Annotated in this window: 49 protein-coding genes; 19 read left to right on the forward strand and 30 right to left on the reverse strand. The window is 63.1% G+C overall.

The genetic code is table 11. The features are described 5' to 3' along the window. Positions 1–288: 288 nt before the first annotated feature. From WG899_RS20575 to WG899_RS20600, 6 genes are all read right to left on the reverse strand, one after another. On the reverse strand, positions 289–1,584 hold the full coding sequence (locus WG899_RS20575) for a hypothetical protein (protein WP_339597533.1): 1,296 nt from the start codon (positions 1,582–1,584) through the stop codon (positions 289–291). 82 nt (positions 1,585–1,666) lie between these two features. Then, entirely contained in the window at positions 1,667–2,032 is a 366-nt protein-coding gene (locus tag WG899_RS20580; RefSeq protein WP_339597534.1) for a DMT family transporter, read from the reverse strand. A 9-nt stretch (positions 2,033–2,041) separates the two neighbouring features. Continuing rightward, positions 2,042–3,487 (reverse strand): UbiA family prenyltransferase, encoded by a 1,446-nt coding sequence (locus WG899_RS20585; protein WP_339597535.1) that lies wholly within the window; start codon positions 3,485–3,487, stop codon positions 2,042–2,044. A gap of 74 nt (positions 3,488–3,561) precedes the next feature. Next, a complete protein-coding gene (locus tag WG899_RS20590; RefSeq protein WP_339597536.1) occupies positions 3,562–4,989 on the reverse strand; it encodes an NAD(P)(+) transhydrogenase (Re/Si-specific) subunit beta in 1,428 nt (475 codons plus the stop codon). Next, positions 4,986–5,303, reverse strand: coding sequence for an NAD(P) transhydrogenase subunit alpha part 2 (locus WG899_RS20595; RefSeq protein ID WP_339597537.1), 318 nt, complete (start codon positions 5,301–5,303; stop codon positions 4,986–4,988). The genes WG899_RS20590 and WG899_RS20595 overlap by 4 nt, the downstream gene beginning before the upstream one ends. A 4-nt stretch (positions 5,304–5,307) precedes the next feature. Then, entirely contained in the window at positions 5,308–6,426 is a 1,119-nt protein-coding gene (locus tag WG899_RS20600; protein ID WP_339597538.1) for a Re/Si-specific NAD(P)(+) transhydrogenase subunit alpha, read from the reverse strand. Between the two features lie 156 nt (positions 6,427–6,582). Between WG899_RS20600 and WG899_RS20605 the strand changes: the two genes are divergently transcribed. After that, complete coding sequence (locus WG899_RS20605) at positions 6,583–7,086, forward strand: NUDIX hydrolase (RefSeq protein ID WP_339597539.1); 504 nt, start codon at positions 6,583–6,585, stop codon at positions 7,084–7,086. Positions 7,087–7,098: 12 nt separating this feature from the next. Here the strand turns inward: WG899_RS20605 and WG899_RS20610 are convergent, their stop codons facing one another. Then, positions 7,099–8,001: a VirK/YbjX family protein gene (locus WG899_RS20610; protein ID WP_339597540.1), complete on the reverse strand. Its 903-nt coding sequence runs from the start codon at positions 7,999–8,001 to the stop codon at positions 7,099–7,101. Between the two features lie 112 nt (positions 8,002–8,113). On the opposite strand from WG899_RS20610, the gene mnmA reads away from it, so the two are divergent. The 3 genes from mnmA to WG899_RS20625 all read left to right on the forward strand — a co-directional run bounded on the left by mnmA (position 8,114) and on the right by WG899_RS20625 (position 11,241). Then, positions 8,114–9,256: a tRNA 2-thiouridine(34) synthase MnmA gene (gene mnmA, locus WG899_RS20615; RefSeq protein ID WP_339597541.1), complete on the forward strand. Its 1,143-nt coding sequence runs from the start codon at positions 8,114–8,116 to the stop codon at positions 9,254–9,256. A 66-nt stretch (positions 9,257–9,322) separates the two neighbouring features. Further along, positions 9,323–10,579 carry a sensor histidine kinase gene (locus tag WG899_RS20620; RefSeq protein WP_339597542.1) on the forward strand — a complete coding sequence of 419 codons (1,257 nt, stop codon included), beginning with the start codon at positions 9,323–9,325 and terminating at the stop codon, positions 10,577–10,579. Then, positions 10,576–11,241 (forward strand): response regulator, encoded by a 666-nt coding sequence (locus WG899_RS20625; protein ID WP_339597543.1) that lies wholly within the window; start codon positions 10,576–10,578, stop codon positions 11,239–11,241. Before WG899_RS20620 ends, WG899_RS20625 begins: the two co-directional genes overlap by 4 nt. Before the next feature lie 19 nt (positions 11,242–11,260). Here the strand turns inward: WG899_RS20625 and WG899_RS20630 are convergent, their stop codons facing one another. Continuing rightward, complete coding sequence (locus WG899_RS20630) at positions 11,261–11,824, reverse strand: CAP domain-containing protein (protein WP_339597544.1); 564 nt, start codon at positions 11,822–11,824, stop codon at positions 11,261–11,263. Between the two features lie 120 nt (positions 11,825–11,944). Here WG899_RS20630 and WG899_RS20635 point away from each other — a divergent pair, with 120 nt between their 5' ends. From WG899_RS20635 to WG899_RS20665, 7 genes are all read left to right on the forward strand, one after another. Further along, complete coding sequence (locus WG899_RS20635) at positions 11,945–13,210, forward strand: efflux RND transporter periplasmic adaptor subunit (RefSeq protein WP_339597545.1); 1,266 nt, start codon at positions 11,945–11,947, stop codon at positions 13,208–13,210. An 8-nt stretch (positions 13,211–13,218) separates the two neighbouring features. Beyond that, positions 13,219–13,920 carry an ABC transporter ATP-binding protein gene (locus tag WG899_RS20640; protein ID WP_339597546.1) on the forward strand — a complete coding sequence of 234 codons (702 nt, stop codon included), beginning with the start codon at positions 13,219–13,221 and terminating at the stop codon, positions 13,918–13,920. Positions 13,921–13,942: 22 nt separating this feature from the next. Then, complete coding sequence (locus WG899_RS20645) at positions 13,943–15,100, forward strand: ABC transporter permease (protein ID WP_339597547.1); 1,158 nt, start codon at positions 13,943–13,945, stop codon at positions 15,098–15,100. A gap of 147 nt (positions 15,101–15,247) precedes the next feature. Beyond that, complete coding sequence (locus tag WG899_RS20650; protein ID WP_339597548.1) at positions 15,248–16,417, forward strand: ABC transporter permease; 1,170 nt, start codon at positions 15,248–15,250, stop codon at positions 16,415–16,417. 295 nt (positions 16,418–16,712) lie between these two features. Beyond that, the gene (locus WG899_RS20655) at positions 16,713–18,422 is read left to right on the forward strand and encodes a PEP-CTERM sorting domain-containing protein (RefSeq protein WP_339597549.1); all 1,710 of its coding nucleotides are present in this window, start codon (positions 16,713–16,715) and stop codon (positions 18,420–18,422) included. A gap of 96 nt (positions 18,423–18,518) precedes the next feature. Then, a complete protein-coding gene (locus tag WG899_RS20660; RefSeq protein ID WP_339597550.1) occupies positions 18,519–18,941 on the forward strand; it encodes a hypothetical protein in 423 nt (140 codons plus the stop codon). A gap of 201 nt (positions 18,942–19,142) precedes the next feature. Then, a complete protein-coding gene (locus WG899_RS20665) occupies positions 19,143–19,526 on the forward strand; it encodes a hypothetical protein (protein WP_339597551.1) in 384 nt (127 codons plus the stop codon). A gap of 129 nt (positions 19,527–19,655) precedes the next feature. Here the strand turns inward: WG899_RS20665 and WG899_RS20670 are convergent, their stop codons facing one another. From WG899_RS20670 to gspG, 12 genes are all read right to left on the reverse strand, one after another. Then, positions 19,656–22,835, reverse strand: a complete 3,180-nt coding sequence (locus WG899_RS20670; RefSeq protein ID WP_339597552.1) for a S8 family peptidase — start codon at positions 22,833–22,835, stop codon at positions 19,656–19,658. A 28-nt stretch (positions 22,836–22,863) separates the two neighbouring features. After that, a complete protein-coding gene (locus WG899_RS20675) occupies positions 22,864–23,625 on the reverse strand; it encodes an NF038120 family PEP-CTERM protein (RefSeq protein ID WP_339597553.1) in 762 nt (253 codons plus the stop codon). 572 nt (positions 23,626–24,197) lie between these two features. Further along, a complete protein-coding gene (locus WG899_RS20680) occupies positions 24,198–24,770 on the reverse strand; it encodes a type II secretion system protein (protein ID WP_339597554.1) in 573 nt (190 codons plus the stop codon). An 8-nt stretch (positions 24,771–24,778) separates the two neighbouring features. Continuing rightward, the gene (locus tag WG899_RS20685) at positions 24,779–25,174 is read right to left on the reverse strand and encodes a prepilin-type N-terminal cleavage/methylation domain-containing protein (RefSeq protein WP_339597555.1); all 396 of its coding nucleotides are present in this window, start codon (positions 25,172–25,174) and stop codon (positions 24,779–24,781) included. Beyond that, on the reverse strand, positions 25,174–25,641 hold the full coding sequence (locus tag WG899_RS20690; RefSeq protein WP_339597556.1) for a type II secretion system protein: 468 nt from the start codon (positions 25,639–25,641) through the stop codon (positions 25,174–25,176). The genes WG899_RS20685 and WG899_RS20690 overlap by 1 nt, the downstream gene beginning before the upstream one ends. 3 nt (positions 25,642–25,644) lie before the next feature. Beyond that, positions 25,645–27,885 (reverse strand): secretin GspD/PilQ domain-containing protein, encoded by a 2,241-nt coding sequence (locus tag WG899_RS20695; protein WP_339597557.1) that lies wholly within the window; start codon positions 27,883–27,885, stop codon positions 25,645–25,647. Continuing rightward, positions 27,882–28,460, reverse strand: coding sequence for a hypothetical protein (locus tag WG899_RS20700; protein ID WP_339597558.1), 579 nt, complete (start codon positions 28,458–28,460; stop codon positions 27,882–27,884). The genes WG899_RS20695 and WG899_RS20700 overlap by 4 nt, the downstream gene beginning before the upstream one ends. After that, on the reverse strand, positions 28,457–29,008 hold the full coding sequence (locus WG899_RS20705) for a GspMb/PilO family protein (RefSeq protein ID WP_339597559.1): 552 nt from the start codon (positions 29,006–29,008) through the stop codon (positions 28,457–28,459). The genes WG899_RS20700 and WG899_RS20705 overlap by 4 nt, the downstream gene beginning before the upstream one ends. 11 nt (positions 29,009–29,019) lie before the next feature. After that, on the reverse strand, positions 29,020–30,495 hold the full coding sequence (locus tag WG899_RS20710) for a hypothetical protein (protein ID WP_339597560.1): 1,476 nt from the start codon (positions 30,493–30,495) through the stop codon (positions 29,020–29,022). A gap of 7 nt (positions 30,496–30,502) precedes the next feature. After that, entirely contained in the window at positions 30,503–32,038 is a 1,536-nt protein-coding gene (locus WG899_RS20715; protein ID WP_339597561.1) for a GspE/PulE family protein, read from the reverse strand. 2 nt (positions 32,039–32,040) lie between these two features. Next, positions 32,041–33,270, reverse strand: a complete 1,230-nt coding sequence (locus WG899_RS20720) for a type II secretion system F family protein (protein ID WP_339597562.1) — start codon at positions 33,268–33,270, stop codon at positions 32,041–32,043. An 86-nt stretch (positions 33,271–33,356) separates the two neighbouring features. Beyond that, a complete protein-coding gene (gene gspG / locus WG899_RS20725) occupies positions 33,357–33,788 on the reverse strand; it encodes a type II secretion system major pseudopilin GspG (RefSeq protein WP_444718882.1) in 432 nt (143 codons plus the stop codon). Positions 33,789–34,163: 375 nt separating this feature from the next. Between gspG and WG899_RS20730 the strand changes: the two genes are divergently transcribed. Then, a complete protein-coding gene (locus WG899_RS20730; RefSeq protein ID WP_339597563.1) occupies positions 34,164–34,811 on the forward strand; it encodes a PEP-CTERM sorting domain-containing protein in 648 nt (215 codons plus the stop codon). 14 nt (positions 34,812–34,825) lie between these two features. Here the strand turns inward: WG899_RS20730 and WG899_RS20735 are convergent, their stop codons facing one another. Then, positions 34,826–35,878, reverse strand: coding sequence for an alpha/beta hydrolase family protein (locus tag WG899_RS20735; RefSeq protein ID WP_339597564.1), 1,053 nt, complete (start codon positions 35,876–35,878; stop codon positions 34,826–34,828). A 126-nt stretch (positions 35,879–36,004) separates the two neighbouring features. Then, a complete protein-coding gene (locus WG899_RS20740; protein WP_339597565.1) occupies positions 36,005–37,186 on the reverse strand; it encodes an AraC family transcriptional regulator in 1,182 nt (393 codons plus the stop codon). A 229-nt stretch (positions 37,187–37,415) separates the two neighbouring features. On the opposite strand from WG899_RS20740, the gene WG899_RS20745 reads away from it, so the two are divergent. Then, the gene (locus tag WG899_RS20745) at positions 37,416–38,156 is read left to right on the forward strand and encodes a transporter substrate-binding domain-containing protein (RefSeq protein WP_339597566.1); all 741 of its coding nucleotides are present in this window, start codon (positions 37,416–37,418) and stop codon (positions 38,154–38,156) included. Positions 38,157–38,197: 41 nt separating this feature from the next. On the opposite strand, the gene WG899_RS20750 is transcribed toward WG899_RS20745, so the two are convergent. Beyond that, positions 38,198–39,898 (reverse strand): AMP-binding protein, encoded by a 1,701-nt coding sequence (locus WG899_RS20750; RefSeq protein WP_339597567.1) that lies wholly within the window; start codon positions 39,896–39,898, stop codon positions 38,198–38,200. A gap of 163 nt (positions 39,899–40,061) precedes the next feature. Beyond that, entirely contained in the window at positions 40,062–41,381 is a 1,320-nt protein-coding gene (locus WG899_RS20755) for a tryptophan--tRNA ligase (protein WP_339597568.1), read from the reverse strand. 151 nt (positions 41,382–41,532) lie between these two features. On the opposite strand from WG899_RS20755, the gene WG899_RS20760 reads away from it, so the two are divergent. Further along, positions 41,533–43,857, forward strand: coding sequence for a putative bifunctional diguanylate cyclase/phosphodiesterase (locus WG899_RS20760; RefSeq protein ID WP_339597569.1), 2,325 nt, complete (start codon positions 41,533–41,535; stop codon positions 43,855–43,857). On the opposite strand, the gene WG899_RS20765 is transcribed toward WG899_RS20760, so the two are convergent. Both WG899_RS20765 and WG899_RS20770 read right to left on the reverse strand, forming a co-directional pair. Continuing rightward, entirely contained in the window at positions 43,812–44,834 is a 1,023-nt protein-coding gene (locus WG899_RS20765; RefSeq protein WP_339597570.1) for an aldo/keto reductase, read from the reverse strand. The two genes, WG899_RS20760 and WG899_RS20765, sit on opposite strands and share 46 nt — an antisense overlap. A 25-nt stretch (positions 44,835–44,859) precedes the next feature. After that, positions 44,860–45,696 carry a PhzF family phenazine biosynthesis protein gene (locus WG899_RS20770; protein ID WP_339597571.1) on the reverse strand — a complete coding sequence of 279 codons (837 nt, stop codon included), beginning with the start codon at positions 45,694–45,696 and terminating at the stop codon, positions 44,860–44,862. A gap of 111 nt (positions 45,697–45,807) precedes the next feature. Here WG899_RS20770 and WG899_RS20775 point away from each other — a divergent pair, with 111 nt between their 5' ends. Continuing rightward, positions 45,808–46,704, forward strand: coding sequence for a LysR family transcriptional regulator (locus tag WG899_RS20775; protein WP_339597572.1), 897 nt, complete (start codon positions 45,808–45,810; stop codon positions 46,702–46,704). A gap of 7 nt (positions 46,705–46,711) precedes the next feature. Here the strand turns inward: WG899_RS20775 and asd are convergent, their stop codons facing one another. After that, positions 46,712–47,572 carry an archaetidylserine decarboxylase gene (gene asd, locus WG899_RS20780; RefSeq protein WP_339597573.1) on the reverse strand — a complete coding sequence of 287 codons (861 nt, stop codon included), beginning with the start codon at positions 47,570–47,572 and terminating at the stop codon, positions 46,712–46,714. A gap of 559 nt (positions 47,573–48,131) precedes the next feature. Further along, the gene (locus WG899_RS20785) at positions 48,132–48,773 is read right to left on the reverse strand and encodes a DUF2087 domain-containing protein (protein ID WP_339597574.1); all 642 of its coding nucleotides are present in this window, start codon (positions 48,771–48,773) and stop codon (positions 48,132–48,134) included. A gap of 315 nt (positions 48,774–49,088) precedes the next feature. Here WG899_RS20785 and WG899_RS20790 point away from each other — a divergent pair, with 315 nt between their 5' ends. Then, a complete protein-coding gene (locus tag WG899_RS20790) occupies positions 49,089–51,116 on the forward strand; it encodes an aminotransferase class V-fold PLP-dependent enzyme (protein ID WP_339597575.1) in 2,028 nt (675 codons plus the stop codon). Further along, the gene (gene trhO, locus WG899_RS20795) at positions 51,109–51,966 is read left to right on the forward strand and encodes an oxygen-dependent tRNA uridine(34) hydroxylase TrhO (protein ID WP_339597576.1); all 858 of its coding nucleotides are present in this window, start codon (positions 51,109–51,111) and stop codon (positions 51,964–51,966) included. The genes WG899_RS20790 and trhO overlap by 8 nt, the downstream gene beginning before the upstream one ends. Positions 51,967–51,970: 4 nt before the next feature. On the opposite strand, the gene WG899_RS20800 is transcribed toward trhO, so the two are convergent. After that, the gene (locus tag WG899_RS20800) at positions 51,971–54,073 is read right to left on the reverse strand and encodes a M13 family metallopeptidase (RefSeq protein ID WP_339597577.1); all 2,103 of its coding nucleotides are present in this window, start codon (positions 54,071–54,073) and stop codon (positions 51,971–51,973) included. Positions 54,074–54,129: 56 nt separating this feature from the next. Continuing rightward, positions 54,130–54,873: a tRNA-uridine aminocarboxypropyltransferase gene (locus WG899_RS20805; protein ID WP_339597578.1), complete on the reverse strand. Its 744-nt coding sequence runs from the start codon at positions 54,871–54,873 to the stop codon at positions 54,130–54,132. 339 nt (positions 54,874–55,212) lie between these two features. Here WG899_RS20805 and WG899_RS20810 point away from each other — a divergent pair, with 339 nt between their 5' ends. Beyond that, on the forward strand, positions 55,213–55,695 hold the full coding sequence (locus WG899_RS20810) for a GreA/GreB family elongation factor (protein WP_339597579.1): 483 nt from the start codon (positions 55,213–55,215) through the stop codon (positions 55,693–55,695). A gap of 132 nt (positions 55,696–55,827) precedes the next feature. Beyond that, positions 55,828–56,022: hypothetical protein (locus WG899_RS20815; protein ID WP_339597580.1), on the forward strand; the 195-nt coding region annotated here is incomplete at its 3' end.

Below are 56,022 nucleotides of genomic sequence, written 5' to 3' on the forward strand. Positions count from 1 at the left end.
GCTGAGCCGGGAACTTCTTGAACGCCGAGTCCATCAACTCGACCAGCGACGGGTACAGCTCCGCATGGATCTCGGCGGGCACGCCTTCGGGATAGTTTTTCAGCCAGGTCTTTTGCAGCATGGGTCTTCTTCTGTCTCCGTTCGAATGAGTTGGATTCTCTCCGATGGGAGGGGGTGGGGCATAGGAGGAAGCGCTAGCGCGGACTAGGGGTACCCCCCAAAAAGCCGCGGCCGCCCCCGCGCACCACCCGCAGACAGAACAAACGGCTTAGACATACGGTCACGCAGTCATATTGCAACAGACGAATTCAATGCTTCATGCATGCCAAGCCAAGTATTAAAACTCAATGAGAAACCGGCGAGAACAAGTATCAAAAGAATCAAGATAGAAGTTTTCGATCTAGATCCACTCACAGGGAGGATCATGGCGAATGTCAAAAATGCCAACCAATGCTGCGAGTATAAAAACACCTCCAAGCCAAAAAAAGTATGCAACGTTATATTGAAAATAAAAATAGCGGCGATTGCTCGCGTCAACACAGCCCCTCGATCTTTCCGCCAGACAAGTTCGCCTAGGCCAGCAATAAAAATCCAACCGAATGCGACAAAAGTTTTCGATTCCAAAAGTCGCACAAAACTAAATTGAAATTGATGGCGATTTTCAGTTTTTGCTACGGTGTTTTCTACTTGCGTAACGCCAATCGTAAAAACACTAGCGACAAAAACTGCCGGGACCTCGACAAAACGCCTAGCCACCGAAGGTGTCAGGTATTTCTCCACCCATACTTTAACCTCAACACCCGACTTTGAATTAGCGGCTTGTACCGGCCTATAGACCATGCGATCAGTTGCACCCATTGCAGCAATCACGCAGCCCAAAACGATCCCGGCAACAATTACTTCCGCGATGACCATGCGTATATTTTCACGCTTTACTCGTATAGCAAACCATACTGCAAGGCACAAAAACCCATTGGTTACCGTTACCCCAGACATAAGGCAGGCCAAAAATAGCCATCGAGCTCGCACCCTAGCATTGGTCAATGTTTCCGGTCTTCGCGCAGCCGTGACCACAAAAAGAAGTAGCGCGGCCAAAAGTGCACCACTCACGCCATAGGACTCGGGTATTACGGAAAAAACAGTTTGGCTGAAGGAGAACTGTAGAAGCAAGAACCCCGCCACACCAGCCAGCCTTGAAAACCCTGATTTTCTAGCGGCCAACCACCATAAAATCCCCGCCACCGACGTAAAAAATGGGCTCACAAGGAGCGGCGCCCCCCCCCTTACTGCGCCCACCTCAAGAATACCTGCATGAGCAGCCAAATAATCAAAAACCCTGACCGGAATATTAATCAATAGCGCAAACGCAGGGTGAATGGATCGCCCAAAACCCCACCCTCCTGAAATCGCAGAAACATATTGATTAGGATCCGAATCGAAGAAGACATTGTATTGATCAAATACGCCGAGTTGCCTCAAATTCGATGCCACATAAACTCTAAAACCAAGCAACAACACGGAAATTATCAATATCAGCAAAAATTCTAGCTTTTTTAATCGTAGCTCTTCAAAATTTTCACTCATAGCACTTTCAACTCCAAGGCAAGCAAGCTACTTAATTGCTAATTTCAAGCCATTCCGTGAGCGCCAATCAACCCACCAGCTCTCAGCTCTGCGAAATCACCCAAACCCCGATACAAATTAACGCAACGCCAAATACCCGAACTACTGTGATTTCTTCTCCGGCGATAGCCCCGACCGCCATAGTTAAGGCAAAACCAAACCCTACCATTGGGTAAGCCTTGCTGACCTCCCAACGCGACAACACCGACAGCCAAACGACCGCGCCCAAGCCATAGAGAACAAAACCGGCCACCACAAATGGTTGGGTAAACAACACCCAGGCAGCGGGCCAAGCAAAAGGTTGAGTTAGCGCGGACTTCACGGCGACAGTGGACATACCTGCTTTCAAGCAAAATTGTGCCGCCACAGAAATACAGATACTAAGCAAAGCCATAAAAAATGGATTCATACAATCGCCCTAGGCAATAAAACGAGCCATGATCGTGACAGCAATCATGGCAAGAGCCGCAAACCGACTACCAAAATCTCGCGAAGCGTAAACAATCGGGTCATCATGCATTTCCCCACGTGCTGTTTTAACCCATAGCCTTGAAATCCAATAAAGCAAACCAATACCTACCAACCACAAGGCCTGCGGACTGCTGTAATTTGAAACAGCACCGGGCGTTGCAATATAAATCCCGAAAATCACCACCGAACACAAACTGGCCCCTACCCCTAGAGGCCAAAGAATCACCAAATCTTCAACTTGATAGTCTCGGCCGTGAGCACCCACCTTATTTACGCTCTGCAAGGAAACAAGCTCCGCGCACCGTTTAACCAAAGCCAAGCTGAAGAAAATGAAGACACTGAAAGCCAACAACCAAGGCGTAACCATAATTGCCGTGGCGACAGCACCCGCCAACACCCGAAATGTATACAAAATTGCTAGCATCATGACGTCTATCAATATATATTGCTTTAACGCCCAACTGTAAGCTGTAGTAAGAATGACATATCCCATCAACATGCACAAGAACGCAATCGATACCTTGACCGCCAGAATTGCCCCCATTATTAGCAGCGCCACAGCGACTAGCGCGCCGCGAATCAGGGGAATCGCGGCGCTAGCGAATGGCCGTTTTTTCTTGCGGGCGTGAACACGGTCACTGTCGAGGTCCCACAAGTCATTGAACATATAGGTCGCAGAAGCGGCCAGTGAAAATGCGATAAAGGCCAGAACGGCATTTCCGAACTGCGGGCCGTTCACAAACGCAAATGCTGTAAACAAAGGAACGAATATCAGGATGTTTTTCACCCATTGGTGAACTCGCATCGCCTTGATCCAAACCCGCCAAGAGGCGCTCGGATAACTGAATTCCTTCTCGATAGTGACCAACTGGCGCGCGGCTTGAGCAAGCCCCCTGGAAGCGCCGACCAAAATAGCCGCCGAGGCCACTCGCCAGATTGGCAAATCGGCTTGGCTGTCACCCGCATAAACGAATTGGCCGCCAAGATACTGCTGAATGGCGGCTAATTTTAGCTCGCCCTTTAAATTGTGATTTGAATTGCTGGCGAGCACCGCATCAAAAATACCAAGTTGATGCGCAACCGGCTCCGCGATACTTTCATGTGCGGCGGTAGCCAGCACGATGGTTCGGCCGGCTTCGTGCTGCTGCCGAAGCCAATCTAAAAAATCTTCCCGCCATGGGAGATTGGCGGGAGAGAAATCTGCGAGTTCGGCGACCTTTTGTTTAAATTTTGCTCGCCCTCCGCCCTGCAGCAGCCAAAGAAGTAGCCTAAACACATTGAATGGATTCTTCTTTAACAGACAAAAAATCGATTCAACCAAAGTATCAGTCGAAGTTAATGTGCCATCCAAATCAACGACCAATGGCAAGGCGCGAATACTCTCAGATTTCATTCAAATCTCGTCCATTTTTTATAACCAAGCAGCCTTGGTTAACGACTTTTAGCTTGTGATGTTATTGACGAATATCACTCCACCGCCTTCACCAAATCCTCCACCACCTTCTTCGCATCTCCAAACACCATCATGGTCTTGTCCATATAGAACAGTTCGTTGTCCAGACCGGCATAGCCGGCCGCCATCGAGCGTTTGTTGACGATGATGGTCTTGGCCTTGTAGGCCTCGAGGATGGGCATGCCATAGATCGGGCTGCCCTTCACGTGGGCAGCCGGGTTCACCACGTCGTTGGCGCCCAGGATGATGGCCACGTCGGCCTGCGCGAACTCGGCGTTGATGTCTTCCATCTCAAACACCTGGTCATAGGGCACCTCGGCCTCGGCCAGCAAGACGTTCATGTGGCCGGGCATGCGACCCGCCACCGGGTGGATGGCGTATTTGACGGTCACGCCCTTCTCGGTCAGCTTGTGGGCCAGCTCTTTCACCGCGTGCTGGGCGCGCGCCACGGCGAGGCCGTAGCCGGGCACGATGATGACGGTTTCGGCATTGCCCATGATGAAGGCGGCATCATCGGCGCTGCCACTCTTGACGCTGCGCTGCACCGCGCCGCCGGCCGCAACGGCCGAGGCATCGCCACCGAAGCCGCCCAAGATGACGTTGAAGAACGAGCGGTTCATCGCCTTGCACATGATGTAGCTGAGGATCGCGCCCGAGCTGCCCACCAGCGAACCGGCAATGATCAACATGCTGTTGTTCAGCGAGAAGCCAATGCCGGCCGCCGCCCAACCCGAATAGCTGTTCAGCATCGACACCACCACCGGCATGTCGGCCCCGCCGATCGGGATGATCAAGAGCACACCCAGAGCGAAGCCAAGAGCCAAGATCAGATTAAAGGTCGACCAGCTTTGCGAGGCCCAGAAGCCATAGCAGCTGACGATGGCCAGCAGGCCCAGGGCCAGATTGAGCTTGTGTTGCCCGGCAAAAGACACCGGCGCGCCCTGGAAGAGACGGAACTTGTACTTGCCCGAGAGCTTGCCAAAGGCGATGACCGAGCCGCTGAAGGTGACGGCGCCAATGAAGGCCCCAAGCGCCAGCTCAATTCGGTTGCCGCCAGGGATGTCAGTGCTTGCCGCTGAAGTAATGCCAAAGGCCGCCGGCTCCAGCACCGCCGTCGCCGCGATGAAGACCGCCGCCAAGCCGATCATGCTGTGCATAAAGGCCACCAGCTCGGGCATCTTGGTCATCTCGACCTTGTTGGCCATATAGGCGCCGAGGCCGCCACCAATCACCAGACCGGCCAACACATAGCTCAAGCCGAAGGGGCTGCCATTGGCCAGCTTGACGATCAGCGCCGCCGTGGTCAGGGCGGCAATCGTCATGCCGGCCATACCGAACAGATTGCCGCGAATCGAGGTGGTCGGGTGTGAGAGGCCCTTCAAGGCCTGGATGAAAAAGACGCTAGCGACCAAGTACAACAGGGTGACAAGATTCATGCTCATGGCTTGGCCTCCTCGGACTTCTTCTTATCTTTTTTCTTGAACATCTCCAGCATGCGGCGCGTCACCAAGAAGCCGCCGAAGACATTGACCGCCGCCAGCGCCACCGCCAGCGTGCCCATGAACTTGCCCAGGTCGGTGACGGTCAAGGCGGCCGCCAGCATGGCGCCGACGATGACGATGGCAGAGATTGCGTTGGTCACGGCCATCAAGGGCGTGTGCAGTGCCGGCGTGACCGTCCAGACCACGTGGTAGCCCACATAGATGGCCAGCACGAAAATGATCAGATTGGTGATGGTGGGGTTGACGAGTTCCATGGCTTCAGCCCTTTCGTGTCACTTCGCCGGCCTGCGTCACCAGGCAGGCTGCAACGATGTCGTCATCCATCGGGACCTGGAAGGCCCCTTCCTTGCTGATGACCAGTTTCAAAAAGTCGAGGATGTTGCGGGCGTACAGCGCTGAGGCATCGGCTGCCACCAGGGCCGGTAAGTTGGTCTCGCCGACCAGGGTCACACCATGCTTGACCACCGTCTTGCCGGCCTCGGTCAGCGGGCAGTTGCCGCCGTTCGGCGCCGCCAAGTCGACGATCACCGAGCCGGGCTTCATGCTCTTGACCATTTCTTCGCTGACCAGCACCGGCGCGGCGCGGCCGGGAATCAGCGCGGTGGTGATCACCACATCGGCCTGCGCCACACGCTTGGCGACTTCGGCCTTTTGCCGGTCCAGCCAGCTCTGCGGCATCGGCCGGGCATAACCGCCGACACCGACGGCAGCCTCTTTTTCCTCATCGGTCTCATAGGCCACGTCGATGAACTTGGCGCCCAAGGACTCGACCTGCTCCTTGACGGCGGGCCGCACATCGGAGGCCTCGATCACCGCGCCAAGCCGCTTCGCGGTGGCGATGGCCTGCAGCCCCGCCACGCCCACGCCCAAGATGACCACGCGCGCCGCCTTGACCGTGCCGGCCGCCGTCATCAGCATCGGGAAGAAGCGCTGGTATTTGTCGGCGGCGATCATCACCGCCTTGTAGCCGGCAATATTGGCCTGGCTGGACAAGACATCCATGCTTTGCGCCCGCGAGCTGCGCGGAGCCGCCTCCAGCGCAAAGGCCGTCAAGCCGGCCGTGGCCATGGCCTGCAGACCCTCGCGATCAAAGGGGTTGAGCATGCCCACCAGGGCCGTGCCGGGCTTGAGCAGGCTCAACTCCTCGGCGCTCGGGCTCTTCACCTTCAGCAGCAATTCCGCGGCAAAGGCCTGGGCCCGGTCCACGATCTCGGCGCCGGCCGCCGCATAGGCCTCATCGGTGACGCTGGCCGCCAAGCCGGCGCCGCTCTCGACGCGCAAGACATGACCCTGGGCCTTCAGTTTTTTGACCGTCTCGGGCGTGGCAGCCACGCGCGTTTCCCCGGCCGCACTCTCGCGCGGAACTCCTATCAGCATGGACGAACCCCTCCTGCGCGCAGCGGCGCCGAATTGTCTGGCAACGAAGAAATGCTCAAGCTCGATCGCAAGGTCCCGATCGAACAGGCGCGCCGAGCTTACACAATAGAACCTCTTGATGACACCCGGACATGCCTGGGGAAGAAGGAGTCGCAGATGGCCAACACCACAGAACGCTGGAAGCCCGCCGTCACGGTCGCCGCGGTGATAGAAGAGCGCGGGCGCTTTCTCCTGGTCGAGGAAGAAACCCCGGAAGGCCTGCAATTGAACAATCCAGCCGGCCATCTGGACGCTGGCGAGTCGCCGCTAGAGGCGGTGGTGCGCGAAGCCTTGGAAGAAACGGCGCGCACTTTTGTGCCCGAAACGCTGCTGGGAATCTATATGGCGCGCTTTGTGCGGCCGACGCGATTAGAGGATGTCACCTACCTTCGCCTGGCCTTCAGCGGCACGGTGGGCGAGGAAATTGCCGGGCGCAGCCTGGATCAAGGCATCGTCCGCACCGTCTGGATGACGATCGATGAGATTCGCGCCAGCAGCGCGCGGCACCGCAGCCCCTTGGTCTTGCGCTGCATAGAGGATCATCTGGCCGGCCAGCGCCTGCCCTTAAGCGCCCTGCACATCGACCCTTCGCTGTACGCGCCGCTGCTGAAGGCGGGCTGAGCCCGAGCCGCTTTAGGCCGTCGGCTGCAGCTGCGCCAGTCGCGCGGCCAGGCCGGCGTACATCTCGTCCAGCAGCGCAAACTTGCGCTTCACCTCGGCGCGCTTCTTTGAGGCCACCTCGGCCAGGTCCGGCGCGGGCACCTCGCTGCAGGGCAATTCGAAGTTATGGCAATGGCTGGGCTTGGCGCCCAACTCGGTCCACAAGGTGTCGTAGTCGGAGGTGATCTTGCGGCGGCGCCAGGGGTTCAAGGCAATGCGCTCGCGATTGCTGATCAGGATCAGTTTTTCGCAACCCATCAAGAGGCCAATTTGCCGCACCGCCTGCACCAGCACCATGCCGGGCCGGGCGCCGTAAAAATCACGCGTGGCCTTCTTGACCAAATCCCGCGCGCCCTCGGTATTGCCGCCCTGCAGGCGGCCGATAGCAACGCAGGGCTGCCCCTGTTTCTGCAGGAACAAAAATGACGCGTTGAACACCATCTCGCCGCCCAGCATCAGCCGCAGACACAGCTCCCCCTCGCGGTGGCCTTCATGAACGGCCGAGACTTCCAGCTGGAACTTCTCGCCCGACTTGCCTTCCATCTCGCACAGGAGCTGGTTTTCCAAGGTGGCCGCCGCCAACAACTCGGCCCAGCCCCGTTCGATCAAAAAGCTGTAATGCTCGATCAACAAATCCACCCGACTGGCGCAGCCGAGCTGGGTGGAGAAATAGGGCCGGTAAATCTTGGTCAGCAACTTGGGGTGCACCGCCAGGGCGCGGTCCAGCATCGGGTGCTGCTCGACAAAATCCAACCAGCGGCGGGTGGCGTCGGCGTGCAGCAGCGCGCCCGCGTAGATCTTGGCCTTATCCTTGAAACCGATGCGCTCACCCAGCGTTGCAATTCGCGTGGAGACTCGTGAGGGGCGCATGGACATGGGTGGCAAGGATTCGGTGGCTGGACGCAAAGCCTGCGTCGCGGAGGGCGGCTCGATTGTAGGAGCTAGTGCCGCGCTGCAAGCGCGCGCGCCATGCGGGACAATTCGCGCCATGAACCACAAGCAACGCATCGTCGTCGGGCTCTCCGGCGGCGTGGACTCCGCCGTCACCGCCTACCTCTTGAAAAAGCAGGGCCATGAGGTGGTCGGCATTTTCATGAAGAACTGGGAAGACGACGACAGCGATGACGAGAACGGCAAGTACTGCTCGTCCAATATCGACTTCGTCGATGCGGCCGCCGTGGCCGATGTGATCGGCATCGAGATCGAGTATGTCAACTTCGCCGCCAACTACAAGGACCGGGTCTTTGCCGCCTTCTTGAGCGAATACCAGGCCGGCCGCACCCCCAACCCCGACATCCTGTGCAATGCCGAGATCAAGTTCAAGGCCTTTCTCGACCATGCGATGCGACTCGGTGCCGACAAGATTGCCACCGGCCACTACGCGCGCGTCAGAGAGTTCGAAGGGCAAACGCAACTACTCAAGGGCGTGGACAACAGCAAGGACCAGAGCTACTTCTTGCACCGCCTGAACCAGGCACAACTCGCCAAGACCCTGTTCCCGGTGGGCGAATTGCACAAGACCGAGGTGCGCCGCATTGCCGAAGAAATCGGCCTGCCCAATGCCAAGAAAAAAGACTCCACCGGCATCTGCTTCATCGGCGAGCGGCCTTTCCGCGAGTTTTTGAATCGCTACCTAGCCCACAAGCCGGGTCCGATCAAGGATGAGCGTGGCCGCAAGCTGGGCGAGCATGTCGGCCTGTCCTTCTACACCCTGGGCCAGCGCCAGGGTCTGGGCATTGGCGGCGTCAAAGAAAAAGGCGCGGCGCGCGGCGGCGGCGACCACTCGCCCTGGTTTGTGGCGCGCAAGGACATGGAGAGCAACACGCTCTATGTGGTGCAAGGTCACGACCACCCGTGGCTGCTGAGCCAGAGCCTGATCGCCGATGACATCTCATGGACCGGCACGCAGCCCAAGTTCGGCGGCTTTGGCGCCAAGTCCCGCTATCGGCAGGCCGATGCTGCCTGCGCCTTCACGCCCGACACGCCGGCGCCCGCGCAGTTCCGGCTCGACTTCGCCCAGCCGCAATGGGCCGTCACGCCGGGCCAAAGCGCCGTGCTCTACGACGGCGAAGTGTGTCTGGGCGGCGGCGTGATTGCCCAGGCAATACCCGTAGATGCGGGGTCAACATGACCAAGGGCACGGGGCAGTCGAACGGGGCTGTGGCACGCTTGCCAACTTTTTGAAGCTGCCCCCGTCTTGAACGCCTTCGACCGCCTGCTCGACCGCATCGCCCAACCCGGCGTGGTGCTGCGCATTGCCGTGCTGGCGGTCTGCCTGCTGGAGTTGACGGCCACCGCCGCCAGCCTGCTGGGCTTTCGCAGCGATGCCTATGACGGCGCGGTTGCCGCGATCTATCTGCGCATGGGCGGCGCCAGCAATGATCCGGTATTGCTGATCAGCTGCTTCGCCCTGGTGCTCTTGTTCGCCTGGGCCTATTGGCGCCTGGCGGTGATCGGCAGCGCCGACCAGCCGCCCCGGCACGCCTTGGTCCATTTGATCCTGATCGATGTGCTGGCCATCTGCGTCACGCCGGGGCTGCCCTTTCTGGTCACGGCGCTGGCCGCCGTGGTGCTGCGCGCCCAGTCCGCGTTTTTGTTTGGGGTCGTGCAAATCGGCGTCAGCCTGCTGTTGAACTGGCTGCTGCCGCTGCCCGAATTGGTGGCCTCCAGCGGCCCCTTGGCTATTCCCGCCTGGCTCGATGGTTTGGGCCTGGTGATGGCCATGGTGGCCCTGCACGGCATGGCTTTTGGCCTCGGACGCATGGCCGCCGCCGAGGCCGAAAAACGCCGCTGGTTGCAGGTGATGCTGGCCGAGCGTGTCAGCGCCGAACATCTGCAGGCCGAGCAGTTGCGCTACAACGAGCGCACGCTGATGGCGCGCGAGCTGCACGATGTGGTGGGCCACCACCTGACCGCGCTGAATATGCAGCTGCAGCTGGGCAGCGCCTTGCTGCAACGCGGCAAGGGTGACGATGCCAGCCAGGCGGTGGGCAAGGCGCGCGAATGTGCGGCGCAACTGTTGGCCGATGTGCGCGCGGCGGTGTCGCAGCAGCGCAGCTCGCAACGCATCGACCTCAGCGCGGCGCTGCAGGCCTTGGCCGAAGGCATCGCGCTGACCCGCATCGAACTCGATATTGCCCCGGCCGCGCGCGACCTCAGCCCACGGGTGGCCCATGCACTGCTGCGCTGCGTGCAAGAAGCCGTCACCAACAGCGTGCGGCACGCCCAGGCCGACCGGGTCTGCATCACGCTGAGCGTGAACGACCATGAGGGCGGTGCGGCCAATGAGATACGCGTCAGCATCGACGATGATGGCAAGGGAGCGACCCGCCTGACCCCAGGCAATGGCTTGCAAGGCATGGCCGAACGAATGGCCGAGATGGGCGGCAGCATGCGAGTGCTGCACAGCCGACCCGGCTTCAAAATAGAACTGTGCTGCCCAAGGACTGTATGAAAAACACTGAAATCAAACTGCTGCTGGTGGAAGACCAGCAACTGGTGCGCGAGGCCTTGAAGGGCCTGCTGGCCCTCAGCGACGAGATCCGCATCGTCGGCGAGGCCTGCGACGGCGCCGAAGCCTTGGAGCAGATCACCGCCTTGGGCTTGGAGCAGATGCCGGACGTGATCCTGTCCGACATGCGCATGCCGCGACTCGACGGGTTGGGCCTGATCCGCGCCGTGGCCGCCCGTGGCTTGAGCATCCCAGTGGTGCTGCTGACCACTTTTGACGACTCGAACGCCTTTGACGATGCGGTGCGTTCCGGCGCGCGCGGCTTCCTGCTCAAGGCCATCAGCCCCGACACCCTGCTGCAGGCGCTGCGCGATGTGGCCGATGGCGGCACCGCTTTGCGGCCCTCCTTGACCACCCGCATGGAGCGCCCGGTGAAGGAAGGCGACCGCGCCTTCGTGGCCACCGAGCAGCCCGACCCGCTGTCACCGAAGGAGCTGCAAGTGCTGCGCCTGGTGGCCAGCGGCCGCAGCAATACCGAGATTGCAGCCTTGCTGGGCAATAGCGAAGGCGTGATCAAGAACCACTGCTCGGCCATCTTCTCGAAGATGGGCGTGCGCGACCGCACGCAAGCGGTGCTGCGCGCGATTGATCTGGGCTGGATCTGAGTGAGGATTGCCGGCGCGCTCAGCGCGGCGGCACCCACTGCTCTTCGGCCGCCCGCCCCAGGTTCAAAACCCAGTAGCGCTGGAAGCGCCCCGGCCCGATCACACAGGCCATGCCAACGTCGCTGTACTCGGCCTGCATGATGTTGTCGCAATGCTTGCTGCTGCTGACCCAGGTGCTCAGCACCTCATCCAGACTCTCCTGCCCCGCCGCCAGGTTTTCACCGGCGCGTTGGGCCAGGTAGCCGTTCAGGCGCAAACGCTCGCGCACGCCAGCACCGCTGGCACCCAGATGGCGGAGTTGATCGCCGCCCGACAAGTCGGCCGCGTGGCCGCGCGCCGAAGCGGCCAGTCGCGCATCCCAGCGCAAAGGGGCCCCCGCCGCCAGAACAGGGCCTCCGCAAGAACGCGCCTGGGCGCGAAAAGCGTTCAAGACCTGCAGCACCCGCTGCGGTGACAGCGGCACATCGCAGTCTTGCGCCACTTGGCTTGTCTGCAAGGCCTGCGGCGCCGCCGACTCCTGCGCGGCACATCCCGCCATCAGCAGCGACAACAACAAGCACGATGAAAAACTTCTGAACACCATCACAGACGCCAAAGAGACCGGCTGGCATCCTACCCGCAGCGTGAAAAAACCGGCGCACTGAAGGTACGCAAAAACTGTGCACAATCCGCCTAACCTCGAATTCAAGGCATCGCAGACATCATGGCTGACGCAACTCCGACCACGCTGGGCCAATTGAAGATCGACCGGCAAACGCCGGCACTGAAACGCAAACGCAAGACCTGGCCCCTGGTGTTGGGCGGCGCCCTGGTTTTGGCCGTGGGCGCCATCGTCTTGATGCCCGCCAAACCCGAGGTCCAGGCCAGCACCGTGCTGCAAACCTACCCCTCGCAGCAGTATCTGCAGTTGACGGCCTCCGGCTATGTGGTGGCACAGCGCCGTGCAGCGGTGGCCTCCAAGGGCAGCGGCCGCTTGGTTGAATTGCATGTGCGCGAGGGCAGCTTGCTGAAAAAGGGCGATCTGATCGCCCGACTGGACGCCAGCGATGTGCAGGCCGCCATCGGCACCGCCCTCGCCGGCGTGCGGCAAGCCGAAGCCGGCCTGCGCCAGGCCGAGGCGCAAGCCCGCCAAGCCAGTGTCGAATTCGCCAATGCCGAGGCCGAGATGCAGCGCAGCAAGAGCCTGCAGGCGCAGGGCTTTGTCTCGACCCAGGCGCTCGACGCCAACCAGCGCCGGCTCGACAGCGCCCGCGCCGCGCAGGCGGCCGCGCAGGCCAGCATCGCCCAGGCCCAGGCCTCACAGGCGCAGGCCCAGGCGCTGCTGAATGTGCAAAACGTCAACCGCGACTACACCGAGATTCGCGCCCCCTTCGATGGCGTGGTGCTGAACAAGAACGCCAATGTCGGCGACATGATCACGCCGTTCTCGAACGCCTCCGGCTCGCAGGGCGCGGTTGTCACCATGGCCGATCTGAGCACGCTGGAGGTGGAGGCCGATGTGTCGGAGGGCAGTCTGGCCAAGGCCACCAAGGGCCAGCCGGTCGAGATCACGCTGGACGCGCTGCCCGAGATGCGTTTCACCGGCCAAGTTGCCGGCATCGTGCCGACGGTGGACCGCGCCAAGGCGACCGTCATGACCAAGGTGCGCTTTGACAAGCTGGACCCGCGCATCTTGCCGGAGATGAGCGCCAAGGTCAGCTTCCTCTCGCAGCCCGCCAGCGCCGCGGAGCAGCAGCCGGTCTTGGCCGTCAACCCCAAAGCCTTGCTCGAGAAAGACGGCCAGCAATGGCTCTTCCGCATCAAGCGCGAGGGTGAGAAGGAACTGCTGGAGGCGGTCACCGTCAAACCCGGCCGCAAGCTCGGCGATGTGCTCGAGGTGTCAGGGGCCATCAAGTCGGGTGAGCGCATCGTGCTGTCTCCTTCGGCCAAGCTGAAGGCCGGCCAGCAAGTCAGTCTGACGAGCAAGTAAGCCTGCCCATGAGCGACGCCCTGATCAAGATCCGCGATCTGTCCAAGGCCTACCAGCGCGGTGGCCAGGACATCCCGGTGCTGCTGGACATCCAGCTCGATGTGCCAGCCGGCGACTTCGTGGCGCTGATGGGCCCGAGCGGCTCTGGCAAGAGCACCTTGCTCAATCTGATTGCCGGCATCGACCAGCCGAGCAGCGGCCGCATCGAGATTGGCGGCGTCGACATTGCCACGCTGAGCGAAAGCCAGCTCGCCGACTGGCGCGCCCGCAATGTCGGTTTTATCTTTCAGTTCTATAACCTGCTGCCGGTGTTGACGGCGCTGGAGAACGTTGAACTACCGCTGTTGTTGACCGGGCTGTCGGCACGGCAACGCCGCGCACATGCCGAGGCCGCGTTGGAGATGGTGAAACTGAGCGACCGCATGGACCATTACCCGAATGAACTGTCGGGTGGCCAGCAGCAGCGTGTGGCCATCGCCCGCGCGCTGGTCAGCGACCCGACGCTGATCGTGGCCGACGAGCCCACTGGTGACCTCGATCGCACCACCGGCGGCGAAGTGCTGGACCTGCTCGATGAGCTGAACCGCAATCTGGGCAAGACCATCGTCATGGTCACGCACGACCCCAAGGCCGCCGCCCGCGCCCGCCGCATGGTGCACCTGGAAAAAGGCGTGCTGGTCAGCGAAGAAGAGCTGGCCCGCCAAGGCTGAGCGGCCCCCAAGCAAGGCACCGATGTTCATCCTCAAGCTGCTGCTGAAAAACGCCTTCCGCCACAAGCTGCGCACGCTGCTGACGATGGTGGGGCTGGTGGTGGCCATCTGCGCCTTTGGTCTGCTGCGCACCATCATCGACGCTTGGTACGCCGGCGTTGAAGGCAGCAGCAGCACCCGACTGGTGACGCGCAGCGCGATCTCGCTGACCTTCCCGCTGCCGATGAACTATGGCCAGCGGCTTAAGGGCGTGGAAGGCGTCACAGGCATCAGCTGGTCGAACTGGTTCGGCGGCATCTACATCACCGAACGCAATTTCTTCCCGCAGTTTGCCGTCGACCCGGTCAGTTATCTGGCGCTCTACCCCGAGTACCGCTTGAAGGACGAGGAGCGCCTGGCCTTTTTGCGAGACCGCCAGGGCGCCATCGTCGGCCGCAAGCTGGCGAATAAGTTTGGCTGGAAGGTGGGCGACCAGATCCCCATCCGCGGCACCATCTACCCCGGCACCTGGACCTTCACGCTGCGCGGCATTTGGGACGGCGCCGAGGCCAAGACCGATGAAAGCCAGCTGCTGTTCCACTGGAGCTTTTTGAACGAATCGATCCGCAAGCGCGCGCCCGGCCGCGCCGATTTTGTCGGCGTCTATATCCTCGGCATCAATGAGCCGCAGAACGCCGCGCTGATCTCACAGCGCGTCGATGATGGCTTCAAGAACTCGCTGGCCGAAACGTTGACGGAAACCGAGTCGGCCTTCCAACTCAGCTTTGTCTCGATGAGCGAGGCCATCCTGCTGGCGATCGAGGCGGTCAGCTACATCATCGTCGTCATCATCATGGCGGTAATGGCCAACACGATGACGATGACGGCACGCGAACGCCTGGCCGAATATGCAACGCTGAAGGCGCTCGGCTTTGCGCCGGGCTTTGTCGTCAAGCTGCTGTTCGGCGAAAGCCTGTTGATCGCCCTACTGGGTGGCTTGGTCGGCCTGCTGTTGACACTGCCAATTGCGGCCGGTTTCGCCAAGGCGGTGGGCACGCTGTTCCCGACCTTCCATGTGTCCGGCTTGACGATGGCGCTGCAACTGCTGGCGGCACTGATTGTTGGCACGGTGGCCGCCGCCTGGCCTGCCTGGAAGATGAGCCGCATCGATATCGTGCAGGGGCTTCGTCATGTGGCTTGAATTTCAGGGGCAGAGCGCCGGGCCGCTCCCAAGCCTGCCCCATCCCCTCGGGGGATCGCACGGTGTAAGCACCGGGCGAGGGGCCATCGTCTCGCCGGCCTGGAAGATGAGCCGCATCGATATCGTGCAGGGACTGAGGCACGTGGCATGAAACAGATCCCGCTGTCCTACATCGCCCGCAACCTCTGGGTGCGCCGCGTCACCACCCTGCTGACGGCCGGCGGCATGGCCTTGGTGGTCTATGTGTTTGCCACCGTCTTGATGATGAGCGAGGGCATCCGCGCGACCTTGGTGGCGACCGGCCAGCCGGACAATGTGATCGCGCTGCGCAAGGGGGCCGGGGCCGAAATCAATAGCGGCATCGATCGCGGCCAGGCCGCCATTTTGGAAAGCCTGCCCGGCATCGCCACCGATGCCAGCGGCCAGCCGCTGATCACCAAGGAGCCGGTGGTGTTGAACAACCTGCCCAAGCGTGGCAGCGGCAAACCCAGCAATGTGACGGTGCGCGGCAGCAGCGAGCGCGGCCTGCAACTGCGCCCCCAGGTTCAGTTGGTCGAGGGCCGCATGTTCCGCCCCGGCACCTCGGAGATCATCACCGGCCGCGCGATTGCTCGCGGTTTTGTCGGCGCCGGTTTGGGCGAAACGCTGCGCTTTGCCGGCCGCGACTGGACGGTGGTCGGCGTCTTCGATGCCGGCCGCACCGGCTTTGATTCCGAGATCTGGGGAGACAGCGAACAGATGCTGCAAGCCTTTCGCCGCAATGCCTTCTCCAGCATCGTCTTTCGCCTGGCCGACGCCAGCCAGCTGGAGGCCATCAAGGCCCGACTCGAAGACGACCCGCGCATCACCGTCGAGTTGAAACGCGAGACGGTTTTCTATGCCGAACAAAGCGAGGCGTTGGCCAAGTTCATCAGCATCCTTGGCACCTCGTTGTCGGTGATCTTCTCGGTCGGGGCCATCGTCGGCGCGATGATCACCATGTTCGCCGCCGTGGCCTCGCGCATCGGCGAGATCGGTACCCTGCGCGCGCTCGGCTTTCAGCGCGGCGCGGTGCTTCTGGCCTTCATGACCGAGTCGCTCTTGCTGTCCCTGGTCGGCGGCGTGATCGGCCTGGCCTTTGCGTCCCTGATGCAAACCGTCAACATCAGCACGACCAATTTCCAGACCTTCTCGGAGCTCGCCTTCCAGTTCAAACTAACCCCGGCCATCGTCTGGCAGACGCTGTTGTTCTCCCTGTTCATGGGCTTTGTCGGCGGTTTCATTCCGGCCTGGAGGGCCGCGAGGTTGAAGATTGTGGATTGCTTGAGGGCGGCGTGAACGTGGCTTGAGCCCCGCCGATTGCATCAATTTGACGCGGCGGGCAAGCAGGGTAAGTCCCTGCCGGTTTTAGGCCTCACCCCCCTCGAGTAAGGGGTCAGCAAATGGGGTCATCCGGATATCGTGAACCCTTGCACAGTTTGGCGGTCCACCACCTTAGGAGGAGGCTGCGACTCTAAACAAAGCAAGAGCCAGCGGAGTTCCGCCGCGACGCTCGACAAGCTCGGGTCTTGGTCGCCCATCGCGGCCTAGGTTCATCGGAACGCCCTCTCCAAACCCCAAGGAGTTTCCGGTCATGATGCAGATTCAGTCCCCTCACCGCTTGGCTTGCTTGGCCGTGGCCACCTTGGCACTGCTGGCGGTCCAGGCGCAGGCCCAGGTCGCCAAGCCCTACTTCGAATTCAAGAAGCCGAAGATGATTGCCATTGATGGCGATCTTTCGCTCGACACCAACGGCATTTCAGCACCCGTCAGCAACGCTTCCGGCGCCTATGTTTTCGGCTTCGAGGGTGTGAGCCAATATGACGGCGCCTCCTTCGCTCGCAACTTCATTCCGCCGGACACCATCGGCGCAGTCGGCGCGACTCAATACATGGAGACGACCAACGGCGCTTACGCGATCTACAACAAAAGTACCGGCGCCCGCACAGCCCTGATCTCCGACACTGCGTTCTGGGCCGCTGCAGGCCAAACCGGCGCCAACGGCGATTCGCGGGTGATGTACAACGCCTCGGCGAATCGCTGGGTCGCCATTTCATTTGGCGCTAACGCCAAAGATCTGCAGATCGCGGTGTCGGACACTTCGGACGCCATGGGCGGATGGAAGTCAACCAAATTTGAAGGTTATGCCGGCCTGGGGTTCGGCGCCACCGCCGACTATCCAACCCTGGCCCTTGATCGCAACGCGCTCTATATCGGCACCAACAATTTCGCGCCAGCAAGCGCTGGAGGCAGCAACAGCTTCCGGGGCACGACGCTGAACGTGATCCCGATCAACAGCGTGTTCGGGGCAACGGGGCCGACGACCGAGAACATGACGCGCTTTTTCACACCCTATGTCAACGGCGCTTCGGACAACGTTGATCGGGGTTTTGCCATCCAGGGCGTGAACAGCACACAAGCGGGCAGTACCGGTAAGGCGATCGCTTCGTCGCTTTTCAATTACGACACCGTGAGCTTCAAGGTCAATGGTCTGCTGCCAAGCTCGGCCACCGCAGCCTCCTTGTCGGGTACGGTCTATATTGGCGACAAGCCGTTTGAATCGCCCAGCCCAGCACACCAGCCCTCGGTGGCCATAGCGGGCAATCGCGCCATCATTGATTCAGGCGACGAGCGCACCAGCAGCAGCATCTACGAAGCCAATGGCCGGATCTATATGGTCAAGACGGTTGACCCGATTGCCAACGGCTCGGCAGACAATTCGCGCATCCGCTACACCGTGCTCGATGCAACGACCAATGCAATTCTGGACCAGGGCGACATTGGGCAGGACGGCTACGACTACTACCAAGGCTCGATCGCCGTCAACGAACAAGGCAAGGTGGTGATTGGCTACAACCGCTCGGGCCTGGACGTCACCACCGGCAAGATCAGCTTCATGGGTCAGTCTTTTTCGACCGACGCAAGCGGTCACCTGGTCGCACAAAGCGGGGAGCTGCTGCTGAAGGAAAGCTTGGTCGACGACTATCACAACGGCAGCACCTTCGGCAATGTCGCTGCAGGACGCCAGCGCTGGGGTGATTACAGCTCGGTCTCGGTGGATCCCACCGACACCAGCAAGTTCTACCTGATCGGCGAATTTGCCCGTGAGTACAACAACGAAGCCGGCGGCCACCCCGGCGGCACCGGTGGCTCGCGCTGGGGTACTTGGATCGCGGTGATTGACGCCAACGTCGTCGCAGTGCCCGAGCCCAGCACTTGGTTGTTGATGGTGTGCGGCATGAGCGCTGTAGGCTTCCTCTCCAACCGCCGTCGTCGCGCCGACAGCCAGCAGCTCAACGCCTAAGCTGCATAGCAATTTTTAGAGTTCAAGCGCGGGCCGGGGTTATCCTCGACCCGCGCTTCGTTTTTCGGCCATGGAATGACAATCGGAGTGATTGATATGAAGTGCTGGACAAGGAAATTTGGCATCGGTGCCTTTGGTGGCCTGCTGATGGTGGTGCAGGCTAGTTCGGCCGGCGCAATTGACAGCTCGATGGCCGGCATCTGGGGCGGCGACCGACTACAACTGACCATCGACGCGAAAGGCTCAGCCAAGCTCGAAACAGACTGCGCCTCGGGCGCCATTGACACCCCCTTGGCTCTGAACGCCGACGGCAGTTTCAAGGCCTTCGGGACCTTCACTCAGCACCATGCCGGTCCTGAGCGGGCCGACATCCCTGCTGGCAGCACCAAGGCCAGCTACAAGGGCCAAGTCACCGACGGCAGCCTGATGACCCTGACGATCCAGAGCGATGCGGCCAAGCTCCCCGAGGTATTCACCCTGCGCAAGGGCGTGAAGGTCAAACTGATCCGCTGCCTTTGAGCGGGGGGTTTCGCCATCAAGCGCCCCGCCCGGGGCGCTTTTTTGTTTGTCGCAACTGACTCTTGTGGGTCGACGGGGCTTGCCAGCACGCCATAGGTGGGCGAGCATGTGCTGATGAACACATCGTCAGCCCTGCGTTGCCTGCTCTGCTCGAGCAGCCTCTCCCTCTTGTTGGCCACATCGGCCTGTGCCGAGGACCCCATGAAAAGCAATCCTCCAAAACCTCAGTCCGAGCCCGCCAGCGCGCAGCTGTGGCGGCAAATCAAGGCCGAGATCGGTGATGCCGAGTGCTACGCACCGCAGCAGTGCCACAGCATCGGCGTCGGCGCCAAGTCCTGCGGTGGGCCTGAAGGCTATCTGGCCTGGTCAAGCAAACGCAGCGATGAGAAAAAGCTCAGGTCGCTGGTGGCCCAACATGCTGCAGCGCGTAAGGCGGAGAACGAAGCCAGCGGCATGGCCTCCAACTGCGCCATTCCGCAGGACCCAGGCGCATCCTGCGTTGCCGAGGCAAGTGGCCGCAAGGTCTGCCAACTGAACAAGATACCGGTGCTCGGGGGTCAGGCCTTGCCCAACTCGGCACAGTAGCAGGCAAGCAAACTGACGCGCCACTCACCGGGCGACACAGAATCGCAAGCGGAACGAAAAAGGCCACATGCAAATTGCATGTGGCCTTTGCGCTAGTGAAGGGCCCGGAGGCCCTTCTGAAGCTCTTACTTACTTGGCAGTGCCGCCCATCTTGGCCGATGTGCTCGGAGGCACATCGGTCACGGGCAAGCCGCCATTGGCGTCCACGCGCACCACAGTGGTGGCCTGCACCACGCCGGCTGCGTCCTTGAACTGAACGGCGCCCAGGGTGCGCTGACCCAAGGTCAGACCCGACCAGCTGATACCGACCGTGGTGTTGTTACCCGCCACCACCTTGCCAGGCACGGCGACGGTGAACTTGCCACCCAGATCAGCAGGTGTCACCACCCAGCTCGACAGCTTGTGCGTCATGGCGGCAGCGCCACCGTAAGCGACCACGCAGACCTTGTAGTTGCCGGCCGCAGGGCTGGCGACTTGCACGGCTTCGGTTGAACCGTCATTGCCCGAGTAGACCCAGCTGCCATCCGGAGCCAACAAACCCATGTCGTTGTCGTCACCGGCGGTGCCGACATCGGCATTGCGCAGAGCGAAGCGAGCAGCGACAGTCCCGGCAGGAACGGCCACGCTGTAGACCTTCACGTTCGGCAGATCGGTGCCGGTCACGCAAGCGGCCTTCAACTGTGCCGAGGTCATCGCGGCAGGAGCCAGGCTGACGACTTCACCCATGGTGACATCCTTCAAGCCACCCTTGACAGCGCTCATAGTGCCCGAATAACCGGTCTTCACGGCAATCAGGCGGGTGCCCGACTGGGTGTTGCCGGTCAACTCGGCAGGCGCCGAGATGGCCTTGCCAACGCGGGCCTGCACCGGGCTCTTCACCACATGGCTACCATCCGTCCAAGTCAGCGAACCAAACTTCCATTCGCCCTCAGCAGTGCCGACCACGCCCGTCAGCTTGACGGTGAAGCTCTTGGTCTCGCCTGGAGCCAGAGTCAAGGATGCAGGAGTGACGACAGCGGTGAAGCCGGGCACGGTGGCTACGCCGGTGTAGGTGGCCGAGGCATCACCCACATTGGTCACGCTGCGATTCACGGTGACGGTACCTTGCACGCTTCCGACAGTGATCGAAGGCAGGTTCAGGTTGTAGGTCTCATCCAGCGTACCGTAGGTGGTGCAGTCGCTGGCGGGAATCACCGCAGCCTTGTTCACCTTGCACTGGTACTTGATGTAGTCGGCCTTGCCGGCGTCATAAACCAGGCCTGGATTTGTGGCCTTGTTCGGATCCACATGACCAGCACCTTGGGCCCAAGGCAGCAAACCGTTCTGAGCGCCGGCCAGGCCGTCGTCCAGGGTGGTGTAAGCCGTGGTCATCAAGGCGGACTTGATCGCGGCAGGCGACCAGGTCGGGTGAGCTTGCTTCAAGAGCAAACCCAGACCGGCCACATGCGGGCTGGACATCGAAGTGCCTTGGTAAGACGCGTAAGCGTCGCCAGGCACGAAGGAACCATCCACCACACCGGTGTGCTGAGCAGGCGTCAGAGCCGGCGAGACGCTGGCGATGATGTCCACGCCAGGAGCGGTCAGGTCTGGCTTGAGGATGTTGCTGTCACCCATATTCGGGCCACGCGAAGAGAAGCCGGCCATGATGGGCGCGGGCTTCTTGCCCACATAGAAGGCGCTGAGCGACGAGGTGGCTGCGTTACCTTGTGCTACAGCGTAGGCCTTGATGGTGTCGCCATCAGCCTTGCTGACGTGCACCGTCGGCACCGAGTGAGCCTCAGACACCAGACCGCCGCCGTTGTCGGCCATCACCATGCCAATACCCTTGGCGTTCAACACGGCCAAGCTCTTGTCCACGCGGGCATTGTTGCCACGGGTGCAGATGACGATCTTGCCGGTCACCTTGGCCTCGTCGAGCAATACTTGACCTGCCGCAGCTGCGGCCGTTGCGTCGCTGAAGCACAGATTGGCATTGCCGCCACCAACGCCTGCATCCTCGGCGCGGATCAGCGCGCTGGATGCGACCGCGACGGTGCTGGTCGAAGCGCCGGAATACTTGGCGGCATTGCCCAGCACCACATCAGCTTGGAAGTTACGGTCATGTGTCGAAGCCGCCACCGTGGTCAGCCAGGGGCTGATGTGGGCCACTTGATTGGCTGGGCCGCTATTACCCGCAGATGCGGCCACAAACACGCCGGCCAAAGAGGCGCGGTAGAAGGCCTGTTCAACCGGGTCATTGACCGAAGTCTGCGAGCCGCTGATCGAGTAATTCAGCACATGGACGCCGTCCTTCACTGCGTCGTCGATCGCCTTGACCGAGTCGGAGTTGAAGCAGCTGTTCTTGGAGCCGGTGCCGTCGGTGGCCGTGGCGTCGTCATAAGTCCAGCAGACCTTGTAGGCGGCCACGCGGGCACGCGGAGCCACGCCGGAAGCCTTGCCCATTACCAAGCCATTGACCACGGCGGTCACGCCGGAGTTACCAGCGGCGGTCGAAGCCGTGTGGTCACCGTGGCCGCCGTGGCCGGCGGTCTTGCCATCGCTGCCGACGTTGGAGTCGCGAGTGGAGTAGAACTCGGTCCAGTTCTTGGGCAGACCGGTGGCGATGAAACCCGCGTTGTAGAACTTGGCGCCAATCAGCTTGTTGTTGCAATGCTTGGCGGGGTCGAAACCTTCGCCGGCTTGGCAGCTGCCCAGGAAGCCGGGGATGGGGTTGTAGACCAGGGTGCCGGCGGGGTCAAAAGTCGGGTTGCCGTTGGCATCGACACGGTCGGCAAAAGCTGGGTTCTCAGGCCAGATACCGCCGTCGATGATGCCGACGATCATGTTCTCGCCCTTGATGGCCGAACCCGAGATCGTCTGCGACCACAGACCGCCAGGCGCGGTCAGGCCCAGGAAGTCTTGGGTGCTGACGGTTTGGTACTCACGGGCCACGTCTTCAAAGACATCGGCCACATCGGCGCTAGTGCGCAGAGCCAGCACCTCGGCTTCGGTCAGGCGCGCGGCGAAGCCGTTGAACACCACTTGGTAGTTGGCCAGCACCGGCGCATTGCCGACCAACTGGGCCACGCTGCGCTGCTTCTCACCCAGATAACCCACATAGGCCACTACTTCAGGCGCATTGGCATTGAAGCGAGCACCTTGGACCGAACGAGTGGCGGTCATCTTGGCAACACCACCGGTGTAAGTGGCCGCAGGCTCGTCCTTCAGTTGAACGATATAGGTCTTGCGTGCATCAGCCAGGGCGTTGGTAGCCAGGCCGGTCAGCAGCACCAGGGTCGCCAGGGCTGCGGGCTTGAGTTTCATCATCATATTGATTAATCCTTGCTCTTAAGGGAGATCAAACAGCGCGGCGGCGACGAGCGATAGTGCCCACGGCCAGCAAACCGGCAGCCATCAAGCCGTAGGTCGAAGGCTCGGGTACAGCGGTCGTGACGTTGATGTTGTCGATTGCGTAGTTGGCCAGATTGCCGCCGCTGGTACAGCTGCCGGCGGCATTGCAGGCATAGCCGCGAATCTTGACGAAGTTGACTTCGGTATTGGCAAAGGCTGCATTCAAGGTCAGCGTCGCAAAGCTAAAACTGCCGCCTGTTGGGCCAGCCAGCGCGAGTTGGCTGGAGGTGGCGACAACTGCACCGGTGGCGCTGTAGCCCGTCAACACCAACAAACCGGATTGAGCAGGATAGGTCGACAGGTCATTGGTACCGATGAAGCCTGCGCTCAGACTCTGAACCTTGAAGTTGGCATTGTCATTGCGACCTAGGTAAAAGTAACCGTCATCCAACATGGCTATGAATTGACTGGTATTGCCCATTGGGCAGCTCAGGTTGACGCAGGTCTCGGCCAATTGGCTGCCGTCGATGATGGCTCCGGTCAAGTCACCGACGTTCGTCGCGCCCACGCCATAGGTCTCAGTCCAAAAAGCACCGAAGGTATTCTGGCCGCCAATAGGATTCCCCTGAGCATTCAGGCCAGAAATAGTAATGAATGGCGAGTCTTGCAACTGCTCGAAGTCCACCACTTCCGCGTGGGCCAAGCCCAAGCTGGCCAACAAGGCGGCCGCAGCCGTCGCCTTGATCATCATCGACATCTTGATCTTCATTTTTTGCCTTAAGTCCCAATGGTTTGGGTGTTGCACACCACTGATGAAGTTGAACTGGCAGACCCCGGCGATACCAAGGCGCCGGTGCAACCCAGCTCTCGCGCCAACCCTGCTTGCTTGGCAGCGCATTGGCTTGAGCGGCCGATTCTCAACATGCAAGCCCCAGGTCACATCCCGACTTGCCCGCCCCGCAGCCAGGGGGGGAGAGGGTTTTCACCAAACTGTCACGGGCGTCAGTGGCGATGGGATCGGTTATAGGAACAGGCCAATTTCGCGCTACCAGCCGCCGACCTTACGGGTTAGTCCCAGGAACAATGTCAAGTGAAAAAACCACAAAACCGAAGACAACGTGGCATTGTTTCTTTCGATTTATCACCCCTTTGGGGGGTGAATCGTGACTCGTCTCGAGTGTCTATGCGCTGCTGAAACGACACTCATGTTTGTGGGCGCCTCTGATCTCAGCGCACCGATGGAAACACTTGGCTCACGCGAGCGGCATACCCGCCTGCCAAGCTGCGTGTCGACGTTCATTTGAAGGCAAAGGGGACGCCCCGCCATCAATACTTGGCGGCTCAGAGGCCTACGCCGGAAGCAGCTGTTGACAGCTCACCACCGATTCGAGGCTTTGCGTCAGAGGCAGTCTCAGACACTCCTTCAGGGCGAGGAGCAGTCGCAGCGTTCGCGGTGGGCGAGAAGACCCAGTCGCGCGCACGCTGGATGGGAGTTCCATCGGTCTGCGTCTGGCGCAGCAAGGCCTGCTCGGAGCGGCTGTGCACCGCATTGAAGCTGCGCGGGTTGGCCGGATCGGGCACCAGCACCCAGTCCGGGTGGCCGGTGAACGGGTCGGGGTAGAGGCGCCGCAGGTGGTAGCGCGTCATCGGGCCACGCCGGTCGGCTAACAAGTCATCCAGACTGAGCGGGTTCTGGCCTTGTCCGGCGGTTTGTCCGCCCGAGGCCTTTTGGTAGCTGGCTATCGCGCGGGCGATCTCGCCGCCGCGGAACTCGAGTTCACGCTCTTTTTCGCGCTGAGTCGCGGTTTGCCAACTCTGACCCAAGGTCGCCAAGGCGGCCGCCGTCATGGCGACAAAGAACAGCAAGCTCAGATAAGTGAAGCCGCGCTGCCGCCACGAACGCGTTGTCGCCACGTGCTGCATCACCAATCGGCGAACAAGCGCCCGTCGCTGGCACGCCCGGCGGCGCCGCTACGTACGTCGTAAACCTGGCCGCTGGCGAGGGCATCAGGCGGCGGCGCCAACAGCACCCAAGCCTCCCGGCTACCGGTCAAGGGGTCCTCCGGAATCTCTCGGATGTAACGCGCCGCGGCCAATTCCTCCAAGGAGTCGGGATAACGCCCCTTGTCGGCCGCGTATTGGTCAAGCGCATCGCGCATCACGTTCAGCGAGGCTCGCAGCGAGGTCTCACGCGATTTCTGCAGGCTGTTGAAATAACGCGGCGCCGCAATCGACGCCAGTAGCGCCACGATTGCCATCACCACAATCAACTCGATCAGGGTGAAGCCTGTCTGCCTGCTGTCTTTGTTCGGGCTCATCACCAGTCTCTGTATTTGCTACCGTCCAGGGCACGCCGCTCAGAGCGCGAATAGACATCGAACACATCCTTGCCGCTGCGGGGCTGGTCGGGCGGACTGTCAGCCGCGCGCTGCCCCCAGCTGGCCGCCGGCTCCAAGGCCGGGTCGGCAAAGGGATCGCGCGGCAGGCGCCGCAGAAAATAGATCTTCTTGCCCTCGGCCGAGCGGATATCGGGGACGCCCATCACCAAGGCCTGCAGGTTTGGCGGGTAGCCGCTGGCATCGGGGCTGCTCTGCACCTGGCCGGCCTCGGCCGCTTTCTTGTAAGCGTCCAAGGCCCCACGCAAGCTACGCAAGCCGGCCCGCAACTCATGCTCTCGGCTACGCTGCACCGACATTTCCAACAAAGGCCGAGCCGAGCCGGCCAGCAGCGCCAGGATGGCCAGCACCACCATCATCTCGATCAAGGTAAAGCCGCGCTGCGCCATGACTCAACGGGTGGCGTCCACCGTCACCAGGCCGGTGCCGTCGAGCCGCACCGAGACCGGCTCGCCGTTCAAGCCAATGGCCAACAAGCCACCCAGACCGACGTTCAAAACCTGGCCGTTGGCGGCTGGCAAGGCGCGCAAGATCACCACCTTTTCACCGCGCGGCAGCAACTCCACGGCGACCCGACCATTGCCGCCGATGCTTCCCTGGGCCGGCGCCAACTTGCTAGCGTCGTATTCCAACTCACCCTTGATGCTGAAGCCACTTTCATTGCGCATCGTCACGGCCACCGTGCCACCAGGCTGCACCTGCGGGCTCACTTCGAAGTGCAAGACCGCCTCTTGCGGCGCAGCTGTGTTGACGGACTCGGTTGGTGAGGACGGCGCAGGGATGGTCGGGCGCGCGCCCTGGAAGCCCTGCGAGCCACTGTTGGCTGGCCCCACACCGGCCTTGGCATTGGGCCTCAGCAAGCTGCTGAAAGCCCCCGGCGATGCGTCGGTGCCACCGGCCAAACGGGTCAGGCCGGCGTCCGGCAAGGCCAGATTGCGCACGATGCGCGGGGTGATCAAGAGCACCACCTCGGTCTTCTTGCGGTCTTCGGTGCGCACGCCGAACAAGCTACCCAGCACGGGGATCTCCGACAGGCCCGGAATGCCGGAAGCGGACCGGCGGTCTTCATCGCTGATCAAACCGGCCAGGACCTGCGTCTCGCCATCGTTCAGACGCAGCGTGGTGCCTGTCTGGCGGGTGCCGATCTCGTAGGCGGTGGTGCCGCCCGGCCCTTGCACCTGGCGGATCAGATTGCTGACCTCCAGGCCGACCTTGATGATGACGTCGTTGTCGAGCTGGATGGTGGGCTCCACATCCAGCTTCAGACCCACATCCAGATAGCTGACCGAGGCCGCCACCGAGGTGCTGCCGGTGAAGTTGGTGGTGGTGGTGAAGACCGGCACCTTCTGGCCGATGTGCACCTTGGCCTTGTCGCGGTTGCGCACCCGAATCTTTGGGTTGGCGAGGATATTGCCGTTGCCCGAATTGCCGCGAATCGTGGCCACCACGGCCGGGTTCGCCACCATGGCGCGGAAGTTATTGTGCTGACCCAGCTCCACCAAGCCGGAGGCCATGCCGCCGTTGAAGCCCGGCAGGCCGTAGCTGATCTGGTCGGGGAACTTCAGGCCCAGGTCATTGACGCGGTCGCTGGAGAGCTCCATCACCTCCACTTCCAGCATCACCTCGGGCTCGGGCAGATCGACCGAGGCGATCAGCTTTTCGACCAGACGCACCACCTCGGGCGTGTCGCGCACCACCATCAGGTTCAGGCGCTCATCGATGTGAATGTCGCGCACCTTGGTGATGGTGCGGACCATGGCCTGCACCTGCTTGACGTCGGCATTGGTCAGATAGAGCGTGCGGGTGATCAGCTCTTGATGCTCGCGCTGCTTGGCTGCGGTGTTAGGGAAAATCAGCACCGAGCTGTCGTTCAGCAGCTTGCGGTCCAGACCCTGGGTGGACAGCACCACACGCATTGCCTCGTCGAGTGAAACATTGCGCAGGAAGATGCTGACCTTGGCGTCCGAACGCACATCTTTATCAAAGACGAAATTGATGTTGGAGCTGCGCGCCAAGGCTTCAAAAACCTGGCGCATCGGGGCCTCGCGGAACTCCAGCGTCACCGGCTTCTGAAAGGCCGGGCCCATCTCGGTGCTGGCCGACTCCAAGGGCCGCGCCTGCGCCGATTGGCTCATCAACAGACGCGCGCCCACATGGTTGGGCGACTCGGCCAAGATCTCGCGGGCCAAGGCATCGGCGCGATCCAGCTTGCCCTCGCGCAGCGCCAAGCGTGCCGCCACCAGCTTGCCCTCTTGCAAGCGGCCGCGGCCCAGCTCGGCCTCATACCAAGCCAAGCGAGGATGCTTAGGGTCGACCTCGCGCAGGCGTTGCAAGGCCTCATTGGCATCGTCCCAGCGGCCGGCCAGACGCATGCCTTCGATCTGCGCCAGCAGGCGCGTCGTCATCTGGTTGGCAATGCGCAGTTGCGCGGAGCGCAGGGTCTGGTCGTGCGGGTCGAGCTTGCGCGCCTGCTCCAGCGTCTCATAGGCCTGCGGCAGCTGGTTGGAGCGCACCATCTCATCGGCCTGGCGCAAGGCCGGGTTGGCGCAAGCAGCCAGCAAGAGCGCTGCCAACAGGGTCAGCGCGGGACCGGCCGGCCGGGCAAACAAGGTTTGAAGTGGTTTCAGCTTCATGAGGAGGAAGGTCGGAAAACGAGTGTTTGGGGCAGCTTGGCCGGCAACCAGGTCAGGTTGATGCCACGCTCATGAACTTCATCGACACGCCATTGGCCGTCCACCACATCACCGACCTTGACGGCCAGGCTGCGGTTCGGGCCGGCCAACAAGGCCTGCGCCTGCTCACCCTCCACCAGCCGACCCAGCAGCTGATAGGGGAAGGCCGGGGCCATCGGTGGCGCGGGCGGCGCCGGGGGTGGCGCCACCACCTTGGGCGGTGGCGGCGGAGGGGGCGGGGCCCAGGCGGCCAGTTGTTTGTCGCCGACCGTTTGCCAGGCGCCTCGCTCGGGCGGCGACCATGTGGCCACCGTCAAGGGCTCGGCAGAAACCTCAGAAGCGGACTTGGCTGCAGTGGTCCGCGCCCCGCTTGCGGGAACCGGATCGCGGCGGCTGCTCGCCACCGGTCGCGCCAAACCCTCGGGTTCAGCATCATCTTGGTAGGACACCCAGGCGGTCGCAAGCAAGCTCAGCAGCAGCGCGGCGCCCAGGCCATAACGGCGTTTTTGCTCGGGAAAAGACATCAGCGAACTCATGGCCGGGCTCCCGCCACAGCTTCACCACGACCATGCAAAGACCAGCTCAAATCGGCCTCTACCTCGGCCGCATTCGGCCCGACGCGGCGCAGCTTCAGGGCATCCAGACTCAGCGCGGGGTCATGCCGCAGGGCCGCCTCGATAAAGCTGCGCAGCTGGGCATAGCCACCACTCACCGGCATGCTGACGCGCAGGCGCTCGAGCCCGGCCGCGGCGTCAACACTCAGGCGATGCTCGGTGCGGCTGCTGACCAAGCCTTGGCGCAAGGCAATCTCCAGCAGGTCGGCCAGACGTTGTTGACGCAAGGCCGCGCTGGGCAGGGCCGCCTGCCATTGCGCCGGCGTCACCGGTGCTTGGGCGGCCTGCACACCGGCAGCGCGTTGAGCGCGCAGACGGCTGCTGATGCCGTCGGCCTCGGCCTGCAGTTGCGCACCACGTTGGTCCCAGTGCTGACTCAGCAGCAGCAAGGCGGCGGCCAGCACCAAACCTGCCAGGCCCAAGACACCGGGCAGGCCCAGCGCTTGCACGCCGGCTTTCAGTCGATTCATCGCGGTCCTACTCATGGTTTGGCCACCTCGGCCGCAGGCATGGGCGGCAGCTCAAGGCGCAACGCCGCCGGCCGCAGCTTGGCGCTGACTTCAAAGCGCTGACCCACCAGGCCTTGTTCGCCGTTCTGAAAGCGGCTCAGCATGACCGCCTGCCAACCCGGGGCGGCGGACAGCCGGTCCACCATCTGCAGGGCGGGCAGCTTGTCCGCAGCCAGGCCTTCCAAACGCAACTCTTGGCGACCGGCGTTGTAGTCGAGCGCCAACCAATTGAGGGCCAATGAAGCTGCACCGGCATCGGCCCCACCTTCATTGCCGGCCCCTGCCCCGGCCTGCTCCACATTCGCCAGCACCGCCTGCCAAGGGTGCAGGAGCAAGGCCTGCACCTCGGTGGCGCTGCGCAAAGCATCGGACTCGGCCGAGTTGGCGCTGCCGCGCGCGGCCTGACGTGCGGGCGCCAGCGAGACCTTGGCCGCAGCCGGCTTGCCCAGCTCTTGGGCCGCCTCGGCGCTGAGCGCCTGCTGCCGCGCCTGCGCCTGACGCAAGCCCTGTTGGCTGCCGACGGCACACCACAAGCCGGCCAGCAGCGCCAGCCCGCCCAGGCCGGCCAGCGGCCAGGCCAACGGCGAGCGCGGCAGCCGCAGGCCGAGAAAGTCCGGGCGCGGCAAGCCGCTCTTGGCATCGGGCTTGCGCTCCTCAAAGCAACCCGGCTCCGGCGCGCTGCCATCAAGCCGCCCGAGCACACGCAGGCCCGGCCAGCTTGGCGCCGACGTGGCCGGCTCCAGGCCGTAACCACAGACCAGCACGGACTTGATGGCTCCCGCGCCGCCGGCGCCACACAACTCGGCCAAGGTCTCGCCCAAGGCCGCCTGGGTCGCCGCGGCCAGCCGCAGCTGACGCAGGCCCTGCAAGCGTCCGTCCCGCAATTGCAGCCATGTCAAGACCTGACCCTCAACCCAGGCCAGCGCGGCCGAGGGCGTCTGCGCCCACTCGGGCTGCTCAGCCACCAGACGCCGCAGCAACGGCGCCCAGGCAGGCTGCACCCGACTCAAGTGCACCTCATGCATTGCCGCACAGGCCTGCAATTGGGCGCCTGCCGGGCCATGCAAGGCCACCGCACCGCACTGCTCCGTGGCCGGACCGGAACCCACGCCGGGCGAGGCAACACGCCAGGTGGCCAGGGGCCAGCTCTTGGCCGGGGCGCCGAAGTAATGGCCGAACAGTTGGCGCGCATAGGCCTGCAGCTGAGCCTCATCGGCCAAGGGCAAGCCGGCCTCGCAAACCAGCTCATGCAGCAGCTTGGCCGAGACGCTGAGCTCGGCCGCCTGACCCGCATGGGCTCGGCACCAGTCGGCAAAAGCCTGCGGCTTGTCACCATAGGCCTGCACCCCTTCAGGGCTCAGGAACAAAGCTTGCGGGCGCGCCAGACGGGCGGCCACACGGCGCCGCCAGCGCAGCAGCACAGAGGCGGAATCGGTGGATGAATTCAAGGGAAGGCTACTCATCGAGGGTGACACGTTCCAACTCCTCGAACGTCGTTTCGCCGCGGCACACGGCCTGCAAGGCCATTGCCCGCAACGGCTTCATGCCACGCGCACGCGCGGCGTCTTTGATCTGCGACATCGGGGCACGCGCGGCGATCAGGTCGCGCAAGCCATCGTCGAGCTTGAGCAGCTCGGCCACCGCGCGCCGGCCTTTGTAGCCGGTGCCACGGCAATGGCCACAGCCCTCGCCCTTCAGGAATTGATGTTCGCCGGCCTTCAAGCCATAACGGGCCAGCGTGGCGGCATCGGATTCAATAGGCCGCGCGCAATGCTTGCAAGTCAGGCGCACCAAGCGCTGCGCCAACACGGCGTTGAGCGCCGAGACGACGTTGTACAGATCCAGCCCCATGTGCATGAAGCGGCCGATCACGTCGAAGGCATTGTTGGCGTGCACGGTGGAGAAGACCAAGTGGCCGGTCAGCGCCGCCTGCACCGCGATCTGCGCGGTTTCGGAATCTCGAATTTCACCGACCATCACCCGATCCGGGTCATGGCGCAGGATGGAGCGCAGGCCGCGCGAGAAGGTCAGGCCCTTCTTTTCATTGACCGGGATCTGCACCACGCCGGCGAGTTGGTACTCGACCGGGTCTTCGATGGTGATGATCTTGTCATCGCCGGTGTGGATCTCGGCCAGGGTGGCGTAAAGCGTGGTGGTCTTGCCGCTGCCGGTAGGGCCGGTGACCAAGAGCATGCCGTGCGGCTGGCGCGCCTGATGGCGGATGGCGGAGCGCTCCTCGGCGTCGAAGCCGAGCGAATCGAGCGTCAGCGTACCGCCGGTCTGCTCAATGCGGGCGCGGTCCAAGACCCGCACCACGGCGTCTTCGCCGAAGACGCTGGGCATGATGGAGAGGCGGAAGTCCACCTCGCGGCCCTGCACCTTGAGCTTGAAGCGGCCGTCTTGCGGCAGGCGGCGCTCGCCGATGTCCAACTCCGACATCACCTTCAGGCGCGACACCAATTGCTCGGCCGTGGCCGCGCCATCAACGCTGCGCACCATGGCCATCACACCGTCGACGCGAAAGCGAATCACCGCACCGCGCGCGGTGCATTCGATGTGCACATCGCTGGCGCCGTCTTGCAAGGCGTCGTACAGCGTGGCATTGAGCAGGCGCACCACCGGGCTGGCCTGCTCGGACATCACCAACGCACTCAGCTCTTCGGCACCGCCGGCCGCCTGGCCCTCGATGACCGACTCTTCCACATCGGACAGGGCGCGGAAGTCGGCCTCACCGGCGCCCAGCCAATGGGTGACGGCCGCGGGCTCACAGCGCAGCCAGCGCACCGGCGCTTGCAGCCGCGCCTCCACGCTTTGCAGCAGCAGCGCGTCTTGCTCGCGTTCGCCCAAAAGCATCTTGCGCCCACCCGCCCCCACGGCCAAGACTGCGCGCCAGCGCTGCGCCTGGGCCTGGGGCCAATGCTCGAAGTCAAGCTGCCAGGGGCCGTGCTCGGCCGGCAGATAGTCTGCCAAGGAATGTGTGGCTAACGCCATGTTCACTGGACTTGCTCCACCAATTGAAAGATCGGCAAGTACATCAAGACGATGATGCCGCCGATCAAAATGCCCATGACCAACATCAGCGCCGGATTGATGGCGCGGGTCAATAACTCGGTCAGGCGCTGCGCTTCTTCATCATGGAAGGCGGCGGCGCGCTCCAGCATGGCGGCCACCTCGCCGCTGCGCTCGCCCACACGCACCATGCGGCGCGCCACCGGCGTGGCCAGGTCTTGCGCTTCCAGCGCTTCAGACAGGCGCTCACCCCGCTCAATTTGCGCGGCAGCCGCCGCCACCGCCGGCCGCCAGGGCGCGGCGATCACATCCTGAACAATGCGCAGCGAAGCCAGCACCGGCACGCCCGAAGCCAGCAACATGGCCAGGCTGCGATACAAGCGCGCCAGCGCCAGCACGCGCAGGCGCGGCCCCAGGCCCGGCAAGGTCCACATGGCCGCCTGCACCCGCTGACGCAAACCGGCATGACGCCACACCGCGACGGCAACCCCCAACAGCGCGGCGATGCCACCGAGAACCAGCAGCGGATGTGCGCCGGCGGTCTGGCCAAACTGGATCAAGAGCCGCGAGCCCCAGGGCAGCTCATTGCCCAGCCCATCCAAAATTCCGGCGAAGCGCGGCAGCACAAACAACAGCAAAAACAGAATCACCGCCGAGCCGACGCTCAAGAGCATCACCGGGTAAACACAGGCAGCGATCAGCTTGGCGCGCAGGCTTTCGACCCACGCCAGGTAGCGGCTGTGCTGGGCCAGTGCCGCGCTGAGCTGGCCGGTGCGCTCATTGGCCGAGACGATGGCGCAAACCAACTCGTCAAAGGCCTGCGCTTGCTGGCGCATCGCCGCCGACAAAGGCTGGCCCTGCTCGACCGCCGCAATCACCCCGTCCAGCGCCAGCCGCACCGACTCATTGGCCTCTTTCTCGCGCAAGGTGTTCAAGGCCTCGAGCAAGGCAATGCCGGCATCCAGCAAGACCGCCAACTCCTGGCTGAACAACTGCAAGGGGAAACGCTTGGCGCGGCCGCTCGATAGGGCGCGGCTGCGCTGGCCCCGATTACCGGACGCGCCCGTTGCTCCATTTGCGCCGAGCTCGGTCACCTCCAACACATGCTGAGGCAAGACCCCTAAGGCGGCGGCCACCGCCTGCGCATCCGCGGCGTCAACACGCTGCGTGCGCACGCCCTCGGCGGTGTATACGCGGGTCAGAAAGCTGGGCATGGCGGCAGAGCGGCGCAGCGTCGGGCCATCGAGCGGCCACTCAGCCGGGCGGTCAAAAAAGCTGACATATCGGTCGAGTCAGCCGATCACCAGCTGACCAAATCGGCGTCTTCGCCTTCGCCACCGGGACGGCCGTCGCGGCCGAAGGAGAACAGGTCGTACTCGCCATGCTCGCCGGGCGAGCGGTATTGGTAGTCCTTGTGCCAGGGGTCCTGGGGCAAGGCCTTGCTCAGATAGGGACCAGCCCAGCGCGGCTCATCGGCCGGCTTGCTCACCAGCACGGCCAGGCCCTGCTCGGTGCTGGGGTAGCGGCCCACATCGAGGCGGTATTGATCGAGGGCTTTTTGCAGCCCGTCAATCTGCGCCCGCGCGGCCTTGACCTCGGACTTGCCGATTTGGCCGAAAAATTTGGGGCCCACATAGCCGGCCAGCAGGCCGATGATGACCATCACCACCAGCAGTTCAAGCAGCGTAAAGCCGCGCGAGTTTTTCTTTCTAGTCGATGCACACATATTCATACAACCCGGCTCATCCATTGACCGCGCGCTGAGCATCGGAACGGCATCGTCCCGACTCCCAGAGCCCCACCTTCGCCCTCATCCCCGCATCGCGGTCCCGGTGCACTATTCCAGCTCGGCCCGGTGTCCGCAATTGGGACTTGACCCCCCCTCGTCCAGAGGGGCCATCGAAGGGACCGACACTGTAACGGTGCTAGGTGACAGTTCTCGGCGAGGCCTTGAGGCAAGGTCGAATCCTGGTGAAAACCCGCAAATCCATGAGCCCGACAGCCTATTGCGGCCGCCTTCTTGCACTTCAGCGGGTCATCTGGCGCGGTTAGCCTTGGCACTCATCGGCGCCCCGATGTTTTGTGCGCCCTGCCCCAGGAGTTCCCCATGTTTGCAGTCCCCCATCGCCTCGGCCGCACCGGCCTTCGGTCGATTCAGTCGAGCTTGCCGCTGTTGGCCCTGGTGAGCCTGGCCACGGCCGCGCAAGCCGAGCCGCACACTGTCTTGGTCGGCCCAAATGGCAGCTTGCAGGCCTCCAACGTGACCCAAACCGTGGTCAACCAGCTCGACCTGCTGCCCGGCATCACCGGCTTCAATTTCTCGGGTTCGACCGGTTCCTACAGCGCCATCAAGAGCGACAAAGACTTCTTCTACGCCGCCTTCCTGATCCGCAGCACGGCCGCCATCGCCGAAAGCATCACCACCACCTTGAACAACGTCACCGGTGTCAGCGAGCTGTCCGAACGCATTTACGCCTATAGCGGCACTTTCCTGGGCGACGCCAAGGCGGGACCGGACATCATTCAGGCTTGGAGCAGCCAGCTCTCGGTCGCCGGCACCAGCATCGCCATCATCCAGCCGGTCAGCCTGCCGCCCGGTGACTATGTGCTGGAGATCCGCGGCCGCAATACCGGCAACTTTGGCGGCACCCTCAGCATGAGCCCGGTGCCGGAACCCAGCCAAGGCGCCTTGTTCTTGGCCGGTCTGGCGGTGATGGGCCTGATGCTGCTGCGCCGCTGGGGCAAGCGCGACTGAAGCAAGCGCAGGGTTCAGTCCAGCAAGTGCCGTTGCATGAAGTCGGTGATTTGTCGGTCCACCTCAGCCAGACTGCTGCGATCGAAACCCGGCGGGTCATTCAACAAATGGCCGAGCAAGCCCGTAAAGCCGGGCGGCAAGGGCGACAGCATGGCGCCATGCCCGCCCTGCGGCAGATCGGCCAACCATTCGCAGCGTTGAGCGCAGGCTTTTAAAACCTCATCGCTATGCCACTGCGGGTGCAGCCAACGGTCTTGCCGAGCAGTCACCAGTCCCAAAGGGATGGACGGTTGTTCCAGCGTTGACATGTCAAAGTCGGCGGCCGCGGGCACGCTCGCCACAACGGCGGCAATGCGCGGGTCGACATACTGCTGCGGCCGGGCATCGTCGAACTTGAAGGCAATGATCAGTCGAGCCGCCCACAGTTTGAGGGCGTCCAGCCAATCGCCGTTCAGCCTGGTCGTCAGGCCCACACAGGCTTGGAAGTCGTCGGCCAGATGCGATTCGCAGTGTTGCTTGAAGCCGGCGCGTGACCAACGCCCACCGGCCAAGCTCAACACGGTATGGCCACCGGCCGAGCCGCCATAGGCGCCGACCTTGTCCAGCGCCAACAAGGGCGCAAAGCGCGGCTCGGCGGCCAGCGCATCAATGGCCCGCGACATTTCGAGTGGCCGCAAGGCCCAACTGTCCGGCCCGGGTCGACCGGGATCTTTGTAGTTGTCGCCCTGGTGCGCTGGCATGGCGACGATGAAACCAGCCCCCACCAAGCGGCGCGCCAGATCGGCATGCACCCAGGGGGAGCCTCCCGAGCCATGCGAGATCAACACCAACCTGCCGTTGCCGCGCTGCGGCTTTGCGTTAAGGGCCAGTGAGAGCGTGAGCGGGCCGAAATGCTGCGGCTGCTCTGCCTCAGCACTGGAGTAGTAAACCGTCACAGGCCCGCTTCCGGCCCCGTTTCCGGCCAACGCAATTTCGGTCATGCCCATGCCGGCCCAGGCTGGTGCCCCCAAGGTTGCCAACATCAGCAGCGCCAGGCTCAGCCTGCGCATAAAACCAACTTCAATCATTTGAAACCTTTCCCCTGAAACATGCCGCCAGGAGCAAAGGCTCCTGGATCAGGGGTGCGACGATGCCGGTCCGGCTCGCCGATGTCTGAGCGAAATCAGCAATTCAAGAATTCGCACAGGCCGATTTCAAGAATCGGCCTGCAGGGATTGCTGCCGATATTCGCTCGGGGTCAGGCCGGTATCGGCCTTGAAGGCGCGGTTGAAGGGGCCAATCGATTGAAAGCCCGCTTCCAGGGCAATCGTCAGCACCGGAGTCGAACGCCGCGCCGGATTGGCCAGTGCCGCCTTCGCCTCCGCCAAGCGGTAGCCATTGATATAGCTGTTGAAGTTGCGCTGACCCAGGTTTTGATGGATCAGCCGACGCAAGCGGTACTCGGGTATTTGCAGACGTTCGGCCAAACGAGCCAGGCTCAGGTCTTCGCTGCGATAGAAGCGCTCTTCCTGCATCACGCGCTGCAACTGCTCGATCAGCGCCTGCTCTTTGTCGGAGCGCTCGGCCGGCTCGGCTTGGCCGACATGCGAGTCCACGCCCGAAGCATCGCGGCCCGCATTCGATACCGCGTCGCTGGGTTCGGGCCTTGTTTCGACCTCAAAGAACTGTGTCGTCTGCAAGCGCATCAAGGCCCAAGCCATCACCAAGGCAATCGACAGCAGGGCCGCCATGTCCAGGCTTGCCGTGAGTTGCGACAAACGCCCTTGTGGTGTTTGCAATCGGACCAGCACCATCACGGTCATATAGGCGCCCCCGCCCAGCACGATGAAACGCCTCAGCCGCCGCCGACTCTCCACCAAGTCAACCCGCCAATGTCGCAGCGCCACCCAAGTGATTTGCAGTCCGCAGGCCAGCGGCAGCAAACGCTGCACCAGCAGCGAAACGGTGGCCAGCGTCCACTCATATTGATGCACCGACAGCCACGAGCAATTCAGTCCACTCAAGGCGGCCGCCGCCAACCAGATGAGGGCCTGACGCGGACGCAGGCGAAAGTCATCATCAAGCAAGGCCTGGACGAACAAGCAAAACAGCACCGCATTGCCGACCGACACCGCCACCCAAGGCGCCTGCCACATCCTGGGGACCAGCGCTTCGAACAAGGGCGCCGAACTGATGGCCTGCACCGACATGCCCAGGCACAAGCAGGCGCCCAGCCAGGCAACAGCGCTGCGTACCCGCGGACCGCGCAGCAGATTCAAGCCCAGCAAAGCCAGCAATGCCAACAAGGCCCCACGCAAGGCGGCGTCCAGCAGTGGCAGCAGCAAGGGCGATGAAGAAAAGAAGGGATCGGAGGACAAGGCCAGCAAGGAAAGCAAGGAAAGAAGGACGCGACGATAGCAGTTCGAAAGCCGAGCCGTCGGCTCGGTTAGCATGGGCCGTGGCATCCCTGCTCAGCCGGAGCCATCAACGCCCCAAACTGCCTGCCAGCCCATGCGCTGAATCGTCTTCATGCCACTTCATCGGTCCACGGGTTTACGCCAAAGCACCCGACAAGGGTGGAGCAGACTGGTCCGCGGCGCGTGCCTGCTGGCGGCCGGCTGGCTGATGACGACCGCGGCAACGGCTGCGGCCGGGGCAAAGCTGCCCGCGGCAGCGTCGCAGACCGGCGCCACCGAGGTCTATCTCTTCAGTACCGACTCCGAACCTCGAACCCAGATCGGGCGCTGGTTGCGCTTGGTCTACGCCGAGGCCTTCAAGCGCATGGACATGTCGATCGAGGTGCTGGTGGCCCCCACCAAGCGCACCGCGGTGATGCTGGAGCGGGGCGAATCGGATGGCGAAATGCTGCGCGCACCGGTTTTTGGCGCCGCCCACCCGGAGTTGATCGCCGTGGATGCGCCATTGATGGTGATCACCTTCAGCATCTATGCCACCCGGCCGATGCCGAACCTGACTCGCATCGAAGACCTGGCCGATGGCAAATTGGTGGGCATCTACCGCCGCGGCGTGCTGGGTTGTGAAAACGCCCTGCTGCCAGCAATGCCGGGCACCCAACTGACCTCATTCACCAGTACCGAGAATGGTCTGGCCATGTTGGCCCGCGGCCGCGCCGACTATATGTGTGACGTCAGTTCCGCGGTCGGCGACCCGACAAGGCTGGCCACTCTGCCGGCCGGCATGGCCCTGCACAAACTGTTCGACATCGGCAACCCGGTCCCGTTGCAGCCCTATGTGCAGGCGCGCCACACCAAGCTGGCCAAGTTGCTGGCCACAACACTCAGAAAGATGATGGCCGAAGGCTTGGTCGACCGGATGTGGAAAGAGGCCGAACCGACCAAGCCTTGATTGGGCAGCGCTCCGGCTTCGTCGATCGGTCCATCAAACAGTCAGTCAGCGAAGACGACCTTTTTGCGCTGCGCCACCCAGGCCTCCAACTGCGGGCCATAGACCTCGTCGACGCGGTTGCGCTTGACCTTGAAGGTCGGCGTGATGAAGCCGTTGTCCACCGTCCAGGCCGTCTTGATGACGGCCAGGCAGTCGAGTTGCTCATGCGGGTCCAGCCGCGAATTGATGTCGGCCAAATGTGCCGTCAAAGTTTCACCCAACTCGGCCCTTTGCTCGGGCGTGACCAGATGCTCGGCCGCCGTGGGCGACAACATCACCACGCCAACCGGCTGACCCATATTGGCGCCGGTGACCACGCAGGCCTCCACCGCCGGGTGCTGGCCGAGGCGGTCTTCGATCGGCGCCGGCGCCACATACTTGCCCTTGCTGGTCTTGAACAGATCTTTGACCCGACCGGTGATGTGCAAGAGGCCGTTGCCGTCGATGCGGCCCTTGTCGCCTGTACGCAGCCAGCCGTCTTCGGTGATGACCTCGCCGGTCATCTCGGGCTGCTTGTAGTAACCCATCATCAGTGCGGGACTGCGCATCAGCAGTTCGCCGTTGGCGGGGTCAAGTTTTGCCTCGACGCCCTCATAGGCCGGGCCGACGCTGCCGGTCTGGTCCTGACCCGGCACGGTGATGTGCGAGACGGCCAGGTTTTCGGTCATGCCATAACCCTCGTTGATCGGCAGGCCGAGCTTGCGATACCACTGCAGCAGTGCCACCGGCATCGGCGCCGCGCCACCGGCCGCCACCCGACACTGATCCAAGCCGAGGGCCTTCATGATCTTGCGCCGCACCAGACCGCCGATCAACGGCAGAGACAGCAGCAAATCGAGCTTTTTCTGCGGCATCTTGGCCTGCACCCCTTGCTGGAACTTGACCCACAGGCGCGGCACCGAGAAGAAGATGGTCGGACGGGCACGCTGCAAATCGGCCGCAAAGGTGTCCAGGCTGTCGGCAAAGTAGACAGAGAAGCCGGTGCGCAGCCAGCCATGCTCGACCAGCACCCGCTCGACCACATGGGCCAGCGGCAGGTAGGACAGCATGCGATCCTCCTGGCTCATCGGAATGCGCTTCATGGCAGCACTGAAGGCCCAGGCAAAAGCACCAAAGCTATGCATCACGCCCTTGGGCGCCCCCGTGGTGCCGGAGGTGTAGATCAGCGTGGCCAAATCGTCCGCCTGACGCAGCGGCTCACCGCTCAAGGGCGTGCTGCGGGCGCAAAGCTCATCCCAGCCACTGTAGGAGGACTTGGCATCTGCGGGCGAGACCGGATAGCTGATGCAAGGCAGGCCTTCGGGCACGCCGGGCTTCATACCGGCCCAGCCATCGAGCTTACCGATGAAGCAGGCCTTGGCCTCGCTGTGCTCCAATATTTGCCGAATCGTATCGGGCGCCAGCGTGGGGTAGAGCGGCACCGAGACATAACCCGCCATCCAGATGGCCAGATCGCTCATCAACCACCAGGCGCAATTCTTCGACAGAATCGCCACCTTGGCGCCCGGCTCCCAGCCCTGTGCTTGGCCTTGCGCCTGCAGATACGCGGCCATGCGCCGCACCTGCTCACCCACCTGGGCCCAGGTGAAGGTCTGAATAGCACCAGCGCCGACCGGCTGAGTCAGGGCGACACGCGAAGCCAGCGTGCGCTCCCAGTGATAAAAGCGTTGCAAAGCCAGGCTATCGGCGGGGATGGTAGGCATAGCGTCTCCTTTTTGTCTTTTGAATGGCGTCACCGAGGCTAGCCAAGGCGACCCGTTCAGCCTAGCGGGTTTATGCGGTGAGGATGCTGATCAGAGTCATTCCTCTAGCAATAATGCCCGCGCTCTCAGAGCCACGCTACGCTTTAATCATTCATTCATTTTTTCAGGCGGCCTCGGCCGCTTGCAAAGCCGCCAAAGCGGCAGCCACATCGCCTGCAGCAACGCCTTCCGCCAACTGCACCGGCGCCTCGGCCAAGGCGGCTGCGCCTTCGCGTTTCAGGCGCGCCACCCATTGGCCGGCATCGCGCCCGCCGGCAAAGCCCTGGCTTTGCAAAAGCAAGCCGCCATCGGCCGCATTGAGCTTGAAGTAAAACTGACCATCGGCCTCGCGGTATTGTTTGAAGACCGGCAATGCTGCCTTATGCGCCTTGGCCGTGGCGGCCACGGCAGCCGGCGCCGAGAAACTGCGCAGACCCACCGCCTGGCGCAGCTCGGCCAGCAACGGCGCCGCCACCGCGCGCGCCTTGGCCGCGCCTTCGAGCAGGATCGCTTCGATGCGCTCCGGGTGGGCCATCAAGGCCTCATAGCGAGTGCGCAGCGGCGCAATTTCGGCCTCGATCAGATCGAAGAGCTGCTGCTTGGCCTCGCCCCAGGCCAGGCCGGCGCGCAGGTCGGCGCGGAACTGCTCGCGCTGCGCCGAAGTGGCGAAGGCGTCATAAATAGTGACCAAGGCTTGACCCTCGGGATCCTTGGGCTCACCGGGCAGCTTGGAATCGGTGACGATGCGGGCGATCGCCTCCTTCAAGCCCTTGGCGCCGCCTTCAAACAGCGGGATGCTGTTGTCATAGCTCTTGCTCATCTTGCGGCCGTCCAAGCCGGGCAACAAGGCCACGTCTTCCTCAACATTGGCCTCCGGCAGCACAAAAAACTCCTTGCCGCGACCAAACAGGTGGTTGAAACGCTGCGCCACATCGCGCGCCATCTCGATGTGCTGCACCTGGTCACGACCCACCGGCACGCGGTGCGCGTTGAACATCAAGATGTCGGCCGCCATCAGGATCGGGTAGCTGTACAAGCCCATCGTGATGCCGGCATCCAGGTCCTCCCCGGCGGCCGCATTGGCGTCGGTCGCGCCCTTGTAGGCATGGGCTCGGTTCATCTGCCCCTTGGAGGTGACGCAGGTCAGCAGCCAGGTCAGCTCGGGAATCTCGGGAATATCGCTCTGCCGATAGAAGGTCACACGGCCGGTATCCAGCCCGGCGGCCAGCCAAGTGGCGGCGATCTCCAACCGCGAGCGGTTGATGCGCTCCGGGTCATCGCACTTGATCAGCGCGTGGTAGTCGGCCATGAAGAAAAAGCTCTCCACCCCGGCCTCCCGGCTGGCCGCAATAGCGGGACGGATCGCTCCGACGTAATTGCCCAAATGGAGGGTGCCGGTGGTGGTGATGCCGGTCAGTACGCGTTGATTCGGACGTTGGGTCATGGTGAGAAGTGAGCAAGCTGAAGCGCCGAGCACCTTGGCTTTGGCATGGCCAAGACAAGGTTGCCGTAAAACTCTATTGTCACAGCAAGGGCGGCGCTACTATCTGCCTACAACAATCGTCGCACCTCGACCGAGTTGCGGCAGCCATGTCATGACTTCATTGATGCTGATCAGTGCGGGGTTGAATGCCATGTTGGGCGCCGCATTGCTGCTGCTGTGGCAACAAGACAAGCGCTACCCCTATGTGCGCGATTGGGGCTGGAGCTGGATTCTGCTCTCCATGGGTTTGACCTTGGGTCTGGCCCTGATCCCTGAGCAACAAGAGGGCTGGCTTTACGACCTCCAAGCCTTGACGGCCTCCAGCTGCATCATGGGCTCCATGTCGCTGCAAGTGGCCGGTGCCCGCAATTACCGTGGCTTGGTCTGGAAACTGCGCCAATGGCTGCCGCTGTTCCTGGGCATGATGATCAGCATCGTGGCGATGGCGGGCATCGATCACAGCTATGCCGTCATCACCGCCGCCACCTATTTGCTGTTCGGCTGTTGGCTCTGCGCTTGGTGGATGGGCCACGGAGGGCATAGCGGCGAACGTTTTGTGGCCGCCTGCTTTGTTGCCGCCGGCTTGGTGCACGCCAGCGGCCCGCTATTGGACCCGCACAGCCGCTCCCCCATCACCCACACGCTGGGTTTGTTCGTTCAAACCACCCTGTCCTTGGGTCTGATCCTGCTCTCGGCCGCGCGAGCCCACGCCGAAACGCGCCGCCAAACCGACCGCTTCACCAAACTGGCCGAGCATTCGCTGCAGGGCTTGGGGGTGCTGCAGAACCACCGGGTGGTCTACACAAATCCTGCCGCCAGAGCCATTTTTGGCTTTGACCCGGGTGCGAAACAGCCCAATGATCTGGTCGATGCATTGGTGCCCCCTGAATTGCGCAATGCAGCTCGAGACCGCCATCAACGGATAATCGCCGACCCGAATGCACGCGTCGAATGGGTGGCCACACGACTGACCCAAAAGGGCGAGCCCATCTACATTCGAGGCCTTTCCAGTCACCTGGAATGGGATGGAGCGCCAGCCGAGTTGATGGTCATGATTGACGACAGCTCGCGCCAACTGGCCGTGGATGCGCTGCGCCGACAGGCTCTGCATGATGAGCTGACCGACCTGCCGAACCGCAACTTCGCGGTTGAGCGCTTGCGCGAGCTGACCTATTTAGGCGCACCCCGGTTTGCGCTGATTTCGGCCGACCTGGACCGCTTTCAATTGGTCAACGAAAGCCTGGGCCATGCGGTCGGAGACGCCTTGTTGCACGCGGTGGCCCAGCGTTTGTGTAAACGACTGCCGCCGCTGGCCACCTTGAGCCGGCTGGGGGAAGACCAGTTCCTGGTGCTGCTGGAGGGTGAGCCCTCGCCGGAGGTCGTGCAATGCGTCGCCGGCGACATGCTGGCGATGTTGGAGTCACCCTTCGCACTCGAAGGAGCCGAACTGTTCGTGCATATGTCGCTGGGCGCGGCGCTGTTCCCGCAAGACGGCCGCGACGGCGCCAGCTTGTTGCGCGCCGCCGACTCAGCCATGCACAAGGCCAAGGGCAAGGCCGGTGCCTCGTTTCTGTTCTTCGACCCGGCCATGAACGGCGCGGCACGCGCCCGACTGGAAGCCGAGCAATCGCTGGGCAAGGCCATCGCCGAGCGCGAGTTCTTGCTGGAGTACCAGCCCAAATTCAGCGCGGGCAGCCGCCAGCTCTGCGGTTTCGAGGCCTTGGTGCGCTGGGAGCGCCCCGGGCGCGGGCGCATCAGCCCGGCCGAATTCGTACCGGCGGCCGAGCGCACCGGACAGATCAAGGCGCTCGGCGCCCTGATCCTCGACATGGCCACCCAACAACTGCGCGAATGGCTGGACCGCTGGGGTCAGGTCTTGCCGGTGGCCATCAATGTCTCGCCTTTGCAATTCGACGACGCCGGATTCGCCGCCCGCGTGCTGGAAAAGCTGGCCGAGTACAAATTGCCACCCCATGCCATCGAGGTCGAAATCACCGAGACCGCCGCCATCGGCCACCTCGACCGCGTGCTGCCGCAGCTGCACGCACTACGCCGGCAGGGCGTGTTTTGCGCGCTCGATGACTTTGGCACCGGTCAGTCTTCCTTGACCATGCTGCGCCAATTGCCGATCAGCACGATGAAGCTGGACCGCAGCATGATTGACCCGCTGCCCGAGGCGCAGGCCAGCGCCGTGGTCAAGGCGACCTGCGCGCTGGGCCACTCGTTGCAACTGGCGATCGTGGCCGAAGGGGTGGAGACCGAGTCGCAGGCCCAGGCCGCCGAAGCGCTAGGCTGCACCCAGTTGCAGGGCTATCACCTCGGCCGCCCCCTACCCGCAGCGGCGGCCGCGGCCTTGCTGGCAAAAGCCTTTGAAACGACGGCTAGCCCCGCTCAGCTCCGCGCGGATTCGATGCCCACCCAGCCACCCTCGGTGTAGCGGGAGCCGGCCACGGCGCCGGCGGCAAACAAGGCATCCAGGCTGTCCATTTGTGTGGGCGTCAAAGCGAGAGCACCGGCCTCCCAATTGCTGCGCAGATGGGTTTGTCGCCGGGTGCCGGGGATCACCATCGCATGCGGTTGCTTGTTCAGAATCCAGGCCAGGGCCAGTTGCGACGCTTGCACACCCCACTGCGCCGCAAGCCCGGCCAGCCGCGCCGCCAGCTGCCGATTTTTCTCACCCGCCTCGCCATTGAAGCGCGGCAAGACGCGCCTAAAGTCATCCGGACTCAACGCTTGCGTGGCCGGCAAAGCGGCGCTCAGCAAGGCCCGGCCCAGGGGACTGTAGGCCACAAAGGCAACGCCCAAAGCCGCCGTGGCCGGGAGCATCTGGGCTTCGGCACCGCGCTCCCAGAGCGAATACTCGCTTTGCAAGGCCGCCACCGGATGCACCGCATGGGCGCGCTGCAAGGTCTCCAGGCTCACTTCAGACAGGCCGATGGCGCCGATCTTGCCCTCGGCCTTCAGCGCCGCCAAGGTCTGCATCACCACTTCGATGGGCACCGCCGGATCACGCCGATGCACGTAATACAGGCCGATCTGCTCCAGGCCCAGGCGCTTCAGCGAAGCCTCACAGGCGCTGCGAATATAGGCCGGTGAATTGTCGATGTCGCGCTCGTAGGTGCCGGGGCTGCGGTTGATGCCGAACTTGCTGGCCACCACCAACTCGGCGCGCTGAGCCGGCGTGAGCTGGGCCAAGAACCTCCCCAGCAATTGCTCGTTATGGCCCAGGCCATAAGTGTCCGCGGTGTCGAAATGGCGCTGGCCCAAGTCATAGGCGGCCTGCAAGGTGGCGAGTGACTCGGCATCATCGACCTCGCCATAAAACTCGCTCATGCCCATCAAGCCTAGGCCTATGGCAGGCACGTGCTTGCCGGCCAACTGCCGTTGGGCGTTTTTCGGCGCAATGTGTTTCATGCTTGCTTCTCCAGAATTTGCTAATTCAAGCCGACATCAGGCGCGCACTGCCTGAGACACGAATCGAGCTGCCGACGGCGGCCGGAATCTCCGCGCGCAGCAAGGAGCGCATGCCCATGTCTTCGCCTTGCACGATATCGATGGCGCCGCCATGCGGCCAGCCCAGGTCACGCAGATAGCCGGCAAAGGCGGCGGTGGCGGCACCGGTGGCCGGGTCTTCCAGAACGCCGCCGACGGCAAAGGCATTGCGGGTATGGAAGCGCTGCGGGGTTTCGGCATAGGCCAGCAAGATGGTGGTCAGCCCCGCCGCACGCATCAGCGCCCGGCCGGCATCCAGTTCGTAGTGCATTGCAGCCAATTGCGCGCGCGACTTGAGCGCCAGCACCAAATGGTCGGCACCGCCATGCGCCAGGCCCGGTGGCAGACGCTCGTCCAGATCAGACTCACTCAAGCCAAAGAGCGCCAAGGCAGCGGCCAACAGGCCCGGCTCGGCCGGTGCACTGCGGGTCGGGGGCGATTGCAGGGCGGCGCTGATCAAGTCACCCTCGCGTCGGCCCTCCACGCTGATCTGCGCCGCATTCAAGACCAAGGGGAAGACGCCATTGCCTTGCTGCAGCGCCAGCGCGGCGCCCAGGGCGATGGTGGCGTGGCCGCAGAACGGCACCTCGTCCTCGGGCGAAAAATAACGCACCCGCCACGCGTCGCCCTGCGGCATCGCGAAGGCGGTTTCAGAGAAGCCCAGGTCCGCGGCAACGCGCTGCATCTCGGCCTCGCTCGGGTGCTGCTCGGCAATCCAAACGCCGGCCGGGTTGCCGCCGTTGAGGCCGTCGGAAAAGGCAGCTATTTTCAAAACAGAGTTCATCGCTTCGGATCCAGGTGCAATTGAGAGTGCCCGCATCTTGCCGCACCGCCCCCGCCGCCGCCAGACTCACAGCAGCACACGGGCTGTGCAGTCCTGCTTAACAATGCAGGCATGGCCGAACCCGACTTTCAACTCTTGCGCATCTTCTTTGCCGTGGCCGAGGCGCGCAGCTATCGGCGCGCGGCGCTCGGTCTGGGCCTGAGCCCCTCGGCCGTCAGCCAGGCCATGCGGCGGCTGGAAGCCCAACTCGGCATCGCCCTGCTGAACCGCAGCACCCGCAGCGTGGCGCTGACCGCCGCCGGCCAGCGCCTGCTGGACGAGGCCGGGCCGGCGCTGCAAAGCCTGAGCCAGACCTTTGCCGGCCTGGGCGAGCTCAGCGCCGAGGTCAGCGGCGCCTTGCGTCTGTCGGTGCCGCGCAGCGCTGCGCGCCTGTGCTTGATGCCGCTGCTGGCGCGCTTCCACCAGCTGCACCCGCAGGTGCAAGTAGAGCTGAGCACGCAAGACGGCATGGTCGATATCGTTGAGCTTGGCTTTGATGCCGGCGTGCGTTTCACCGAGCGGCTGCCGGCCGATATGGTGGCAATGCCGCTGGGGCCGGCGCAGCGCTTTATCGTCGTCGGCACACCCGAGTTGCTCCAGCATCGCGAAGCACCGCAGCAGCCCGCAGACTTAAGTGGCTGGCCTTGCATTCGGCAACGCTTTGCCAGCGGCGCGCTGTTCCGCTGGGCCTTTGCCGAGCCGGGCAGCGGCCGGGCCATGGAGATCGATGTCAGCGGGCCCCTCACCGTAGATGACCAAAGCGTAGCCCTAAGGGCTGCCCTGGATGGACTAGGCCTGGCCTATGTTTACGAGACCGCAGCGCAAGAAGCGCTGCAAAGCGGCCGCCTGCAGCAAGTGTTGCCCGAGTGGACGGCGCCGGGCACCGGCTTTGCGCTCTACTACCCGGGCCGCCGCCAGGCCAGCCCGGCGCTGCGTGCCTTCATCGAGTTGCTGCGCGCGATGCCCTGAGCGTACTTCAGCGCGAGGCCATGGCCTCGCCGAGACGCACCGCGCTGCCGGGGCGGCCCAGGTCTTCGCCCGTCCACGCCGGATTGAAGGCCCATGGGCCTTTGGGGAAGAGCATCACCACGGTGGAGCCGAGCAAGAAGCGGCCCATTTCTTCGCCCTTCTTCAGCTTCACCGCATCACCTTCATAACGCCACTCGCGCACGGTGCCGGGACGCGGTGGGTTCACCACCCCATGCCAGGCGGTGGACATGCTGCCGACGATGGTGGCGCCCACCAGCACCAGCACCCAAGGACCGTGAATGCCCTCGAACACACAGACCACGCGTTCATTGCGAGCAAACAAACCGGGCACGCCGCGCGCCGTCACCGGGTTGACCGAGAACAGATCACCCGGCACATGGATCATTCGCGTCAAGCGGCCTGCGGCCGGCATATGGATACGGTGATAGTCGCGCGGGCTCAGGTAGATATTGGCAAACACGCCGTCCTTGAACTGCGCGGCCAGCTCGGCATCGCCGCCCACCAAGGCGGTGGTGCTGAAGCTGTGGCCCTTGGCCTGAAAAATCTGATCACCCTGGATGGCGCCGAACTGGCTGATGCGCCCATCCACCGGGCAGATCAGCTCCGCATCGGCCAGCGGCCGCGCGCCGGGCTTCAGGGCACGGGTGAAGAATTCATTGAAGGTCGTATAAGCGGCGATGTCCGAATTGGCTGCCTCGGCCATGTTCACGTCGTAGCGCGCCACAAAGCGGCGAATGATGCCAGTGGTGATGCTGCCCATGCGAGCTGAGGCCACGAGGCCGGCAAAACGAGTCAGCGCCTGTTTAGGCATCAGGTATTGCAGCAGCACTGCGAAGCGATCGGACACGGATGGATTCCCTTGGGACACGGCTCCGAATTGTAGCCAGGGGCCTTGGCAGCAAGACTTGCCGCTCCCGGCGCCGCACCTGACCAGGATTTACTTCTGCCGCCCTTTCGGCGGGGAGGCCAACCAAGACTCAAACAAACTGTTCACCAGCAGATCCACCACGCCCTCGAGTAAACCGCCCGATTCCCGGCGTTTGGCCTCCAGGCGCTGCGTGTCAGCTAGCCGCTGAAGCTCGAGTCCGGCCCGGCCGGAGCCTGATCTTTGCAGGTCTCGCGCTTGCTGTTCGTACTGATCGGCTTGCCGGTTCAGGCCTGTGCTGCTGCTTTCAATGACCCTGGGCCCGCTTGTTGCGCAAGCACTCAGCATCAGGGCGAGCAGCAAGCTGGGCCAACTCGCCCCAGCAGCAAGTCCTCGCTGGGTTGCGCGATCGGCATTTTTTTCTTGAGGCATAGGGCGAACAGAGAGTCAGTCGATGGACGTTGATCCAGGATGTTAGGTCCGTCCATCGAGTGTTTCTGCCCCCATCAGGCCCAAGCAGCAAGTCGCACAAAACGCCCCCTCAAGAAGCGTCAGATGCGCCCCGATCGTCCGTCGAGCGCGACCGCAACTCGCGCAGCAACGGCAGCAGCTCTTCATCCGGCCGAGCCGCCAGCTTGCGGTACTCCCGGCCGCCGTCGGTGCGCCCCAGCAGTTTCATATTGACCAGCTCCCGGCGCAGCGTGCAATGGTCACCAAAGCCGTGGTGAGCATTCAAGATCTCATTGACCTCGGGCTCGGTATAGGGGCGCCGGCTGTCGAAGTGAATCCACAAACCCCACAAGGCATAGCGCTGCACCTGATGGCGGCTAGGCCAACGGGCCAGCCGTCCTTGGGCGTCGAATTGGCGCAGCGCACGGTCGGCCAATTCGCTCATCTCGGGATGGCGCGGGCCGCGCGCGGGCGGCGCATGTTTCGGACTGAGCTTGCTGGGCGCGGGCGTTTCGATCGGCGCCTGCGTTTCAGCCGCAGCCTTCAAAGCTTGGAAGTTGCGGTGGCCAGCGGCGCGGGCCAGCATATTCAAGAGGCTCAGATGGCTGGGCACCTCGGCGCGGGCATCGGGCTTTTCGTCACTCTCTTCGAACGAGGACTGCAGCTGGCTGCGCAGGGCTTTGGCAAAGGTCGACAGGTCGTCGACCCTCAATGGGATCAATTCACGAGGCATGGTTGAGCGTTCTCCACATCACACGTGTGCCCTTCAACCCACCGAGCGAAACAAGTGGGTGCTGGTGCTTGCCGACTTCCAGCTGGGCACGCGCACAAAGCGGGCTCAGCCTGATGATGAGAAAGAACCTCATCATCTTCAAAACGAAAAGATCGATTGCCTGGCAGGTTTAGCTCGCGGACAAGCGCCGCGCGGCAAGGCCTGGGTGTTCTGCCGACCCTGGGCGCTCAGTATAGGGCCTCAAAATCGGGGCACAGTTACGATTGCGGTCTGTACACGCCCTCAGCGCCAGGCCCACAAGGCCCGCCCCCTGCCATGGAAATCTATCTCGACGCCAACGCCACCACGCCGGTGCTGCCCCAAGCCAAGGCGGCCGCCATACAAGCCATGGTGGAGGACTACGGCAACCCCAGCAGCGTGCACAGCACCGGGCTGAAGGCCAAGGCGCTGATCGACGGCGTGCGGGCGCGGGCGCAGCGCCTGCTCGATACCGGCAGCGGATCCCTGCTGTTCACCAGCGGCGCGACCGAAGGCATTCAAACCGCGGTGCTGTCGGCACTGAGCGCCCTGCGTGGCAAGCTGGGCGCTGAACTCTTGCTCTATGGCGCCACCGAACACAAGGCCGTGCCCGAGGCGCTCAAGCATTGGAATGCCGTGCTGGGCTTGGGCCTGCAGATCATGGCGATCCCGGTCGACGCACAAGGCCGCCATGACCTGGACTTCCTGCGCCGCCATGCGGCCCGCGCCGGCCTGGTCTGCACCATGGCGGCAAACAACGAGACCGGCATCATCAGCGACCTGGCCGGCATCGAAGACGCCTTGGCCGGCAGCGCCGCCTTCTGGATGGTGGACGGCGTGCAGGCGCTCGGCAAGCTGCCTTTGAAGCTGCGCAGCAGCCACATCGATTACGCGCCGTTTTCGGGCCATAAGCTGTACGCCCCAAAAGGCATCGGCCTGCTCTATGTGCGCGCCGGCGCGCCGTTCACGCCGCTAATGGCCGGCGGCGGACAAGAGGGCGCACTGCGCTCGGGCACCGAGAACATGTCCGGCATTGCGGCGCTCGGCGCCGTGCTGGCGGCGCTGGAGGATGGGCGCACCTTGCGCGACTCGGCCACGCTGCAGCGTTTTCGCCAGCGTCTGGCCGATGCGCTCTGCGCCGCTTTCCCCGGCCTGGTCTTCAACGCACCGCTGGACCTGAGCCTGCCGACCACCTTGAACTTTGCAGTCCCCGGCCTCAGCTCGCGCCTGCTGCAAGACCTGTTCGATGCGGCCGATGTGCGCGTCAGCGGTGGCTCGGCTTGCAGCGCCGCCAAGGCCGCGCCCAGCTTTGTGCTGCAGGCCATGGGCTTGCCGGACTGGCAAGCGGCCGGCGCGGTGCGCCTGTCGATTGGCCCGGCCGTTGACGAGGCCTTCATCGACGAGGCCTGCGCACGCATCCGAGCCTGCGGCGAATCACTGCGTAAGCACTGCCTGAGCCCGACTGACAACCTGCCCACCGTCGGCGAAGGCATCACCCGCTTCATGCACGACGGCGCCTGCTGCTATTTGCTGGCCGACAGCGCCAGCCGCAGCTGCGTGCTGATCGACCCCCGCCCCGAACAGGTGGACCGCCTGGTGCAAGCGCTGCACTGCCAGGACTACCCGCTGCGGGCCATCCTCAGCACCAGCGGTGAAGCCGAGCATGCCGAGGCGCGCCAGCTGTTGAACGAGTTGCTGAAGCCGGCCTTGCGGGCCGATGCGGAAGCCGCCGACAACCTCGGCTGGCCGCTGGGCCGCGATCTCCTGCCCCTGGGCGAGCTGGCGTTGCGCCGCCAGCTTCGCCCGCAGGGTCAGGTCTTGCTGTTAAGTGGCCTGGCGCGCGGCGTGGCCTTCAGCGGCCAGACCGAGCTGGCCGCACTGAGCGCGCTGCTGGACGACAGCTGCCTGCTGGCGCCCGGCCGCGATGACGCCCAACAGGTCGTCACCTGCCTGACTGCCGCAGCGGAGCCGGCTCAGCAACTTGACGGCCCGCAGTTGCAGGCCTTTATCGCCGCGCACCCACAGGCCTTGCTGGTCGATGTGCGCGAGCCTTACGAACAGTTTCTCAGCCAAACGCCGGAACTGATCGGTGCGCAGATGCAGGCGGTGCCCTTGTCGCGCCTGCTGAACGAGTTACCGCAATGGTTGGCCGAGCCGATGCGGCCCCTGCTGTTCTTCTGCCGCAGCGGCAATCGCAGCCGCCAAGCCGCCCAAGCGCTGACCCGGCTGGGGCACCGCCAAGCCTGGACCTTGGGCGGTGGCCTGGCGCTGCTGCCGGCCGGCGCCACTCCCCAAACACAAGCCGATCCCGCACTCTATGTCTGAGCCAAACACCGGGGCCGACGAGGCCCACATCCATTCTTCCTTCTACAAATTTGTGGCCCTGGCCGACCCGGAAGCGGTGGCCGCGCGCTTGCGCGAGTTGAGCCCGCCGGCCAGCGGCATCGGCGGCAATATCCTGGTGGCGCAAGAAGGCATCAGCGGCGCCATCGCCGCACCGCGCTCGTCGCTGGCAGCCTTCGAACAGGCCTTGCACAGCGACCCGCTGTTTGACGGTGCGTTCAGCGAGATGGTGTTCAAGCACAGCGCCTGCGCCACCAAGCCCTTCACTCTGATCAAGGTGCATTGCAAGCCCGAGATCGTGGCCTTTGGCGTGCCCGGCGTGTCAGGCCTGCCTGACCCCAGCAAGCCCAACACCCATGTCTCGCCGCAAGCCTGGCGCGAGCTGATCAAGCAGCCCGATGTGCTGGTGATCGACAACCGCAACAGCTTTGAATACAAGCTGGGGCACTTTGAAGGCGCGATTGATCCGAAGGTGGCGCATTTCCGTGACTTCCCGGCCTATGTGGCCGAGCACGCCGACGAGTGGAAGAGCAGCGGCAAGCGCATCGCCATGTATTGCACCGGCGGCATTCGCTGCGAAAAAACCAGCGCCTGGATGCAAGACCAGGGCCTGGATGTCTATCAGCTCGACGGCGGCATCGTCAGCTACTTCGAGGCCTTGCCCGATGCCGCGGCGGACTGGAAGGGCGAGTGCTTTGTGTTCGACAAGCGCATCGCCATCGACACCCAGCTGCAGGAAACCGATACCACCGCCGAGGACGTCTACACCGGCGAACCGGCCGACGCCTGGCGGCTGGCGCGGGCCCGCCGACTGGACCCGGGCGCCAAGTAAAAACTCACCAGACCTTGCAGCGCTTGGCGTCCGGCTTGACCATGGCTTGACCGGGCTTGCAGGCAAAGGCCTTTTCAAACTCGGGCATGTTCACCGCCACGCCGTTGATGCGGTAGCGGCCGGGCGAGTGCGGATTGGTCAGCGCTTGCACGCGCAGCGCCTCGGGGCGTGCGTTATTGCAGTCCCATTGCGCGAAGCCGACGAAGAAGCGCTGCTCGGGCGTCAGGCCGTCTTTGTTCTCGAGCTTCTGGCCGGCCACATGCTGCTTCCAAGCGGTCAAGGCCAAGACCAGGCCGCCCAAGTCGGCGAGGTCTTCGCCCAGGGTCAGCTGGCTGTTGATCTTGATGTCGTCCACCACCGTGTACTGCGCGTACTGGTCGGCCACGCAGGCGGCGCGTTTTTCGAACTCGCGGCCGTCCTTCTTGCTCCACCAATCCTTCAGATTGCCCTTGGCATCGAACTTGCGGCCTTCATCATCAAAGCCATGCACCAGCTCGTGGCCGATGGTGCCGCCGGTGTTGCCGTAGTTGGGCGCGGCGTCCATCTTGGGGTCGAAGAGCGGCGGCTGCAGCACGGCGGCGGGGAAGTTGATGTCGTTCATCTGCGCGTCGTAATAGGCGTTCACCGTTTGCGGTGTCATCGCCCATTCGCCGCGATCCAGCGGCTGGCCGATCTTGGCCAGTTGCCGCTTGAACTCAAAGCGATGGCCGGCCTGCACATTGGCCACAAAGCTGTCGCGGCTGACACTCAAGCCGCTGTAATCACGCCAACGCTCGGGGTAGCCCACCTTGTTGACGATGCTGCCCAGCTTGGCCAAGGCCTGCTTCTTGGTGGCGGCGCTCATCCAGGGCAAAGCCTTGATGCTATCGGCCATGGCGGCTTCGATCTCGGCCGTCATGCGCTCGGTCTGTTGCTTCAACTCGGGGCTGAAGCTGCGCGCCACAAACTCCTGGCCCAGCGCCTCGCCCATCTGCACATCGACCAGCTCAACACAGCGCTTCCAGCGCGGTTTGAGCTGCGGCGTGCCGTTCAGCGTTTGGCCAAAGAAGTCAAAGTTGGCCTGCACCATCTCAGGGGCCAGATAAGCCGCATGGCTGCTGATCAAAGCCCAGTTCAGATAGGTCTTGATCTCCCCCAAGCTCATGGACTGCAAGCGCGCATCCAGCTCCTTGAAAAAGCCCGGCTCGGTCACATTGGTGGCACCCACGGGGCCTGCCATGCCCAGCGCGGCGCGGTAAGCCGCCCAGTCGAAACCGGGGGTCAGGTCTTGCAAGGCCTTGGCATTGAGCTTGTTATAGGTCTTGTAAGGGTCGCGCTTTTGCACCTGGGTCAAGGTGGCGCGAGCCAGCGCGCGCTCGGTGCTGAGCACGCTGCGCGCGGCCTTGGCAGCGGCCTGCGGCGTTTCGCCCGAGAGCTCAAACAGGCGCGCCACATGGGCCTCGAACTGCTTGATCATGGCCAGCGAGCGGGCGTCGCGCTTCACATAAAAGTCGCGGTCCGGCAGGCTCAGGCCCGCCGCCACGGCGAAGGCAATCACCTGGCTGGAGTTGCCAAAGTCCTGGCCCGAACCGAAACGGAAGAAAAATCGCTCGTTATTGGTGGCCAGGTGCAGGGCGGCCAACAAGGCCGGCAGCTGGTCCTTGGACGTCAGCGCCGCAATCTGCTGCTGCAGCGGCTGCAAGGGCGCCAAGCCCTGGCTGCGCGCCGCGTCTTCGTTCATGCAAGCGCCGAAGTGATCGGCCATCTTGGCTTGGTTGGCCGTCAGGCTGCTGCGCTCGGGGCTGCTGGCCAGCTTGTCCAGAATGCCCCAGAGAAAGCGCTGGTTCTCCACCGCCAGCTTGCCGTAGACCGACCAGCGCGACTGGTCTTCAGGAATCGGGTTGTTCTTGATCCAGCCGCCGCAAGCGTATTGATAAAAGTCTTCGCAGGGGTCCACGCTGCGGTCCATGGACGGCACATCCAGGCTGGGCGTGTAGGGCAGCTGGTCCAGCGGCTTTTCTGCCGAACTGGCCGCGGCCGACAGGGCGAAGAAGGATGAAACCAAGGCGAGCGCCGTGGCCCGGAGTTTGATTGAACGCGGGAAGGCGGAAGCCGAGAGCTGGGTCATGGGAATGAACCTCTTGTGTGCAGAGCGGCCATTCTCCATCAGGCACCGGGCCAGGCTCAGCACGGCGCGGCAGACAGTGCGCGCAAGCGCTGATGCGCTTCGTCCTCCCAAGCAATCGGCTGCTGGTTCTTGGCCTGCAGATAGTGATGAGAAAACACGTCCAGATAGGCCTCCAGCGTCTCGCCCGCCAGCGTCTCGCCGGCCAGGCTCAGGCACAGCGCCGCCACCTCGCTGGTGCAGAAATGATCATCCCGCCGCGAGCGGCGCAGCTTGTACTGCGAGACCTGCTCCAGCTGCAGGCTCAGCACCGGCAAAGCGTCGAGGTAGGGGCTTTTGCGAAACATCTTGCGCGCCTCGCCCCAGGTGGCATCCAGCAAGATGAAGAGGGGGCGCTTGGCCCCTGGCGCCGGGTTCACAGTGTCCGGCGGCAGCTCGGTGATGACCCGCCCCGGCGCCACAAACTCGCCCGGGAACACCACAAAAGGCTGCCACTGCGGGTCTTGCAGCAGCGCCAGCAAAGCCGGGTCCACCACCGTGCGCGCCCAACCGAAGGCAAAGGTATCGGCCACCAAATCGGCGATCAACCAGCCGGTATTGCTGGGCTTGAGCGGCTCAATATCCGCCATCAACAAACACACCCCCGCCCGCGTCGCCACCCGCGGCATCAGCGCGCACATGCAATGGCTGGGTAGTAGCCGGCAACGCTCGCAGCGCTCACTCTTGAAGCCGCCAGGGGCACGGTAAGGCGTGTGGCTGCGCACTAGACGGGCGGCGCGCAGCCGGGAGACGGCGTGGGGCATGAGGAAGAAGGAGGGCAGGGAAAAGAAGCCGGGGCGCGCGAAGGCGGGTTGGAGTGACAGTGTCGCATTGCCCAGGCCGAAGGCCGTGAGCCCGACGAACCCGCACCTTGTTCTTTCAATCCGGCTTCATCCCTATCAGCTCTCCTAACAAGACCCGACAAAAGTACTGCCCCTTGCATAGAGCTACGGACCATGCCGCAGCGTTCAGAGCGAGGAGCAGGAGACTGCTGCCTGCCCATCGCTGAAGTTAGCGTACAGCCCACAGCAAGGTCGAAAGCTAAAGGGGCCCTTCATAATCGAGTCCTTCCTCCCGCTTGTTCGAGCCGCCTAGCTTTCATCATGGATAAATTCTTGCTGCAGCAGCAGGTGCTGGAACGGCTCGCCGAAGACCTGCTGCAAACCGAACAGGCAGCGCGGGCGGCCCATGAAACGGCGACTCACGAAGAAAACATCGCCGAAAACAAATACGACACATTGGGTCTCGAAGCCGCCTACCTGGCCACCGGCCAAGCTCGTCGCGCCGAAGCCATCCGCCAGGCGATGGCCAATTGGCGCCAATTCCGCCCGCGCCCCTACGACGCCAGCAAAGGCATACAGCTCGGCGCACTGGTCTGCCTGGTTGATGCCGACGACAAGCAGCAACAGCTCTTTCTCGGCCCAGATGGGGGCAGCATGACCTTGGTCAGCGGCGCTGAGCTCGTTCAGGTCATCAGCAGCGACGCCCCTTTAGGCAGGGCCATGCTGGGCAAATGCGAGGGTGATGAGGTGTCGATACAAGTCGCTTCAATCCGACAGCAGTTTGAGGTGCTGCGGGTTCATTGAGTCGCAAGCAAGTTCACGCCGAATTGGTCAGAAATCAATCGCCCCAATTTCTTTGGGAAGCAAGGCGCAACTCCTGGCGAGCCATGCGGTTCTCGTTCGCGCTCTCGGCTTCGTGCACATCCATTCACTTCGATGACCTTGGCCGTGAGGCTGCTTCGTGCCCAGAGCGGACCTCTGCTGGGGCAATCTCTCGTGACTTTGGTTGTACAGGCAGGATGCCGGGAGTTCGCCCCGGCGGGCGACCTTCTTTCTTGGCCGTCCAAGAAAGAAGGCAAAGAAGCCGCCCCTGCTGCATGGCCCTGCGGGTTCGCTGCGGTGCTCGAATTT

The sequence above is a fragment of the Paucibacter hankyongi genome (genome assembly GCF_037482915.1).
Lineage (GTDB): Bacteria > Pseudomonadota > Gammaproteobacteria > Burkholderiales > Burkholderiaceae_C > Paucibacter_A > Paucibacter_A hankyongi.

Excerpts from the sequence above, each read along its gene's own strand:
- WG899_RS20575 (WP_339597533.1), bottom strand. The coding sequence starts at position 1,584 with ATGAGTGAAAATTTTGAAGAGCTACGATTAAAAAAGCTAGAATTTTTG.
- WG899_RS20580 (WP_339597534.1), bottom strand. The coding sequence starts at position 2,032 with ATGAATCCATTTTTTATGGCTTTGCTTAGTATCTGTATTTCTGTGGCG.
- WG899_RS20585 (WP_339597535.1), bottom strand. The coding sequence starts at position 3,487 with ATGAAATCTGAGAGTATTCGCGCCTTGCCATTGGTCGTTGATTTGGAT.
- WG899_RS20590 (WP_339597536.1), bottom strand. The coding sequence starts at position 4,989 with ATGAGCATGAATCTTGTCACCCTGTTGTACTTGGTCGCTAGCGTCTTT.
- WG899_RS20595 (WP_339597537.1), bottom strand. The coding sequence starts at position 5,303 with ATGGAACTCGTCAACCCCACCATCACCAATCTGATCATTTTCGTGCTG.
- WG899_RS20600 (WP_339597538.1), bottom strand. The coding sequence starts at position 6,426 with ATGCTGATAGGAGTTCCGCGCGAGAGTGCGGCCGGGGAAACGCGCGTG.
- WG899_RS20605 (WP_339597539.1), top strand. The coding sequence starts at position 6,583 with ATGGCCAACACCACAGAACGCTGGAAGCCCGCCGTCACGGTCGCCGCG.
- WG899_RS20610 (WP_339597540.1), bottom strand. The coding sequence starts at position 8,001 with ATGTCCATGCGCCCCTCACGAGTCTCCACGCGAATTGCAACGCTGGGT.
- mnmA (WP_339597541.1), top strand. The coding sequence starts at position 8,114 with ATGAACCACAAGCAACGCATCGTCGTCGGGCTCTCCGGCGGCGTGGAC.
- WG899_RS20625 (WP_339597543.1), top strand. The coding sequence starts at position 10,576 with ATGAAAAACACTGAAATCAAACTGCTGCTGGTGGAAGACCAGCAACTG.
- WG899_RS20630 (WP_339597544.1), bottom strand. The coding sequence starts at position 11,824 with ATGGTGTTCAGAAGTTTTTCATCGTGCTTGTTGTTGTCGCTGCTGATG.
- WG899_RS20635 (WP_339597545.1), top strand. The coding sequence starts at position 11,945 with ATGGCTGACGCAACTCCGACCACGCTGGGCCAATTGAAGATCGACCGG.
- WG899_RS20640 (WP_339597546.1), top strand. The coding sequence starts at position 13,219 with ATGAGCGACGCCCTGATCAAGATCCGCGATCTGTCCAAGGCCTACCAG.
- WG899_RS20645 (WP_339597547.1), top strand. The coding sequence starts at position 13,943 with ATGTTCATCCTCAAGCTGCTGCTGAAAAACGCCTTCCGCCACAAGCTG.
- WG899_RS20650 (WP_339597548.1), top strand. The coding sequence starts at position 15,248 with ATGAAACAGATCCCGCTGTCCTACATCGCCCGCAACCTCTGGGTGCGC.
- WG899_RS20655 (WP_339597549.1), top strand. The coding sequence starts at position 16,713 with ATGATGCAGATTCAGTCCCCTCACCGCTTGGCTTGCTTGGCCGTGGCC.
- WG899_RS20660 (WP_339597550.1), top strand. The coding sequence starts at position 18,519 with ATGAAGTGCTGGACAAGGAAATTTGGCATCGGTGCCTTTGGTGGCCTG.
- WG899_RS20665 (WP_339597551.1), top strand. The coding sequence starts at position 19,143 with ATGAAAAGCAATCCTCCAAAACCTCAGTCCGAGCCCGCCAGCGCGCAG.
- WG899_RS20670 (WP_339597552.1), bottom strand. The coding sequence starts at position 22,835 with ATGATGATGAAACTCAAGCCCGCAGCCCTGGCGACCCTGGTGCTGCTG.
- WG899_RS20675 (WP_339597553.1), bottom strand. The coding sequence starts at position 23,625 with ATGAAGATCAAGATGTCGATGATGATCAAGGCGACGGCTGCGGCCGCC.
- WG899_RS20685 (WP_339597555.1), bottom strand. The coding sequence starts at position 25,174 with ATGAGCCCGAACAAAGACAGCAGGCAGACAGGCTTCACCCTGATCGAG.
- WG899_RS20690 (WP_339597556.1), bottom strand. The coding sequence starts at position 25,641 with ATGGCGCAGCGCGGCTTTACCTTGATCGAGATGATGGTGGTGCTGGCC.
- WG899_RS20695 (WP_339597557.1), bottom strand. The coding sequence starts at position 27,885 with ATGAAGCTGAAACCACTTCAAACCTTGTTTGCCCGGCCGGCCGGTCCC.
- WG899_RS20700 (WP_339597558.1), bottom strand. The coding sequence starts at position 28,460 with ATGAGTTCGCTGATGTCTTTTCCCGAGCAAAAACGCCGTTATGGCCTG.
- WG899_RS20705 (WP_339597559.1), bottom strand. The coding sequence starts at position 29,008 with ATGAATCGACTGAAAGCCGGCGTGCAAGCGCTGGGCCTGCCCGGTGTC.
- WG899_RS20715 (WP_339597561.1), bottom strand. The coding sequence starts at position 32,038 with ATGGCGTTAGCCACACATTCCTTGGCAGACTATCTGCCGGCCGAGCAC.
- WG899_RS20720 (WP_339597562.1), bottom strand. The coding sequence starts at position 33,270 with ATGCCCAGCTTTCTGACCCGCGTATACACCGCCGAGGGCGTGCGCACG.
- gspG (WP_444718882.1), bottom strand. The coding sequence starts at position 33,788 with ATGAATATGTGTGCATCGACTAGAAAGAAAAACTCGCGCGGCTTTACG.
- WG899_RS20730 (WP_339597563.1), top strand. The coding sequence starts at position 34,164 with ATGTTTGCAGTCCCCCATCGCCTCGGCCGCACCGGCCTTCGGTCGATT.
- WG899_RS20735 (WP_339597564.1), bottom strand. The coding sequence starts at position 35,878 with ATGATTGAAGTTGGTTTTATGCGCAGGCTGAGCCTGGCGCTGCTGATG.
- WG899_RS20745 (WP_339597566.1), top strand. The coding sequence starts at position 37,416 with ATGACGACCGCGGCAACGGCTGCGGCCGGGGCAAAGCTGCCCGCGGCA.
- WG899_RS20750 (WP_339597567.1), bottom strand. The coding sequence starts at position 39,898 with ATGCCTACCATCCCCGCCGATAGCCTGGCTTTGCAACGCTTTTATCAC.
- WG899_RS20755 (WP_339597568.1), bottom strand. The coding sequence starts at position 41,381 with ATGACCCAACGTCCGAATCAACGCGTACTGACCGGCATCACCACCACC.
- WG899_RS20760 (WP_339597569.1), top strand. The coding sequence starts at position 41,533 with ATGACTTCATTGATGCTGATCAGTGCGGGGTTGAATGCCATGTTGGGC.
- WG899_RS20765 (WP_339597570.1), bottom strand. The coding sequence starts at position 44,834 with ATGAAACACATTGCGCCGAAAAACGCCCAACGGCAGTTGGCCGGCAAG.
- WG899_RS20770 (WP_339597571.1), bottom strand. The coding sequence starts at position 45,696 with ATGAACTCTGTTTTGAAAATAGCTGCCTTTTCCGACGGCCTCAACGGC.
- WG899_RS20775 (WP_339597572.1), top strand. The coding sequence starts at position 45,808 with ATGGCCGAACCCGACTTTCAACTCTTGCGCATCTTCTTTGCCGTGGCC.
- WG899_RS20785 (WP_339597574.1), bottom strand. The coding sequence starts at position 48,773 with ATGCCTCGTGAATTGATCCCATTGAGGGTCGACGACCTGTCGACCTTT.
- WG899_RS20790 (WP_339597575.1), top strand. The coding sequence starts at position 49,089 with ATGGAAATCTATCTCGACGCCAACGCCACCACGCCGGTGCTGCCCCAA.
- trhO (WP_339597576.1), top strand. The coding sequence starts at position 51,109 with ATGTCTGAGCCAAACACCGGGGCCGACGAGGCCCACATCCATTCTTCC.
- WG899_RS20800 (WP_339597577.1), bottom strand. The coding sequence starts at position 54,073 with ATGACCCAGCTCTCGGCTTCCGCCTTCCCGCGTTCAATCAAACTCCGG.
- WG899_RS20805 (WP_339597578.1), bottom strand. The coding sequence starts at position 54,873 with ATGCCCCACGCCGTCTCCCGGCTGCGCGCCGCCCGTCTAGTGCGCAGC.
- WG899_RS20810 (WP_339597579.1), top strand. The coding sequence starts at position 55,213 with ATGGATAAATTCTTGCTGCAGCAGCAGGTGCTGGAACGGCTCGCCGAA.